This is a genomic window from Rhodanobacter umsongensis, from assembly GCF_042654965.1.
Classification (GTDB): Bacteria; Pseudomonadota; Gammaproteobacteria; order Xanthomonadales; family Rhodanobacteraceae; genus Rhodanobacter; species Rhodanobacter umsongensis.
The window spans coordinates 508,737-552,332 of sequence record NZ_JBHSMK010000005.1 but is presented as its reverse complement, the minus strand read 5'-3'; the positions used below and the strand labels follow the sequence as shown (position 1 = coordinate 552,332).

General features: G+C 65.7%; 50 protein-coding genes and 1 pseudogene (1 of these 51 cut by a window edge). 29 read left to right on the top strand and 22 right to left on the bottom strand.

The genetic code is table 11. From position 1 onward, the window contains the following. Positions 1-359: hypothetical protein (locus ACFPME_RS11685; RefSeq protein ID WP_377305401.1), on the top strand; the 359-nt coding region annotated here is incomplete at its 5' end. A 288-nt stretch (positions 360-647) separates the two neighbouring features. Here the strand turns inward: ACFPME_RS11685 and ACFPME_RS11680 are convergent. Then, a complete protein-coding gene (locus ACFPME_RS11680; RefSeq protein ID WP_377305399.1) occupies positions 648-1,067 on the bottom strand; it encodes a hypothetical protein in 420 nt (139 codons plus the stop codon). Positions 1,068-1,297: 230 nt separating this feature from the next. Between ACFPME_RS11680 and ACFPME_RS11675 the strand changes: the two genes are divergently transcribed. Then, positions 1,298-1,801 (top strand): nuclear transport factor 2 family protein, encoded by a 504-nt coding sequence (locus ACFPME_RS11675; protein WP_377305398.1) that lies wholly within the window; start codon positions 1,298-1,300, stop codon positions 1,799-1,801. A gap of 239 nt (positions 1,802-2,040) precedes the next feature. Then, entirely contained in the window at positions 2,041-2,493 is a 453-nt protein-coding gene (locus ACFPME_RS11670; protein ID WP_377305397.1) for a hypothetical protein, read from the top strand. 808 nt (positions 2,494-3,301) lie between these two features. Here ACFPME_RS11670 and ACFPME_RS11665 read toward each other — a convergent pair. After that, entirely contained in the window at positions 3,302-3,622 is a 321-nt protein-coding gene (locus ACFPME_RS11665; protein WP_377305447.1) for a helix-turn-helix domain-containing protein, read from the bottom strand. 253 nt (positions 3,623-3,875) lie between these two features. Between ACFPME_RS11665 and ACFPME_RS11660 the strand changes: the two genes are divergently transcribed. Next, a complete protein-coding gene (locus ACFPME_RS11660; protein ID WP_377305395.1) occupies positions 3,876-6,275 on the top strand; it encodes a TonB-dependent receptor plug domain-containing protein in 2,400 nt (799 codons plus the stop codon). 55 nt (positions 6,276-6,330) lie between these two features. Beyond that, a complete protein-coding gene (locus ACFPME_RS11655) occupies positions 6,331-8,403 on the top strand; it encodes an Atxe2 family lasso peptide isopeptidase (protein WP_377305393.1) in 2,073 nt (690 codons plus the stop codon). Positions 8,404-8,439: 36 nt separating this feature from the next. Here ACFPME_RS11655 and ACFPME_RS11650 read toward each other — a convergent pair whose 3' ends face one another. The 4 genes from ACFPME_RS11650 to ACFPME_RS11635 all read right to left on the bottom strand — a co-directional run bounded on the left by ACFPME_RS11650 (position 8,440) and on the right by ACFPME_RS11635 (position 11,851). Next, positions 8,440-10,182 (bottom strand): asparagine synthase-related protein, encoded by a 1,743-nt coding sequence (locus ACFPME_RS11650; protein WP_377305391.1) that lies wholly within the window; start codon positions 10,180-10,182, stop codon positions 8,440-8,442. Next, entirely contained in the window at positions 10,182-10,862 is a 681-nt protein-coding gene (locus tag ACFPME_RS11645; RefSeq protein ID WP_377305389.1) for a lasso peptide biosynthesis B2 protein, read from the bottom strand. Before ACFPME_RS11645 ends, ACFPME_RS11650 begins: the two co-directional genes overlap by 1 nt. A gap of 48 nt (positions 10,863-10,910) precedes the next feature. Beyond that, positions 10,911-11,051, bottom strand: coding sequence for a benenodin family lasso peptide (locus tag ACFPME_RS11640; RefSeq protein ID WP_377305384.1), 141 nt, complete (start codon positions 11,049-11,051; stop codon positions 10,911-10,913). 170 nt (positions 11,052-11,221) lie between these two features. Next, positions 11,222-11,851 (bottom strand): GntR family transcriptional regulator, encoded by a 630-nt coding sequence (locus ACFPME_RS11635; protein WP_377305382.1) that lies wholly within the window; start codon positions 11,849-11,851, stop codon positions 11,222-11,224. Between the two features lie 505 nt (positions 11,852-12,356). Here ACFPME_RS11635 and ACFPME_RS11630 point away from each other — a divergent pair. The 4 genes from ACFPME_RS11630 (at position 12,357) to tsaA (ACFPME_RS11615) (ending at position 14,821) form a co-directional block, all read left to right on the top strand. After that, positions 12,357-12,884, top strand: coding sequence for a hypothetical protein (locus tag ACFPME_RS11630; protein ID WP_377305380.1), 528 nt, complete (start codon positions 12,357-12,359; stop codon positions 12,882-12,884). 128 nt (positions 12,885-13,012) lie between these two features. Next, positions 13,013-13,588 carry a hypothetical protein gene (locus tag ACFPME_RS11625; RefSeq protein ID WP_377305378.1) on the top strand — a complete coding sequence of 192 codons (576 nt, stop codon included), beginning with the start codon at positions 13,013-13,015 and terminating at the stop codon, positions 13,586-13,588. A 190-nt stretch (positions 13,589-13,778) separates the two neighbouring features. Then, positions 13,779-14,228, top strand: a complete 450-nt coding sequence (locus tag ACFPME_RS11620; RefSeq protein WP_377305376.1) for a hypothetical protein — start codon at positions 13,779-13,781, stop codon at positions 14,226-14,228. A gap of 188 nt (positions 14,229-14,416) precedes the next feature. Continuing rightward, positions 14,417-14,821, top strand: coding sequence for a tRNA (N6-threonylcarbamoyladenosine(37)-N6)-methyltransferase TrmO (gene tsaA, locus ACFPME_RS11615; RefSeq protein ID WP_377305374.1), 405 nt, complete (start codon positions 14,417-14,419; stop codon positions 14,819-14,821). Between the two features lie 127 nt (positions 14,822-14,948). Here tsaA (ACFPME_RS11615) and ACFPME_RS11610 read toward each other — a convergent pair whose 3' ends face one another. Beyond that, the gene (locus ACFPME_RS11610; RefSeq protein WP_377305372.1) at positions 14,949-15,863 is read right to left on the bottom strand and encodes a hypothetical protein; all 915 of its coding nucleotides are present in this window, start codon (positions 15,861-15,863) and stop codon (positions 14,949-14,951) included. Positions 15,864-16,140: 277 nt separating this feature from the next. On the opposite strand from ACFPME_RS11610, the gene ACFPME_RS11605 reads away from it, so the two are divergent. Further along, positions 16,141-16,392: a hypothetical protein gene (locus ACFPME_RS11605; protein WP_377305370.1), complete on the top strand. Its 252-nt coding sequence runs from the start codon at positions 16,141-16,143 to the stop codon at positions 16,390-16,392. A 79-nt stretch (positions 16,393-16,471) separates the two neighbouring features. Here the strand turns inward: ACFPME_RS11605 and ACFPME_RS11600 are convergent, their stop codons facing one another. Together ACFPME_RS11600 and ACFPME_RS11595 are read right to left on the bottom strand one after the other, a co-directional pair. Next, positions 16,472-17,812 carry a glycoside hydrolase family 2 gene (locus ACFPME_RS11600; RefSeq protein ID WP_377305368.1) on the bottom strand — a complete coding sequence of 447 codons (1,341 nt, stop codon included), beginning with the start codon at positions 17,810-17,812 and terminating at the stop codon, positions 16,472-16,474. Continuing rightward, entirely contained in the window at positions 17,766-18,494 is a 729-nt protein-coding gene (locus ACFPME_RS11595) for a nuclear transport factor 2 family protein (protein ID WP_377305366.1), read from the bottom strand. The genes ACFPME_RS11600 and ACFPME_RS11595 overlap by 47 nt, the downstream gene beginning before the upstream one ends. Positions 18,495-18,937: 443 nt before the next feature. On the opposite strand from ACFPME_RS11595, the gene ACFPME_RS11590 reads away from it, so the two are divergent. Beyond that, on the top strand, positions 18,938-19,882 hold the full coding sequence (locus ACFPME_RS11590; RefSeq protein ID WP_377305364.1) for a tetratricopeptide repeat protein: 945 nt from the start codon (positions 18,938-18,940) through the stop codon (positions 19,880-19,882). An 84-nt stretch (positions 19,883-19,966) separates the two neighbouring features. Here the strand turns inward: ACFPME_RS11590 and ACFPME_RS11585 are convergent, their stop codons facing one another. Continuing rightward, the gene (locus ACFPME_RS11585) at positions 19,967-20,479 is read right to left on the bottom strand and encodes a DUF1697 domain-containing protein (RefSeq protein ID WP_377305362.1); all 513 of its coding nucleotides are present in this window, start codon (positions 20,477-20,479) and stop codon (positions 19,967-19,969) included. A 297-nt stretch (positions 20,480-20,776) separates the two neighbouring features. On the opposite strand from ACFPME_RS11585, the gene ACFPME_RS11580 reads away from it, so the two are divergent. Continuing rightward, a complete protein-coding gene (locus tag ACFPME_RS11580) occupies positions 20,777-21,268 on the top strand; it encodes a nuclear transport factor 2 family protein (protein WP_377305360.1) in 492 nt (163 codons plus the stop codon). 22 nt (positions 21,269-21,290) lie between these two features. Here ACFPME_RS11580 and ACFPME_RS11575 read toward each other — a convergent pair. The 5 genes and pseudogenes from ACFPME_RS11575 to ACFPME_RS11555 all read right to left on the bottom strand — a co-directional run. Then, positions 21,291-21,446, bottom strand: a pseudogene (locus ACFPME_RS11575) (HupB); the annotation flags it as partial. Positions 21,447-21,577: 131 nt separating this feature from the next. Continuing rightward, positions 21,578-23,848, bottom strand: coding sequence for a hybrid sensor histidine kinase/response regulator (locus tag ACFPME_RS11570; RefSeq protein ID WP_377305358.1), 2,271 nt, complete (start codon positions 23,846-23,848; stop codon positions 21,578-21,580). A gap of 172 nt (positions 23,849-24,020) precedes the next feature. Then, positions 24,021-24,170, bottom strand: a complete 150-nt coding sequence (locus ACFPME_RS11565; protein WP_377305356.1) for a hypothetical protein — start codon at positions 24,168-24,170, stop codon at positions 24,021-24,023. Beyond that, positions 24,127-25,089 (bottom strand): helix-turn-helix transcriptional regulator, encoded by a 963-nt coding sequence (locus tag ACFPME_RS11560; RefSeq protein WP_377305353.1) that lies wholly within the window; start codon positions 25,087-25,089, stop codon positions 24,127-24,129. Before ACFPME_RS11560 ends, ACFPME_RS11565 begins: the two co-directional genes overlap by 44 nt. Positions 25,090-25,346: 257 nt before the next feature. Continuing rightward, on the bottom strand, positions 25,347-26,174 hold the full coding sequence (locus ACFPME_RS11555) for an isocitrate lyase/PEP mutase family protein (RefSeq protein WP_377305351.1): 828 nt from the start codon (positions 26,172-26,174) through the stop codon (positions 25,347-25,349). A 303-nt stretch (positions 26,175-26,477) separates the two neighbouring features. Here ACFPME_RS11555 and ACFPME_RS11550 point away from each other — a divergent pair, with 303 nt between their 5' ends. Next, a complete protein-coding gene (locus ACFPME_RS11550; protein WP_377305349.1) occupies positions 26,478-26,993 on the top strand; it encodes a DUF3016 domain-containing protein in 516 nt (171 codons plus the stop codon). A 61-nt stretch (positions 26,994-27,054) separates the two neighbouring features. Here ACFPME_RS11550 and ACFPME_RS11545 read toward each other — a convergent pair whose 3' ends face one another. Further along, on the bottom strand, positions 27,055-27,642 hold the full coding sequence (locus ACFPME_RS11545; RefSeq protein WP_377305347.1) for a TetR/AcrR family transcriptional regulator: 588 nt from the start codon (positions 27,640-27,642) through the stop codon (positions 27,055-27,057). 113 nt (positions 27,643-27,755) lie between these two features. Between ACFPME_RS11545 and ACFPME_RS11540 the strand changes: the two genes are divergently transcribed. Next, positions 27,756-28,403 carry a glutathione S-transferase family protein gene (locus ACFPME_RS11540; protein WP_377305345.1) on the top strand — a complete coding sequence of 216 codons (648 nt, stop codon included), beginning with the start codon at positions 27,756-27,758 and terminating at the stop codon, positions 28,401-28,403. 57 nt (positions 28,404-28,460) lie between these two features. Here ACFPME_RS11540 and ACFPME_RS11535 read toward each other — a convergent pair whose 3' ends face one another. Further along, positions 28,461-29,534, bottom strand: a complete 1,074-nt coding sequence (locus ACFPME_RS11535; protein WP_377305343.1) for an alpha/beta hydrolase family protein — start codon at positions 29,532-29,534, stop codon at positions 28,461-28,463. Between the two features lie 35 nt (positions 29,535-29,569). Then, entirely contained in the window at positions 29,570-30,400 is an 831-nt protein-coding gene (locus tag ACFPME_RS11530) for an AraC family transcriptional regulator (RefSeq protein WP_377305341.1), read from the bottom strand. 216 nt (positions 30,401-30,616) lie between these two features. Between ACFPME_RS11530 and ACFPME_RS11525 the strand changes: the two genes are divergently transcribed. The 9 genes from ACFPME_RS11525 (at position 30,617) to ACFPME_RS11485 (ending at position 38,079) form a co-directional block, all read left to right on the top strand. Further along, entirely contained in the window at positions 30,617-31,453 is an 837-nt protein-coding gene (locus ACFPME_RS11525) for a PhzF family phenazine biosynthesis protein (protein ID WP_377305339.1), read from the top strand. Positions 31,454-31,921: 468 nt separating this feature from the next. Continuing rightward, entirely contained in the window at positions 31,922-32,578 is a 657-nt protein-coding gene (locus tag ACFPME_RS11520) for a thiopurine S-methyltransferase (protein ID WP_377305337.1), read from the top strand. A 120-nt stretch (positions 32,579-32,698) separates the two neighbouring features. After that, complete coding sequence (locus tag ACFPME_RS11515) at positions 32,699-33,640, top strand: M14 family metallopeptidase (protein ID WP_377305335.1); 942 nt, start codon at positions 32,699-32,701, stop codon at positions 33,638-33,640. Between the two features lie 234 nt (positions 33,641-33,874). After that, on the top strand, positions 33,875-34,393 hold the full coding sequence (locus ACFPME_RS11510) for a PH domain-containing protein (RefSeq protein ID WP_377305333.1): 519 nt from the start codon (positions 33,875-33,877) through the stop codon (positions 34,391-34,393). A 101-nt stretch (positions 34,394-34,494) separates the two neighbouring features. Beyond that, positions 34,495-35,043 carry a DinB family protein gene (locus tag ACFPME_RS11505; RefSeq protein WP_377305331.1) on the top strand — a complete coding sequence of 183 codons (549 nt, stop codon included), beginning with the start codon at positions 34,495-34,497 and terminating at the stop codon, positions 35,041-35,043. Between the two features lie 43 nt (positions 35,044-35,086). Further along, the gene (locus tag ACFPME_RS11500) at positions 35,087-35,605 is read left to right on the top strand and encodes a GNAT family N-acetyltransferase (protein ID WP_377305445.1); all 519 of its coding nucleotides are present in this window, start codon (positions 35,087-35,089) and stop codon (positions 35,603-35,605) included. Positions 35,606-35,854: 249 nt separating this feature from the next. Further along, a complete protein-coding gene (locus ACFPME_RS11495; RefSeq protein ID WP_377305329.1) occupies positions 35,855-36,076 on the top strand; it encodes a TonB-dependent receptor in 222 nt (73 codons plus the stop codon). Between the two features lie 154 nt (positions 36,077-36,230). Continuing rightward, a complete protein-coding gene (locus ACFPME_RS11490; RefSeq protein WP_377305327.1) occupies positions 36,231-37,358 on the top strand; it encodes an acyltransferase family protein in 1,128 nt (375 codons plus the stop codon). Positions 37,359-37,833: 475 nt separating this feature from the next. Then, positions 37,834-38,079, top strand: coding sequence for a hypothetical protein (locus ACFPME_RS11485; protein WP_377305326.1), 246 nt, complete (start codon positions 37,834-37,836; stop codon positions 38,077-38,079). Here ACFPME_RS11485 and tsaA (ACFPME_RS11480) read toward each other — a convergent pair. Further along, on the bottom strand, positions 38,074-38,634 hold the full coding sequence (tsaA, locus tag ACFPME_RS11480; protein WP_377305325.1) for a tRNA (N6-threonylcarbamoyladenosine(37)-N6)-methyltransferase TrmO: 561 nt from the start codon (positions 38,632-38,634) through the stop codon (positions 38,074-38,076). The genes ACFPME_RS11485 and tsaA (ACFPME_RS11480) overlap by 6 nt on opposite strands. 67 nt (positions 38,635-38,701) lie before the next feature. On the opposite strand from tsaA (ACFPME_RS11480), the gene ACFPME_RS11475 reads away from it, so the two are divergent. Together ACFPME_RS11475 and ACFPME_RS11470 are read left to right on the top strand one after the other, a co-directional pair. After that, the gene (locus ACFPME_RS11475; protein ID WP_377305323.1) at positions 38,702-39,076 is read left to right on the top strand and encodes a YciI family protein; all 375 of its coding nucleotides are present in this window, start codon (positions 38,702-38,704) and stop codon (positions 39,074-39,076) included. 65 nt (positions 39,077-39,141) lie between these two features. Beyond that, the gene (locus ACFPME_RS11470) at positions 39,142-39,675 is read left to right on the top strand and encodes a DUF6630 family protein (protein ID WP_377305321.1); all 534 of its coding nucleotides are present in this window, start codon (positions 39,142-39,144) and stop codon (positions 39,673-39,675) included. A 4-nt stretch (positions 39,676-39,679) separates the two neighbouring features. On the opposite strand, the gene ACFPME_RS11465 is transcribed toward ACFPME_RS11470, so the two are convergent. Both ACFPME_RS11465 and ACFPME_RS11460 read right to left on the bottom strand, forming a co-directional pair. Beyond that, a complete protein-coding gene (locus tag ACFPME_RS11465) occupies positions 39,680-40,579 on the bottom strand; it encodes a hypothetical protein (RefSeq protein ID WP_377305319.1) in 900 nt (299 codons plus the stop codon). A gap of 18 nt (positions 40,580-40,597) precedes the next feature. Continuing rightward, the gene (locus ACFPME_RS11460) at positions 40,598-40,906 is read right to left on the bottom strand and encodes a UBP-type zinc finger domain-containing protein (RefSeq protein ID WP_377305317.1); all 309 of its coding nucleotides are present in this window, start codon (positions 40,904-40,906) and stop codon (positions 40,598-40,600) included. A 124-nt stretch (positions 40,907-41,030) separates the two neighbouring features. Between ACFPME_RS11460 and ACFPME_RS11455 the strand changes: the two genes are divergently transcribed. Beyond that, positions 41,031-41,747, top strand: coding sequence for an HAD family hydrolase (locus ACFPME_RS11455; protein WP_377305443.1), 717 nt, complete (start codon positions 41,031-41,033; stop codon positions 41,745-41,747). A 53-nt stretch (positions 41,748-41,800) separates the two neighbouring features. Here the strand turns inward: ACFPME_RS11455 and ACFPME_RS11450 are convergent, their stop codons facing one another. After that, entirely contained in the window at positions 41,801-42,079 is a 279-nt protein-coding gene (locus tag ACFPME_RS11450) for a hypothetical protein (protein ID WP_377305315.1), read from the bottom strand. Between the two features lie 105 nt (positions 42,080-42,184). Between ACFPME_RS11450 and ACFPME_RS11445 the strand changes: the two genes are divergently transcribed. The 3 genes from ACFPME_RS11445 to ACFPME_RS11435 all read left to right on the top strand — a co-directional run. Further along, positions 42,185-42,373 carry a CPXCG motif-containing cysteine-rich protein gene (locus tag ACFPME_RS11445; RefSeq protein ID WP_377305313.1) on the top strand — a complete coding sequence of 63 codons (189 nt, stop codon included), beginning with the start codon at positions 42,185-42,187 and terminating at the stop codon, positions 42,371-42,373. Then, positions 42,366-42,908: a putative toxin-antitoxin system toxin component, PIN family gene (locus ACFPME_RS11440; protein WP_377305311.1), complete on the top strand. Its 543-nt coding sequence runs from the start codon at positions 42,366-42,368 to the stop codon at positions 42,906-42,908. Before ACFPME_RS11445 ends, ACFPME_RS11440 begins: the two co-directional genes overlap by 8 nt. Positions 42,909-42,975: 67 nt before the next feature. Next, positions 42,976-43,596: the 5' end (the start) of a hypothetical protein gene (locus ACFPME_RS11435; protein WP_377305309.1), read on the top strand. It continues 639 nt past the right edge of the window; the window shows 621 of its 1,260 coding nt (coding positions 1-621); its start codon is at positions 42,976-42,978; the stop codon falls past the right edge of the window.

The window sequence follows — 43,596 nt, the reverse complement described above, 5'->3', positions numbered from 1 at the left end:
CCGACGTCAGCCTCGCGCAGGAAGCCGATGATCTGTTCTTCGGTAAACCGCTTCTTCACGTCCAATCTCCTTCAGTTGGGGGATTGGACTCCAAACCGCGGTGCTACTCAAAAGAGGGGGGACGTCGACTGCGCGAAAAAATGAAGGAAGGACTTTCTGAGCTGCGCAAGCAAAGGGATATAGGAGACTTGATCCTTTCTCCAGCTGCGGTACTTTTGGTGACCACATTGCTTCAAGAGCTGGAGGATTCTTCGCGAGCTACCTATTGGCAGGAGCACCTAGAAATGCGACTGGTGGCGATAGATAAATGTTTGCTGCAGATGCGACTCATAGCTCGAGGCGACTTGAGCGTAGATTAAGCGGCGTTTCAAACCGAAGTCAGAGGACAACATGAAGATTTTTGCAGGGATCGCGCTCCTACTCGCGCTGGCCGGGTGCAGCACGTACCAGGCGCACAGCAATATAGCCACGCCTTACGCGTCGACAGACGCTAGCCGCGTCCAGATTCTTTACTCGCCACCTCAGCGGGCGTTTGAATCGATCGGCATCGTATCTGCCGGACAAAAGCAGGGCTCAGAGTGCACTTTTAGAAAGTCGTCTCTGACCCCGATTTCGGCTGCAGGGGAGCAGGTCACTGCCAGACGCACTTACCTTTGATTCGCACTCCAGGTGCCCTTTCCGGTTTCTTCCATTCCCGCACACGACCACGAACCCGAAGCGCGAGCGCCCTGTGGTTTGCCGGTTGACGACTGGAAGATGCCAACAAACTTGCATTTGATTTTGGCCACCCCGAGCGAACCGCTGAAAGTCGCCGCGCCCGAGGAATCCACGGAACCCGCGCCCTGACCGGGATCCGTCACGGTCATGTCACCACTCGCTACGGAAAAGGCGACGGATCCCGTCGCCGGCTCGCCCGCGAAGGAGCCACTGTACGTGCCACGATACGAACCATCGTACTTGCTCTTGGCGGGCGTTTTACCGAAGGCAGTTGCGCTGGCCGCGAAGATGGCGACGGTCGCGGCCACGTACAGAAGCGAAGGCACTTGGTACCCAATGATCTTCATCATTCATCCTCCAGGCTGTGATTGCGCGGCAACGTGGTCTTTCGAAGCTCTGAAAGCACCGAGGCACAATATCTATCCGCATACCCATCCGTTGGTTCGTGCAGCTGTCCGAGGAACATCTTAAGCTTCCATAAGCCGTCGGGAAACGGGGTCGGCAAGGAACGGGGTTACCCTTTCGCCGCCCCAAAACAGGGGTCAGCGCGCACTTTTGTTGAACTGCCAAGGAAATCGACGTGAACAAGATCGCTCTCTTCTTCGGCATTCTGCTTGCCGCCATGGGGGCAAGCGCGGAGGCTGCGGCCCCAGGCGCGGACAAGAGTGCCGCTTCAGCAGATGCGCTGACCAAGACGGTGTCCGGGCTGGATACCGAACTGTTCGATGCCTTCAATCATTGCGACACCCCCGGGGAACTGCAAAAGCACGCGGGTTACCTGGCGAAGCGCCTTGAGTTCTATCACGACAAGGGTGGCGTGACCTGGACGCGTGCCGCCTACCTCGCCAACACGGAAAAGAACGTGTGCGGACATTTCCGGCGCGAACTTGTCCCCGGCAGCCTGGAGATTTTCCCGATCAAGGATTTCGGTGCGATCGAGCAAGGCTGGCACAAGTTCTGCGACCTGAAGACCAACCAATGTTTCGGCGAAGCCCAGTTCCTCATCGTCTGGCGGCACCGTGCCGGGAAATGGGAAGCGACCCGCATCTTCAGTTACGGACACCGTCCAATCGCGTCCAAGTAAAGGTGTCCGCCGGAGATCGGTACGAAGGAAGTTGAACGCACCAGCCTCTCGCGCAGATTGCACTTTCCGAGACACAGGGGTCTAAATCCTCTCAATCTGCTTCTCCTTTTGGCGTGACGCTGCGGCGCTCCGCGAGATATCGTCGCGGCATCAGGGTTTCGTGAGAGGGGTGTTTCGACTCTCGATGCGAACGGAGTTCATGCGGTGCCAACTGCGCACGAAGGACAAGGGGACGGTCTATGACACAGAACGAAACAACGCAGGAGTGGCGTTTGACCAGCGCCAGCGCTTCGACGGTGTTGCCCGTCGTCATCCCGCTGCTGATGCTGGCAGTTGGCCTGGTCATGCTGATTGCATCTGGGCTCGGGAAAGTCCAGACGACCGATTTCAATTTCGGTTTTCTGGTCGTATGGGTCTGCTTGGTCCTATGGCTGACCTACAAGGCCCTTTCCATGCCTCGTCGCATCGCCATCGAGCCCGGCGGTTGGCTCAGCTTCCGCAGCCCGCTCGGCGAGACGCGCATGCGCGCGCAGGATGTCGTCTCCATCAGCCCCAAGCGCAGCCAGCTTGGCTATATGCAACTGGAGTACCAGGGCGGGAAGCTGCAGTTCATCGCGCAGTTCGATGGTTTCCATACTTTCCTCAATCGCCTGACCGAATTGAATCCGGCGGTCGTCCTTGAAGGTTGCTAGCACGTTCTGAAAGCTCGCCGGCTAAGCTGGTCAGAGTCACTTCCATATGCGCCAAGTTCTCGCGCTGACTCGATCCCGAGCTTTATAGGTTCGTCCCTCCGCCGACTGATATATGAGCTCCGCACGCTGTGCCTGGAACGCCGCCCACCAAGCGTCCTGTCCCAACCGCCGAGTCTGGAAAGCCGCGCTCCGAGCCGCTGCCCCCGTTGGCGTCCTCACACGACACCGCGCGCAACCCTCAAACCCCCACGCGCAAGCTTCTTCAGTCTTGCGCGCAAACCCGAGTCCCCTGCGCGCAAACCCTCCGGTCTCGCACACAAACCTCGACCCCTTGCGTGCGAGCCTCGCATCTTCGGCGCGGCGTGGGTCGGAGCCTTGCACGCAAGAGTGCGCGTGTTGCGGACGGAGGTTTGGGGCTTGCACGCAACGGTCCAACCCTGGCGTGCGAGGCCAGACACCTTCGCGGTTCAATGCTTTGCGCCTTGCACTTCGGAGTTTTCGGCTTGCGCGCAACGGCTCCGGGCTTGCGCGCCGAAGTCAGTCGGTCGCGCGCGAAGGTCAAAGGCTTGCGCGCGGGATCGAAGAGGCTCGCGAAGGACTCAATAAGTCGGAACAGTTGCGTGTGCTGAAGATCAAGGAACTCGCGCAGAACGCCGCGGAGACCTAGGCGACCGGGTAGGGGAAGGAAAGCTAGGGATGTTTGGCATCCGGAAGGGACGGATTGCAGCATCCGGTGTCCGAACTCAAACTTGAGGGTGCCATTGTCTCCCCCCGACAGTCCGCGAAAACGGGGAAGAACCTCGGCAGCCTATCGCTTCTTAGCGCGCGCCTTAAGCTCGTTCACCACTGTCCGCTGCTCCGCGCGCGGCAGCTTTGCAAACGCAACGATCACCTCTGCAATCTCGTCTGTATCCGCATACAGCGCCGCGAGTGGCATTCCGAGCACGTCTGCGAGTTTCTTTGCGGTGCGCAGGTCACACTCGTTGACGCCGCGTTCGTAGCGATTGATCCGAGTGCGCGCCACGTCAACCAGGATCCCGGTGGCGACGCCCAGCGCTTCCTGGGTCAGACCTGCCGCCAGTCGGGCTGCGCGCAAGCGGTTGGCAAAGATGAGGCGGGCGTCGTCCAAAGTGCTGCCACAGGGATGTGAGTCGTAAAGCCAGCATGCAGTCTTGCCCTTGCCCTGTCTGTTACTGTATAAGTAACATTGTGGTGTCGTTGCCGCAATCGGCTTGATCGATTGGGGAGATCTTTTTGCCGGCAACGCGGCGCCGCCGCCTGCGTAGGCCATGCAGGAGACAAATCCTGCCCGACGACCTTGTCAATTCCGGCACACGACCGTGCGGGCAGGCCAGAAGGACCAACCAAGGGGAAAGCAAAGGATGAAGACAAGCACGCTACGCAACGCCATTTCCATCGCCTTGCTCGTGACCGCCATCGGCATCGGCGAGCGGGCCATGGCCCAGGACACCACGACCGACACGGCCACGCAGGGCAGCGCGCCGGTGACCCAGGCGCCGGCCAAGACGCCACCGAAAAAATCGACCGACAAGTCCGCGGCGCCAGCGGCCACCAACCTGCCGACCGTGACCGTCACTGGCACCCGCATCCGCGGCGGCAGCACGCCATCGCCCGTCATCACCATCGGCAGCGAGCAGATCCGGCAGGAAGGTTTCGCGGACCTCGGCGAGGTGATCCGCAGCGTGCCGCAGAACTTTTCCGGTGGGCAGAATCCGGGGGTGGCGGCCGGCGCCGCGACGGGTGGCCCCAGCAACCAGAACGTAACCGGTGGGTCGGGCTTGAACCTGCGCGGGTTGGGGCCGGATGCCACGTTGACCCTGCTCAATGGGCGTCGCATGTCTTATGGCGGTTTTTCTCAAGCGGTGGATGTCAGCGCGATACCGGTGGAGGCGGTGGAACGCATGGAGATCGTCCCGGATGGCGCATCGGCCATCTATGGTTCCGATGCGGTCGGCGGAGTGGCCAATGTGATTTTGAAGCGCGACTTCGAGGGCGTGACGGTGGGTGCGCGTTATGGCGATGCCACCGAGGGCGGACTGAGCACGCACGAGTACAGCGCTACCGCCGGTACCACCTGGGCCACGGGCGGTCTGATCGTGGCGGGGAAGAAGTCCGCCAACGATCCCATTCGTTCCGACCAGCGCGACTACACCCGTTCCATGTATAGACCTTCAACGCTATGGCAGGGCAACGACCTTCGCAGTGGCCTGCTCAGTTTGCATCAGTCGCTCGGCGATGCCGCCGAGCTGCATCTTGATGCACTCGGTAGCACGCGAGATATTCAGACGGACATGGCTTATGCCAGCGTGTATTACCCGTATCGGGCACAAACCCATTCCACCCTGGTGGCACCCGGCGTCGATCTCTGGCTGGGAGGCGACTGGACGCTCACGCTCAACGGGGCTGTGGGAAACGACAAGACCTCTTTTGCGCAGCCGACGGTAAGCAGTGCGACGGGTACCGTCGCTTCCGATGGCCGCGGCGCGTACAGCAACAAAAGCCGTACGTACGAGATCGGTGCGGAAGGGCCACTGTTCACGCTGCCGGGCGGCGAGGCGCGGCTGGCCACTGGGGCCGGCTATCGCCGCAACCATTTTCTGGATCAGAGCCTCACCCGGCACACCATCGCAGCCGACGGCGACCAGAGCAGTCGCTTTGCCTATGCCGAGTTGAACCTGCCGCTGGTCGGGCCGGAGCAGGGTGTTGGTGGTGTGGATCGCCTGGCGTTGACCGGAGCGGTTCGCACCGAAGATGGCGACTACGGTACGGTGACCACGCCCAAAATCGGGGTGATCTATGCGCCCAGCACGGATCTGTCGCTAAAGGCCTCGTGGGGCAAGTCGTTCAAGGCGCCGACGCTGTCGCAGCGCTACTCCACCCAGGCGGCTGTCTACTACACCGCGGCCACATTCGGGGGCGCGGGCTATCCTGCCGATGCCGCGGTGCTGTGGTTGTCGGGAGGAAGCGCCGATCTGCGTCCGGAGCGGGCGCGCACATGGAGTACCTCGCTGGCGTTTCATCCGGCGGCGCTGCCCCGTTTGGAAACGGAGCTGATCTGGTTCGATATCGATTACACCCAGCGCATCCTGCAGCCCATCACCGCTTACGACGTGCTCGGCAATCCGGGTTATGCCGATTTCGTCGACTACCAGCCCAGCGCCGACGCGCAGGCGACGGCTCTGGCCGGCGCCAGCAACTTCTACAACTACGTCGGTACACCCTATGACGCCAGCAAGGTCGTGGCAATCATCGATGGCCGGTACGTCAATGCGTCACGGCAACGGATCAAGGGAGTCGACTTGTCCGGGTCGTACCGATTCCACCTGGGAGCAGGGCGCCTGACTGTGCGTGGCTCCGCCAGCTGGCTGGACAGCACGCAGGCACTGACCACAACGCAAACCCCCTACGACCTGGCCGGCACGCTGTTTCATCCGGCCAAAACAAGTACCCGTCTCGGTGCGGTATGGAGCCAGGGCGGAATCAGCGCCAGCCTGTTCGGCAACTACAAGAGCGGTGTGACCGACACCGTGCACGGCACCAAGGGTGCTTCATTCACCACTTTCGACACCACTCTGCGCTACGACACCGGCAAGCGTGACGACATGCTTGCGGACATGTCGTTCGAGCTGGCGGCACAGAACCTGCTCGATCGCGCGCCGCCCCTGTACGTCGCGGCTTCGTTGACCTACGCGCCGTACGACTCGACCAACTATTCGGCGATGGGTCGCTTCCTGAGTCTTTCTGTCACCAAGCACTGGTGATGTCCGCTGGCTGCTGCGGGCAGCTGGCGTCTTTTGACGACGGTAAAGGGGAATCATGATGGTCGTGCGGTGTATGAGGTGGCGTGTGCAGCTGGCAAGCGCCTTGGTGTTGGCGCTTGTCTGCGTGTCAGCAAGTCGCGCTTTCGCGGTCTCGCCTCGTCAGCTCTTGGAGGTGGCCGACATCGATCAGCCGACGATCTCGCCGGATGGTCGCTTCGTGGCGTTTCGGGTGGAACGAGCGTCGGTGGCGCGAAATACCTACGACACCGTGTGGTACGTGCAGGGCCCGGACGATTCAGTGCCCACGCGCGTGGCCGAAGGCGGTGTCCCGCTGCGCGATTCGGCCGGCGAATCGCTCCCCGCTACGGTAGCTTGGTCCAAAGACAATCGCTGGATCTATTACCGGGCGCTGATCGACGGAAAGATCGGAGTATGGCGCGCCGCGGCCGATGGCTCGGGCGCGGAGCCTGTAACGCACGACGCGGCGGATGTACGTGATTTCGCCCTGGACGGGGGAGGCCGCGCGCTCAGGTACAGCGTTGGCGCGACGCGACAGGCGGTGCGTTCGGCGGAACAGTCGGAGTACGACCAGGGCATTCATATCGACAGCACGGTACCGATCGGCCAGGGGCTGTTTCGCTCCGGCTACGTCGGCGGAAGCATGGCGACACAGCGCTTCAGTAAGGTGTGGTTCGATCGCATGCCGCTGCTCGGCGACGTTCCCGATCGCTGGAAAGCGCTGGATCTCCACACCGGGGTGACACGGGAACTCGATGGCGCCGGCGGCGGTGCTGTCGACGACGATGCCGCGCTCAAGAAGAGATATCCGGATGTATGGGTCTTTTCGCGGTCGCCGACAAGCGGCCGGGTCGCATTGCTAACCCGGTTCGGCAAGCGCAACGGCGAGCGCTTCAAGCCGGATGTGAGGCTGTCGGTGCTGTCTGGCCGAGGCGCACAAGACACCGTATGCAAGGCGGCCTTGTGCACCGGTGCCCCCATCACGGGAGTCCAGTGGCGCCCCCACAGCGACGAGGTGCTGTTTACCGTCACGGATCCAGCTGAAGGGCTCGCGCAGTCGATCTATCGCTGGAACGTCAGCTCCGGCGAGGTACTTGCGGTAGCCCAATCGGCTGGCTTGCTCAGTGGCGGAAGGAAATCTTCCAGCGCATGCGGGGTTTCCTTCGCCACGATGGTTTGCGTGAGCGCGACGGCAAATCAGCCGCCGCGCCTGGAACAGATCGACTTGGCCACTGGGACTCGAAAGGTGCTCTTCGAGCCCAATGCAGCCCTTGCGCAGACGGTGGCGGAGTCCGGCCAAGCGCGGTTTCTGCGCTGGAAGGACGCGAACGGCCAGGTATTCACGGGGCAGTTTTACGCAGCGAAGTCCCGTTCCCGGACCAAGCCTCCGCTCTTTGTGGACTACTACCGATGCACGGGCTTCGTGCGCGGTGGCATGGGCGACGAGTGGCCGTTCGCCACCCTGGCGGCGCAGGGCATATCGGCGCTCTGCATCAATGCGGGCCCGTACCGAATCAAACCGGCCGATCGCTACAACGAGGCGCTGACGGCGGTGGAGAGCGCGGTGAAGTTGCTGTCGGCGCGCGGTGAGATCGATGCCACAAAAGTGGGCATGGGTGGCTTGAGCTTCGGCACTGAGGTCACGATGTGGGTGGCGATGAACTCCAGGCTGCTTTCGGCTGCATCGATCACCTCGCCGTTGATTTCATCCACCTACTACCTGTTCGGATCACTGCAGGGAGCAAAGTTCGAAGATGGGTTGAAAGAGCTCTGGGGGCTTGGGTCGCCCGAGCAGACGCCGGAGCGCTGGCGCCAGGTATCGCCTGCGCTCAACCTGGAAAAGATATCCGCTCCGATCTTGATCCAGACACCCGAACAGGAATATTTGTATGGGCTAGATTACGAGATCCCGCTGATCCGCCAGCATCGCGCGGACCTCTACGTGTTTCCGAACGAGCCGCACATGAAGTTTCAACCGAAGCACAAGCTGGCGGCATACGAGAGAAATCTCGACTGGTTTCGGTTCTGGCTGCAGGGTTACGAAGACCCTGCGCCTTCCAAGAAAGCGCAGTACGCACGATGGCGCGCGATGCGTGAGTCTTCGAGGTAGGGAAGGGGGACGAGGCTTTGCCCCTCGCCTGACTCCTTACGGCGCGTGGTTTCTTGTCCAGTTCTCGATCATGCACAGGTCGAAGATGCGCATGAAAGAGCGGTCGCGGGCCGGCAGGGACCTTTCCAGAAAGCGATCCAGCATTTCCGGCTCCAGCAGGCCGTGGGAGCGAAGATGGCCGTCCAGCAGGAAGCTTCGAATTGTCTCCTTGTTTCTGCGGTACACCTCGAAGGTGTAGTTCATGAAAGTGCCCTTGCTGCGTCGGTTGAGTACGTCCTGCGGTAGCTCACCCGAAAATGCGGCTCGCGCCATGGCGCGGTTCCGACCGCTGGATATCCACAGCCAGCTGGGGACGCGGAGGCAGGCCTCCATCACCGGTTGCGAAAGAAGGGGAAAGCGCACGCGCCGGCCGCCGGCCCGAAGCGTGCCGTCAGCGAACAGCTGCGTGCCCGCGAGTTCGAAGATGCGCTCGCAATCACCCGGCGATACGCCTGGCGGCGCAGAGAACCATGGGTGGGGCTCGAAAAGAGCGGCGGTATCCATTCGCGACAGGAATGTGTGGTCTGGGGTGCAGGGTGCCTTGGGTCTGAAGTAGAGCTTCCGCAGTGTCAGCCGTGCCGCTTTAACCACTGTGCAGTTGTGAAGTCTGCTCAGGTCGGCGATGGCGGAGAAACCTTCTGCCAATCCACCCGCCTTGAAGGCGTCGGCCGCAGGAGCAGCCGATCGGAGATAGCCGAATACCGTATCGCCACCACCTCCGGAAAACAGGCCGTTTACGTTTTGCTGCTCTGCTGCCTCGTCCATCGCACGAGCGACCGCGCGGCTCAGCGCCCAAGCTGCCGGCCGCAGCGAGTGCAGCGGAAGCTCAAACGCGATCTGCGCATCGGAGAAGTCGAGTATCTGCTGCTGCAGATCGATACCAAGTTGCGCTGCCATCTGACTCGCATAGCGGCGTTCGTCGGCACCGGGCAACGGTGTGATAGCGGTGCAGCAGGTGACACGTGCTGGCGCATCCTTCAGGCAGGCGGCGACAATAGACGAATCCAGCCCGCCGGAAAGCTCCAGCAGCACGGTACGATCCGTCTCGGCCATGGCGCGGACTACTGAAGTGGTGGCCTCCCGAATGCTTCGCGTTGCTGCAATGGGGTCTCTTTGCCTTTCCTCCGCCATCACGAATCGCCAGGGAGACCAGCCGATATGGGTGGACGTCTTCTCCCCGTCGATCGAGAGAATGCATCCGGGCAGCAATTCGCAAACTCCAGCGAGGCCGGTACGGGCGATCTTCATGTTCGGATAGCGCAGGCAGTGGCGTACAAACGCCCAATCGACTTCTTCGCGATACAGACCAAGCCGCGATGCAACCGCAAGGTCGGACGTGATGAAGCCGCTCCCGTTCTTCAGCGAATGAGCGCATGCGATGCCGCCAGAAGGATCGCGCATGACGGTTGCGCTGTCGCCACGATCGGCCGGCTGGAACAGCAGGTACTCGCCCCAGTAGTGATCCAGAAAATGCTGGCGAAAAGCCGATGGTGTTGGCTGATCCGGGATGTCCGTCAGGTCCCGGACCGGCCTTCCATCGCCACGATAAAGATCACCGAGGAGCAGGCCACCATCGGGTAAATACAGCACGGGGACGTCTCTTGGAGCGAGCAGGGTCATACGGCCCACGCGGCCTCGGTATTCCAGAGTGAGGTTCTGCAGTTCACCCTTGAGCGGCGACGCGGATTCGCTGGCGATGGATTGGAGATCGCCATACAGCGCGATGTAGCGGTAGCACATCAGATCACCCGGATCGGTACATGAGCCTGGACGGTTCCCACGGTCTCGTTCAAGACGAGCGGACCGTGTTGGACCCAGGCGTGGGCGGAAAACGGGTCGCAGGTCACCCCCATGACCAACTGGGCATGGAAGCCGCGCCCGGCCAGGAATCTGATCATCGATAGCGAGTCGACCAGACAGCGGGTTTCTATGGGTACGTAGGGGCGCACACGGTTGAACACGTTCGCCGCTTCCGCCAGTCGTTGCGTGTGTTCTGGGTCCGTGTTTGCAACTGGCCGCGCATGGCTGGATCGGTAGGCGGCCAAGCCTTGAAGGATGGGCTTCAGGCGCCACGCTTTCAGTTGCCAGCGCATCGTGCCTACGGTCATAAACACGTCCCGCATGGCGTGGTAGGGAATGCGGCGTTCGAGGTAGGGCATTTCGAGCACGCTTTCGCCGGGGGAGGCAATATCCAATTCTCTCGGTCGCTGGGCTCGTGCCGTAGAGATTTGTGTGAGCAGGTTGTACCTGGTCAGCTCGCTGATATCGATGCGGGCGTCGTCAGGCGCTTGCAGATAGTGGAGAAAAGCGCGCTCCAGCGTCTCAGACAACTGGAAGTAGCGGTCGCGCTGTATGTCCAGGAAGAACAAACGGCCACCGAGCTCGCAGAAAGAGATGTCCGCATTCAGATGTCCGATCATCTCGCCTCCCACGCAGAAGGGGCGCACCTTTCGGTGCGCCCCTGAGGGTCAGTCTTCCGAAATCCCCGCAAACGGGAAATTGCCGGTTGCCTCACCGTGGCCGACGGGCCCCTGCGTTTCGACACTGGCGACGCCGAGCACGATGACGTCTTCCTGCATGTCGTTGCGGATGTTTTCGTTCGCGTTCATTTCAGTCTCCTTCGCTCACGTCATGGCAGTCCCATGACGCGAGCAGCGTAGGAGTCGGAAATTTTGATTTTCAAAAGATTATTGCGTTGTTATCCGATGATTATCCCGGAGCGTGATGGACATCTCGTCGTGGCCGGGTTCGGCGTCGATCTTCCTTCCGCTGACGCGAGCTAGTGGAGGTGATCGCTGCGCTCGGTCAGCAAGGCCACGATGCGCGGCACGAGTTGCTTCCGGCATTCGTGATAGTCGTGCAGTGCGGACTTCAGGGCCGGCATGTCGCGGGCCTGCCAGTGCCGGTTCAATGCCGAAAGCTCTTCGAAGCGGCGCTCGAGCAATCCTTGCGCAGCCCGGCGTATCGGCGCCAGCCGGTCGTTGGCCTGCTTCACGGCATGGTGCAAGGTCCCGTGGTCTGTCGCCCGGGCGATCGCGTCGAACAGCTGCCACGTCAGCGTGACCAGGTCGTCGTCGGCAGAGGTAAGCGCCAGCTGCTCGATCTTTCGGGCTGCCGGCATTGCGCCGATATCGCAGGCGATCAGCAACAGCCGTTCCATCCAGTCATAGAGGTCGCGCAGGGCGACCTCGGTGAGCAAAGGAACGTGCAGTCCGTCGCGGGCGCGATCGACGAGCAGGGATTCGCCGACCAGCCGATACAGGGCGAACCGAACTGGCGTGGGGCTGGTGTTGAACTGTGCGGCGAGCGTGGCCGGATCGATCCGCTGACCCGGTGCGTAGCGCCCTGATCGCAGGGCGCGTTTGACCTGTCGGTACACGAATGCACTCTTGGAGTGGATCGCATCCATAACTGGACTCCATGTCTGCGGATGCCTCCGAGCGGGACGATGCGGGATTTGGCGTCACGCAATGGATCGGAATTTCGGCCCGTCCGGCGGCTATGTCGAATGCTGCTCTATGGGTCCCTGTGAATGGCACGCTTACGCGTCGACGTTTGTGTCATGCATCACAGAACATGAGGGCGCGACGGGTGCCGCCTCATGCGCGCCAAGTTATGCGGAGCAATGCGTCGACGTCGGAAGTGGTTGAGCTGCGCCTCTCGTTGCCCTTGCGGAGAAATGGCGAGGTCAGGGTGAGATGGGCCGGGTTTGACGCTTACCTTTGAACGGAGACAATTCCCTGGAAGACGTCAAATGGACAAGCGCCAACGACTACCGCGGAATTCAAGCGAGGCGATCCGCTCGCCGCTGAAATTTACGTCGGTTTCGCTCAGGCACTTGACTAACCCCATTCGCAGAGTTTCCATGTGCGAACCCGTCACGCAACGCGGCGGGCTGATAGGGGAATAGGGAAATGTTCAAGCCAAAGGGACGGTTGGCCCGTCTGTGCCTGTTTGTGTTCGCAGCAGTATCCATGTCCGGTGCGCTGCACGCGCAGTCGATGGTGACGCCGGAAGACGAGTACAAGAAGCTGATCCGCGTCAGCGAGGACGTCCAGCCCCTCGGGGCCACACCCTTCGGCGAAAGCGTGAGCCTTTACAACGGCAGCCTATCGTTCGACCAGACCGATATCAGTCTGGCCGGCAACGGTCCATTGCTGCAGCTTTCGCGCTCGTACCATCTGAGGGAGGCGAAGGAGTCCGAATCCATCGATGGCGCGTTCTCCGACTGGGATATCGAGATTCCGCGCATCACCACGATAACGGCCAACCAGGTCAATGTCACCGGATGGCTGACCAGGCAGGCAACAGTGCTCGCTGCACGTTGTTTGGGCCACCTCCCACTGTCGCCCCGCAGCAGGGTGGCGCGGATTGGGAGCCGGCGACCTGATGGACTGGATACCAGCTCATCGTGCCGGGCAGCGTCCTTAGGTGATATATGAAGATATTAAGGAACGTAAAAGATATCATTTTCGCCGCTATACTTTTGTTGATTTTATTGTGCTCAACAATATTTTTTGTAAATATACATAATATAAATCGCCATAAGGCTATAATGGCGGAGTCGAAAATGGTAGAGCATTTGGGCAAGGATTACGGAGGAGATGCTTTTCTAGTCGAGGCGCGTGGCTACTGTATATCGAGCGGGCAGGGTGCTATTGGTTTGAGTGACGTACTTTGGTCCGGGGCCAAGGAGAGTGAAAATCCGGCAACATGGGACTTGAAAAAGGCGTTAATCAGCAACAAGTTCATAGAGGTCCGTGATGTCTCAAACGGTGTCGTGTTGATAAAGTGGGCCGGTGTGTCGGGTTCTATTTTGAAAAAAAAATTACCTGAAGTCAGATTCAACGATGATATGAATCGCTATGCCCCAGCTTATATAATTAACAAATTGTGGTATTCAGATACAATACGAGATGATTTAAGAAATGGTGGGGTTAGGTATACCGGTCCTGGAGTTGGCCTTTTTTCTCTCGCTCCCAGGACTGCACAGCATCTTGACGGTCAGGTGAATAACATTTCGGTTGAAGACCTTTTAATCAAAATTGCATCAACCTTTGGGGGGGTAGTTTTTTATTCCGAATGTCCGCGTTCAGGAGGGATTGATTTTCACGTCAATTATTATTACCCCAAAAATTGGAGATAGAAGGCTAATTTTTACTGAGTGGGCGAAGTTTACAATAACGGGGCCAGTTTCACTTAATTTAGCCTGGGAAGTGAACCTGACCTGTTCCCAGACCCCTTGGTTATGAGCGGGTCCATGGAGCAGGGGTTGTGGGATGATTGATGGGTGTCCATTCGCCGGCCGTGCCGGCAAACGCAAGGAGGTGGTCGCAATGAGCAGGAATTTTCTTTTTGCCATGGGGCTGACGCTGCTTGTGCCAGCGGCATTTGCGCAAATGGCCGCAAAGCTGGATCCGGGTTCGGAGGGTCAAGTCATACAGCGTCAGGAGATGCTGGAAAGGGTGACGCAAAATGCGTCACGCGATATGGAAGAGGGGCAGCGCCGGTCCTGGCTCAACTCCATGGTCAATCTTGCCAAGCTCCGCATCAAACTGGCCGAAGCGTGGCAAGGCATGGGCATGTCGCCGCAGGGCGCCAAATTGGTCGCCAACGCGTACGACCCGGATCTGGCCGCGCGCATGCACCATGAATCGCTTCGCGGAAAGAGCGATGAGGAGGTCGCAGAAATGCTTCAGTCTGCGATCAGGCAAAAACACTACTTGAGCGCCAACCAGCTGCTGATCGATTACGAGCGGAACAGGCTAAGGATAGGCACGAACTAACGGGGGCCACGAACTAAGGGGGTGCGGCGACAAAGGTGTCCGTCAAACCCGGGCCATCTCAGGTTGAGATGGCCCGGGTTTGACGGACACCTTTTCGAATCTGATGCGGCGGTCACATCCGCCCCTTCCCATACGTCCATCGGTAGGGTCTCGCCGATTCCCGGTTCCACGACCCATCGGAGGCATTGATGTTCAACGTAAGGCCCATTGGGCTGGTGCAGTCCCCGCTCAAGCTTCGGGAGCATGCACCGAAGCAGGGAGGCGATGGCACTCCCGAGGCGCGGCTGGTCTTCTCCGGGGAGTTCCAGCCGGGGCTGGCGGACATCCAGCCGGGTGACGAACTGCTGGTTCTGACCTGGTTGCACAGGGGAAACAGGGACGTGCTTCAGGTCCATCCCAAGGGCGACCTGCGGTTGCCGCTTCGTGGTGTGTTCAGTACCCGCTCGCCGGACAGGCCGAATCCGATCGGCATCCATCGCGTGCGGGTACTTGCCATCGAGGGCCCGACCGAGTTGCGTGTTGCCGGTCTGGAGGCCTTCGACGAAACCCCCATTGTCGATGTGAAGCCGGTCCTGGACGGCGGCGAACGCTAGCCTCCGGCTCTGACCCGCTTTAGGTCTGATAAAGGCCGACAAGCAAAGAGCAGTGTGAAATGCTCCTGCTGTGAAAAGCCGACCGCAACGACATCCGTTGATGTCGTTGCGACGCGCCGTTCGCTTTTCAGTAGAAGCGGATGCCCGGCCTGAGGACGAGCTGGAAGATCAGCAGCAAGCCCAGGGCCGCGGCGAACAGGTAGGCGAGCGGCGGCGCGGTGGAGGTTCCGTTGGCTGTGACCTCGCGTACGCGCCAGGCTCCCGCCTGGATCCACGGGATGCCGCAAAGGAGTACCAGCAAGGGCACGACGAGAACCTCGATCAGTTCGCGCGGAACGCGGAACGGGATGACCAGCACGGTGGCAAGCAGCGCCGGCAGCGTGATGACGCGGAACGTGAAGCGCGAGCGGGGGCCGGGGCCTTCGATGTGCTCGCGTACCTGGGCGAGTTCGAGCGCCGGCCGCCGGAATTGCAACGCGATGACCGGCATCAGGCCCAGGGCGAGCAGGCCTGCACCGACGCGTGCGGTTTCGCCGAAGTGCAGGTAGCTCATCGCCATGCCGACGTCGCTGCCCGGGCTCAGCGAGCCGATGACGACCTGCGGCAACGCCATGAAGCAGCCGCAATACGCCATCCAGTACAGGAACAACCGCATGCCGTCCGATCGTTGCCGCTGCTGCCCGAGCATCCACAGGCAGAGCAGACCGACGGCCAGGGTCGCCAGCGCGCCGGTGCCCTGGAACAGGCCGGCAAGCGGATTCGTGCCTTCCCAGCTGTGGTTGTTGTGGTACAGGGTGGGGCGCAGGCCCGGCGTGAGTGCCTTGGGCAGCACCAGGAACAGCTCCTGGATGAAGAACGTCAGGTTGAACGCGAGCACGCAGAGCAGCGTCGATGCCGCCGTGCACCGCCAGCCTCCGGCGATGGCTGCACGCACGCCATCTGCGCGGCGGGCGGATACGGCGCCGGCCATGCCCAGCGCCAATGGAGCCGCAACGATGGTCAGCGCCGCGGCGGCGAGAATCAGTACCGGTCCGGCGGTCATGGTCCGCGCTCTCCTGAAATGCCAGGTGGCATTCTGTCGGCGCATGCCCGCAGGGTCGATAGGCCGTCAGTCACCCTGGAGGACCCGCCAAGCGCCGCCCTGCGGCCGCCAGGCTCGAATGAATGCATTTCCAGGAGCGATATGGGCCTCACTCGAGTTCAGCCGGGAAAGTGATCCGGGATCACCGCCGGTTTCCCGGTCCAGGCGGGCAACGACGATGCACGTGCGCATGCGGGTCAACCGGGCTATCGTGCCGCCCTGGTCACGAAGAAGCACCATGACGAAAAGCTACGCTCCGCCCCTGACCACGAACCCGCACGATCCCCTCTACCGCGTCGACAAAGCGATCAGGGCAGCCCAGCAGCGGCTGGATGCCGCCATCGACGCGAAGCGGCACCACACCAGCCAGAATCTGGCCCACGAGGTGATCAAGGAGGCTCGCGAGGGACTCAAGAAGTCCGAACAGTTGCGCGTGCTCAAGCTCAGGGAACTCGCGCAGAACGCGGCGGAGACCGGGGCGGCTAGGTAAGGCAAGGAGAGCGAGGTCCGGTGCTGCGCTTCCCGCCGTGTCCACTCCGCGGGATCGCTTTTCGACTATCCCCAATCGCTCATCGCGTCCTGTTCGAAGACAGGGTGCGCACGATCAGAACGGCCAGCAGCGGAAGGGCGATCGCGTAGGCGTATTGGGTGCGCGACACGCCGATGCCTAGCGGAAACCAGATGCCGGGGACGCCGATCGCGCTCAGCTCATCGGGGAACTGCGCGACCAGCACCCACGTCATCGTGGCGAGCGCCGTGAGGCGCATCGGGCCATCGCGGACCATCCGCATGGCGGTCAGCACGAGCAGGGCGAGCAGGCCGAGTCGGCTGATCCGGGTCAGCGCCATGACATGCATCGCGCCACCGGCGACACCTGCGACGGCCAGCGCCAGGGCGGCCACGTCGACGGCCCGCCAGGCGCGCGGGCACCAGCGGTTCCAGGCGAGCGTCCACGCCGCCATGCCGAGAGGCGCCAGGATGGCGTTCATCCACCACACGTAGGCGGGCAGGCTGAGCAGGTCGGTCCAGGCGTAGGTCGGGTTCTCGAGGCGCTTCAACGCCGACAGCACCAGCGCGATGCCGGCGAGCGCGAGGAAGCCCGGGTGGCTGCTGCGCCGCCGCAACACCAGCGCCAGGCCGGCGAGCGCGAACATGGCGAGTGGCTCGATCAGGTCGACGATGTAGCCCGCGATCGTGCGCCACCATTGCACGCGGTACAGCGCATGGCTCTCCGGGCGCGGCGCCAGCAGTGGCGCGATGTGCATGCCGCCGCCATCGTCGGCAGCGGCGTTGTCCGGTTGCATGTACATGCGGATGGCGAGCACCCCGCGGGTGCCGGCCGCCTCAAAGGGCAGCGCGAAAAGCATCGGCCGCGTGCCGACGACCCGGGGCACGCCGCCGAGCCGGCCCGATCCGCCGAGCCGCACGCTGTTCCAGTACAGCTCATAGCCATCGTCGACGGCGGTCGGGCCGAGAAGATCCCATGCGCGCTTTCCAGCAGGCACGGTCACCGTGCGGCGATACCAGGCATACCCTCGATAGCCGGGATGGCCATGGGCCATCCATCCGCCGACGTAGCCGGGCAGACCGACATCGGCATCGTGGCTGCCGGGCGGAGCGCTCAGGTCCATTGTTTCCCAGCCACGGTCGTCCGTGCTGGCGTCCGCCCATCGCAAGTCGTCGCCGATGTGGAACCGCCATGCGCCGTCGAGGTTGCTGGCGGCCGCGCGCAGCCGGGCCGGATCGGCACGGCCTCCCACCGCGAGGGTGGCGATCACGACAGCCAGCGCGATCAGCGTCGCGGCGATGATGGCGGCCAGGAGGTCTCGTCGGGTCCTGTCCATGCGAACCGATGCCGACAGCTCAGCTGCGCGTGAAGTGCTGCATGTCGTGGCCGGCGCGGCGGACATCGAAGCCAGTGATGCGGCCGTCGGCGTTGCGGGCGAAGACGAACCGCACGCGCGGCGCGCCGGCGCGGAACATGATGTCGCGGGCCTCGGCCAGCATCGGCACCGGCTTGTTGTCGCGGCCGATGGTGACCAGGCGGTTGCCTTGCCGCTCGATTCGCATCGCGTGCCCGGGAGCCAGCTGGTAGGTGCCGACGTACGGGTCGAGCTCGCCCGCCGCCAGCTGGATGGGCGGTGGTTCGACCGGCACTTCGATGGTCTGGCTGGACACCATCTTCCAGCTGCCGTGCTTTCGCAGCCACACTTCGGTGGAGCGGAAACGGTCGTGCGCGGTCTGGCCGTAAGTGGCGAAGGTGGCGTTGTCGGTGAAGCTGGTCACGGCGACGTCGCCGTGCAGCGCGACATGGAAATCCGACTGGACCAGGGTGTTGCGCGTGCCTGCGGGCGGCGGCGAAGCACCGGCGACGATGTCGTGTTTGCTGGACAGCGTGCCGTCCTCGCCCATGAACACCACATTTTCGTCGAGCAGCTTGTCCAGCGTCCTGGCGTCGCCGCTGGCCGAGGCGTCGGAGAACGCCTGCGAGAGACGGGCGATCGCGGCGGTATCCGTCTCGGCAGCCCGCACGCCAGCCGCCGAGGCGAGCAACGCGACCAGCATGAAACCTTGCATGCAGCTTTGGCGCATCGTGGCATTTCCGCTTGGCAGGTGGCGAAGCTTAGGCGCGCCGCGGTGGAATCAACGCGTGCAGGAAGTCATGCGCTGGCATGCCCCACGGCTGTCCCGACCTTGAACGCGTCGCACGGGAGTGGGCGAAGGCGGTTTCACCGGCCCGCCGCGATGGACACCGTGGCGGCGGGCCGCCGCGCAGAGTCTGCCCGGGCGTCCCGGGTGCGGCAGTGCCGACGGCAAGATCCAGGCGCACGCCGTCACCGCTGAAGCCGACGACTGGCCACTGATCCGGCGCCGGCGAAGGGGATTAGACTGGACGCGGCAAACATTCCCGCCCCACGGCGCGGGAGGGTTTCAGCATGATGCTCTGGGCGTACGCAGCCATCCTGGCATGGTCAGTGGCCGTGCCTGCTCCGGCTGCGCCGGCGGTGTCGCCGATGCCGCGCCCGGAGCAGGTCATGGCGGTCCCGCCGGGGTTGCGTGCGCAACTGCAGCAGCAGGTCATCGACGGCGGCGATTCCGACCGGGCGCGACTGGACCGGCTGGTGGTGTTCCTGTTCCAGAAGTCCGGCCTGGGCATGACGTATTCGGCCGACGCCACGTCGACCGTCGAACAGGCCTACCGCACGCGCCAGGCCAACTGCCTGACCTTCACCCTGCTGACCGTGGCGCTGGCGCGCGCGTCCGGCTTGCAGGCCTATGGGCAGGAGCTCGACGACATCGTGGCCTGGCGCGTGGACGACAACATCATCTACGGGTTCAACCACGTCAACGCGGGCCTTCGCATCGGGCGCACGCGCTTCACGGTGGATGTGGCGCGGGACCTGGTGATGGCGCACAACCCGCCCGAGCCCGTTTCCGACCAGCGCCTGCTGGCGCTCTACTACAGCAATCGCGCCGCCGAGCTGCTGGCCGGCACCACGCCCGCGGCGGCGGCTCCATACATGGCGATGGCGTTGCAGCTGGCCCCGCGCTATGCCGGCGCCTGGGCCAATGCCGGCGTGATGCACCTGCGCGAAGGCGACCCGCAGGCGGCCGAACGCGATTACCTCAAGGCGCTGGCGCTCGACCCCGATAACGCCAGTGCGCTGGTCAACCTGGTGACGCTGTACCGGAACAACGGCGACGAGGCGCGCCGTGCCATCTATGCGCGGCGCATCGAGAAGATCCAGGCGAGAGATCCCTACTTCCAGTTCCTGCAGGCCGAGGACGATGCGAAGCAGGGCGATTACGCCGGCGCCGTGCAGCACTACCGGCGTGCCATCCGCCTGTATGACGGCGACCCGCGCTTCTACCTGGGCGTCGCCCACGCGTATCAGCAACTGGGCGAGGCGCGCCGCGCACGGCAAGCCCTGGACCGTGCCGCCGCGCTCCGTCGCGGCAGCGCCGGGGTCAGGAACTAGCATCGGGAGCCAACCGGGGCAGCGCCCCTGGCGAACCCGAAGCGGTATCCGGCACAGTGCCTTCGCCGACCACGCCAGGCGGGCTCAGGATGCGCAGGACAGTTGGGCGAGCCTGGTGATGGTGTTGATGTTGCGGGCGGTTCCGGTCTTGGCGGCGGGAATCGTCAGACGCGAGTCGGCCATGCCCTCGCCGTAGTGGACGTAGATCTCGCGCTTGCCGCAGGCAAGCCGCTCCAGTTTCTGATGCTTGACGTTGTCCAGCGCATCGGCCGCGGGAGCGTCGTCGAGAAAGATCGCCACCACACGGTTGCCCGGTGCTTCCGGAAACGGATTGTCGGCCAGGATCCGGGCCATCTCGTCGGCGCTGCGTATCAGCACGCCGACCGGCTTGCCCGCGTAGTCGTGCAGTTGCTTTTCCAGCTTTTTCTTCACCGCGGATTCGGCGAGCTTGCTCGTGAAGAGCACGTTGCCGCTGGCGATGTAGGTGCGTACGTCCGCGAAGCCGACGGCCTCGCACAAGGCCTTGAGCTCGCTCATCGGCAGCTTGCCGGTACCGCCGACGTTGACGGCCCGAAGCAGGGCTATGTAATGGGTCATCCTGGGGTCCCTCCGGCTGGCAAGCGCCTCACTTTCGGGCACGCGCCCCGGCGAAGCAAGCGTCATCCGTCCCCATGGCTGCGCACGCGCGAGGCGCGAGAGCGGTCTCGACGCCCGGCGCTGCCGGCGCTTGTCGAGGGCGAGGTCATGCGCGCTTAATTGAGGTGCGGGAAAGTCGGACGACCTTCACTTTGCCGCGGCGCAGGGGCGTGCAGGGCAGTTCGGATCATTCCGTGGTTGCCCGCGCGATTTCATTGCCTTCGCTCCATGGGTCGGAACGCCTCTCGCGGAGATGTCATGCAACCTCGTTTCTGTAGCACCGTCGTCCTGCTCCTTGCCGCGGCGCTTCCCGCCGCCGCCGCACCGGCCGTGCCGCGCACGATGGACGAGCAAGCCGCCCTGGCCGCGGTCGAAGCCACCCTCGCGGCGGTCTCCGCGCGCGACGAACCCGGCATCCGCCGGTACCTGCGGCCGACCGGCACGGCCACCGTCCTTTTCCATCGAGCCGACGGCAGCGTGAGCGTGCGCAGCTCGGCCCTCGATGCCTATGCCGAAGCGACGCCGGGACCGGAGCGCTACGCGGAGCGCATGCACGATCCGCTGGTGCGGGTGCAAGGCGCCATGGCGCTGGTCTGGGGGCGCTACAGTTTCGCCGTGGACGGCAAGGTGGCGCACTGTGGCGAACAACACTTCGACCTGGTGCGCGAAGACGGGCAGTGGAAGATCCAGAACGTGACCTGGTCGGTGCAGATGTCCGGCTGCGGGGCCGCAGGCACCGGGCCCGAATGAAAGAGGCGCGGTCGTTCGGTCAGGATTTCTTGCCGCCGCCGTCCTGCTTGTTCACCGTCGCCCACGCAATGCGTTCGGCGGTCTTCTCCGATTTGCCTTCCTTCTTCTCGCTTTTTTCTATGTGCGAGGCTTCGCGCTTCTGCTTGTCGGTATACGAGGATTTGTCGCCCTTGGACATGACGGTGCTCCGCGGTCAGGTAGGCCGTCACGCTAGCGGGCGCAGGGTTAACGTGGAGTCGTCGATCGACCACGATGGCGTTGCCGGCGTTGCCGGCGGTGCTGGCGCCAGGCATTGTCCGGCCGGGTCGATCAGCCCGTTCCCTGGCGGGCGCCGCCCTCGAGCATGTCGCCGATGCGTGAGGCGAGGGCGTCCAGCGAGAACGGCTTGGCCATCACTTGCATGCCCGGTTCCAGGGTGCCGAGCCTGGCGCTGTCCGCGTAGCCGGTGATGAAAAGGACCTTCAGTGCCGGACGCGTGAGCCGCGCACGATCGGCCAGCTGCCGGCCATCGATGCCGCCGGGCAGGCCGATGTCCGTCACCAGCAGGTCCACCGGCGCCAGCGACTGCAGCACGCGCAGACCGGTGCTGGCGTCTCCCGCCTCGAGGGTGGTGTAGCCGCACTCGCGCAGCACTTCACCGACCAGAATGCGCACGGTCGGCTCGTCGTCCACCACCAGTACCACCCCGGTCGCTCCCGCTTCGGCTTCCGGCGCGGTCGCCGTCCGGTCGTGCGGGGCGTCGATCTCCGCCGGACCCTCGTACCGGGGCAGATAGATCGCCACCGAGGTGCCGTGGCCGGGCGTCGAATCGATATGCACCTGGCCGCCGCTCTGCCGCGCGAAGCCGTAAACCATCGACAGGCCCAGCCCCGTCCCCTGGCCCTGCGGCTTGGTCGTGTAGAAAGGATCGAAGGCGCGCGCGATCACGTCCGGCGGCATGCCGCTGCCGGTATCGGTGACGCGCAGGCATACATAGGGGCCGGCCGGCACATCCAGTGCGTTGGCCTGGTCGACGTCGAGCTGCACGTTGCCGGTTTCGATGACCAGCCGACCGCCCTCGACCATGGCATCGCGCGCGTTGATGCACAGGTTCAGCAGCGCGTTCTCCTGCTGGTTGGTGTCGCACCGCGCCGTCCACAGGGCCGGCGCGCCGATCACCTCCATCGTGATGTGCGGGCCGATGGTCCGGCGCAGCAGTTCGGCCATGCCATGCACCAGTTCATTGAGATTGGTCGGCTTGGGGTCGAGCGTCTTCTGTCGCGAGAACGCCAGCAGGCGATGGGTGAGTGCGGCGGCGCGGTCGGCCGCACCACGGGCCGCGGTGAGGTAGCGGCCCAGGTCGTTGTAGCGGCCCTGGGCGACGCGCGTGTGCATCAGGTCGAGGCTGCCGATGATGCCGGCGAGCAGGTTGTTGAAGTCGTGCGCGATTCCGCCGGTGAGCTGGCCGACCGCCTCCATTTTCTGTGCCTGGCGCAGCGCTTCCTCTGCCTGCGCGTGCTCGCGCGCCTCCGCATGGAGCGCCTCGACGGCCCGACGCAGCTCAGCGGTGCGCGCGTCCACCTGCGCCTCCAGCGTCTCGGTCAGATGGCGCAGGGCGGCTTCGCTCTGCTGCAGCTGGTCCTCGGCGGCGCGCCGCTCGGTGATGTCCTGGCCGATCTTCAGGAAGCCGCGAAGCTCGCCGTGCGGGCCGCGCAGCGCACTCATGCGCCCGTCGATGAACACACGCGTGCCGTCCCGCCGAAGATGCCAGCGCACATCCGGGGCGATCCCATGCGTGCGAGCCAGGGCCATTTCCTTTTCCGGCTGCCGCGCGCGGCGGTCTTCCGGGGTGAAGATGATATCGACCGAGCATCCGACAGCCTCTTCCGCATTCCAGCCGAAGACGGCGGCGGCGCCCGACGACCATTGGCTGATGCGGCCCTGCGGGTCGGTGGTGAAGATGGCGTAGTCGCGGGCGCCCTCCACGATCAGGCGCATGCGCTCCTCGCTTTCGCGCAGGGCCTCCTGCGCCTGCCGGCGGTCGGTGACGTCGAGCACGACCTCCACGGTCTCGTGCTCTACCTTGCGCGCGGCGAACAGGCCCCACCAGCGCGAGCCGTCCTTGCGGAAGTACTGTTTCTCGTAGGGCGTGCTTTCTCCGGCAGTCATGAGTTCTTCGATGGCGTGCAGGGAGGTCGGATGAAACTCTTCCGGGGTCAGCTGCTGCCAGCTCAGGCCTCGCGCCTCCTCCGGGCTGAAGCCGGTCATCGCGAGGAAGGCACCATTGGCGCCCGTCACGGTGAAGTCCGGGCCCCAGAAAATCACGCCCACGGTGGTCATGGCGAACAGGCCGTTGAGCCGCCCCTGGCTTTCGATCAGCGCCGCCTGGCTGGCCTGCAGCGCAGCGTTGCTGCGCTGCAGGTCGTCGTTCGGCGCGCTGGCGCCCACCGGGCTGGCGGCGTTCTCCGCCAGCGCCTTGTCGGCATCGATTCCGTGGCGTGCCAGCACTTCGCGCAGGCGTGCATTTTCCCGCTCCAGCGCAACCGCCCGGTCAGGCTGGCCGGGGTTGTCGTCGGTGTCGCTGGGGCTATTCGCATTCATGGCCTGGCCGCGATCAGGCGCGTTGTCCGCGCCGCCTGTGAGGACGTGTGCCTACGAGCGGAGCGTACGAAGGGGGCACGGAAGGGAATGTGCAGGTTTCGTCGAGACGAGGCGCCCGGAAGCGGGCCTCGGCGCAGGTCGCCGAACCCATCGCTTCGCGGGTCGCCGCCGCTCAGCCCTCCTTGTCGATGGAGGCGCCCGCCTCCTTCAGCGCGAGCGCGCAATCGTCGCAGCAGACTTCGACGGTCCTGCCGCCGATCGTCACACTGATCGCATTGTCATCCAGGGGGTAGTCGCATGCGGCGCAGGTCTTCTGGTTCATCGTCGTCATCTCCAAGGGCCCGGTCATTCGGGTACGCCATCAAAGCGCCTGGGACGACGATGCCGCTGTCGGAATCTTCAGCGATCGGGCGCCGCGCCGGCTTCGGCGGCTGGCGAAGCAGAACGGCGCGGCGGAATTCCGCCGGCGTGCGGCCGTAGAGCTGCCGGAAGGCCGCGCTGAAATGGCTGTGGCTGGAAAAACCGAGTTGCAGGCCGAGCGTGGTCAGGTCGTCGCCCCGGGCGAGCAGGTCGAGTGCGCGTGCGAGCCTGAGGCGCAGCTGGTAGCGGTACAGCGGAATGCCCTCGACCTGCGCAAACACCTGGGTGAGGTAGACCGGCGACACGCCGATCTCCCTGGCGATCTCGGCCAGCGTCCAGCGGCGCGCCGGCTCGGTCGCCAGCAGCAGCTTGGTGCGGTCGACCAGCTTCTGGCGCCCGTAGCTGGCGGCCGGGGCATGCGAGGTACGCTCGCCCAACGAGCGCCGGATCAGGGCCAGCGCCAGCGTTTCGGCCTCGAGCGTCTCGATCGCGCCCTGGCTCAGGCTGTGGCGCAACAGGGCCACGAGCGCCTGGGCCCGAGGATCGATCCCGCGCCGCGCCGCGCGGAACACGCTGGCGGCGCCATCGGCAAGCTGGTCGCGCGGGCTGAGCTCGCGCAGCAGCTCCTGGTCGATCGCGAGCGACAGGCAGGCATCGCCGCCGCCGACCGGATGGCTGACCTGGTATTCCTCCGCGTCGTTGAAGAACACCAGCTGGTTCGACTCGGCGACCGTGTCGACATTGCCGACGTGCCGCACGAAGACGCCCCGATAGGGGAAGACCAGGTGCGTCGCGCCGGCGCATTCGGTCGGTGACCTGTGCCGGCAGGTACCGGAGCACGCCACGTCGCGGATCGCCAGCGTGCTGGTTTCAAGCAGCACGCGGACACTCAACGCGTTGTCGGAAAAACGATCGGTCATGGCGAGGTGTCGGGTGGCGCCGGCGCTTGGTTGTGAGGCAGCCGTTGCGCACGGCCGGGCCCAGACTGTAGCGCTCCCGGGCCATGTTCCGCATCGGCCGGGGGCGATATCAGGCCGCTGCGCCGAGGGTCCGCGACGCGGTCCGCCGCACCAGGGCAATGGCTAGCGCACACGCCGCCGCGCCTGGATACTCGAGCCGGTGTGCCGATCGACGCGCGCTAGCGGAGCAGGGCTGCCGCCGCCTTCAGGTCGTTCATCGCGCGGATGTAGGGGATCGGGCCATAGCTCACGCGCGCCACGCCCAGCGCCGCCAGGCGCGTCGTCGGCGATACGCCATCCATGACCATCACGTTGACCGGCAGCGGTGCGTCTTTGCAGAGCCGCGCGATCAGGGCATCGTCCCGCAACCCGGGAACGAAGAAACCCGACGCGCCGGCTGCGGCGTAAGCGTTGGCCCGGGCCAGCGCATCGCCCATCAAGCTGGCGGGATCGGCCTGCCCGCCAAGAAACAGGTCGGTACGCGCATTGATGAAGAGCGGGATGTTCTTGCGTTCGGCGGCGCGGCGGATCGTGGCGATCCGCTGTGCCTGGCGATCGATGTCGTGCAGGCCGGTCCCCGACACCATCCTGTCCTCGAAGTTGATGCCGACCACGCCCCGTTCCAGCAGGCGCGAAATGTACCGGGCGAGGGCGGCATCGTCGTCGCCATAGCCGCCTTCGACATCGACGGAGACCGGTGCATCGATCGTCGCCGCGATCCGCGCCACGATCTGCTCGACGAATCCTGCGGGAATGTTTTCCCCATCGTCATAACCCTGCGCCGCCGCCACGGCCCAGCTGCTGGTGGCGATGGCCGCCGCTCCCGCAGCCACGATGGCCTTCGCGCTGCCGGCGTCCCAGGCGTTGCAAAGCACCAGCGGTGTGCCCCTGACATGCAATTGCGCAAAGAGGCTGGCCTTCTCGATCTGTGTCATGTGGAGCTCCGTAGGGGTTGCGGGCTGAACAGCCCATGCCGGGGCGCGGATGCACAGCAGGCCCGCCCGCATCACGCGATGTCCGGCGGCGAACCCGGCCAGGCCAGTGGATGCGCTGGCTTGCCGCGACCGGGACGCCTATTGGACCACGCCGTCGGGATCGCCGCTGTCGGATTCTTTAGTCTTTCGCCGGGGTGCGAAGCTTGGTATCGGCCATTTCCGCGCGCTGCGCCGGCGCATTTCCGGGGCGCATCAACAACCGTAGCCATCGCAGGCTGCCGATGGCGGACGGCCATCTCGCCATCGGCACACCGGCGCTATCCGGCGTGTGGCCCGGACGTATACTGAACGCCGCTCCGTTCCGGGAGATCAGCCATGCAATCTTCCCCGCTGTTCCGCCTGTGGTTCACTGCCTGTCTGGCCCTCGCCCCCGTCATCGCATCGGCGGCGACACCGCCGGGCAACGTCAGCGTTCGCTACAGGGATCCGCAGCACTTCACCGAGGCGAAACGCAGTTTCGGGGTTCACCTGATCAAGGCCGACGATTATCTGCAACCGCTTCAGGCCTACATCGCCCAGCGCGCCTCGCGCGTCCTGGCGCCGGGCCAGCGGCTGGACATCGAGGTGACCGATGTGGACCGCGCCGGCGAGTACGAGCCCTGGCGCGGACCTCGCTTCGACGACGTGCGCGTCGTCAAGGACATCTATCCGCCGCGCATCGACCTGGATTTCACCTTGTACGGCGCCGACGGCAAGGTGCTGCGCCAGGGCCATCGCGAGCTGCGAGACTTGTCCTTCCTCAGCCACAGCTCTGGTGCGGATCAGGACTCGTTGCGTTACGAGAAATCGCTGGTCGATCGCTGGCTGCGCAAGGGAGCCGGAAGCCTCTGACGATCGGAAAGCGGACCGCGTGAGCCGACTGCCCACCGAGGCGTTGCGGCAGCGCCCATGGCTATTCCACCTTCAACAGGGCCAGCGCCTGGTGCCGGGCCGAGGCGCGAAGCGACTTGCGCAGGTCCGGATCATGGGTGGTGCGCGCCAGCACCATCCCGCCGACGCAGAGGGCCACCACGGCTTCGGCGCGACGGCCCGCATCGCGGACGCCCTTGAGCGCCGTGCGATAGATGTGGCCCATGCCGCGTATCAGGGCGGTATACGCCTGCTGCGGCTCCAGGCCGGCGCGGGCGACGTCCGACGGCAGGGCGTAGAGCGGGCAATGCAGGTCGACGTTGTCCAGCACGTCGTCGCTCAGGTAAAGCTCCACCAGCATGCGGGCCAGTCGGCGTGGATCGCGCAGACGCTGCGCGGCGTCAGCCGTCTGGATGGCGAACGGATTGCACGTGACGAAGCTCGCCACGGCCGATGCGTACAGCTCGTCCTTGCTGCGGAAGTGATGGTAGAACCCACCGCGAGTCAATCCGGCGGCGGCCATGATCTGGTCGATGGTGACCTGTTCGAAACCGTGGCGATTGAACAGGCGCCGCGCGGATTCGACGATGCGGGCGCGTGTCTGCACGGCATGTTCGGGACTGTAGGGCATGGTGCGGCGACCTCCGGTGGCCAGACATGACAAGGCCCGCATATTATGTTCTTTAACATATTTTGTCACCGCGTAAGCTGCGCTCCCGGCAACCCACAAACCGGAGAAGAGACATGAAGATCTACTGGATCAGGGCGCAGGCGCCGCGCCGCGTGCTGGCGCTGGTCAAGCATCTGGGCATCGACGCGGACTGCATCGAGGTCGACCTGCGGGCGGGTGGGCTCAAGACCCCCGCGTACCTTGCGCTCAACCCCAACGGCAAGGCGCCGACCATGGTGGACGGCGACGTCACGCTGTGGGAATCGTCCGCGATCATGGCGTACCTCTGCGTCAAGACCGGCTCGGACATGTGGCCGGCGCAGCGGCCGGCCGAGCAGATCGAGATACTGCGCTGGCTGTCCTGGAGCGATACCCACTGGTCGCGCGCGGTTGGACCGTTCTACTTCGAGCATGTGATCAAGCCGGCCTTCCATCTCGGCGAGATGGACCGCTCGGAAATGACGGCCATGCTGCCGGAGCTGGAGAGGCTCGCCGGCGTGCTGGACAGCCACCTCGAACGGCGCGATTTCATCGCCTGCGACCGGCTCACCATCGCCGATTTCCAGCTGGCGTCCATGGCATGCGAGTGGCGCCGCGCGGAAATGCCGTTTGCCGATTACCCGCATGTCGCGCGCTGGCTGGATCGCTTGATGGAGATTCCCGGCTGGGCCGATCCGTGGCCGCTCAGGACCACCGCCGAGCCGGCGTTGGCGAATGCCTGATGGAGCGAGGTGGAAAACCGGCAGCGGGCGTGGACGGCGCCCGCCCGGCGCGGCCGTTCAGAGATGATTCGCGAAGAACGCCTCGGCCGCGGCGATCGCGGTGGCGTGGGTATCGTCCTGCGGCGCCTGGAAGTGTTTGCATGGCGGCTCGCGCTGCTGCCCCAGCGTGGTGCAGTCGGCCAGGAAATCGTAGTGGCCCACGCGGTGCAGAACCTTCAGGCTGGCATGCGGCAGCAAGGTCGCGGCGAGCTTGCCGTTGCTGGCCGGCGGCGCCACCGGGTCGGCATCGCCGAGCAGGATGCGGGTCGGTGTGTTCAGCGCGCGCAGGCTGGCGGGGGCGAGCGCCTCGATCCCGCCCGGCGCCATCATGAACACCGCGCGCACGCCGGGTATCGCGTAGTCGTCGCCGGCATGCTTCGCCAGCGGCGCCATCGCCGGCGTCTTCAGCGCCTGCTCGCGGGCGGCCATGCTCTGATCGGGCGCCTCGGCCTGCGCCGCACATGTTGCGTCGGCGGCATGCGCGCGGCAGAACTGGATGATGTGGTCGATATCGACCCGCGCCCCGGCACTGACCAGCGCGGCGAAACCGCCCAGTGAAAAGCCGGCCACGCCCAGCCGCTGCCGGTCCAGGTGCGGGCCGATCTGCGCATCGGCCGCGACGGCATCGAGCGCCACGCGCAGGTCCACCGCGCGATCCCACACCAGCAGGCCGCCAGCCATCGTCATCGGATCACGGCCGTTGGTGCCCGGGTGATCCACCGCGATCACCACGTCGCCGGCACGCGCCAGCGCGGTGCCGAACCAGGCCATGATCCGCGCGCTGCCGCCGAAGCCGTGCGAGAACAGGATCACCGGATGCCGCCCCGGCGCGAACGGCGCATCGGCGGCGGCGCGGCCGGCGTCGAACAGCGGATGGCCCGACGGTCCGACCTGCAGCGGCGTCTCGGCGGCGCCGGCCGTGGCGGGATACCACACGGTGATGCGCAGCGCATCGCTGTGCTGCGCATCGCGCAGTGCCGCGCTCGGCGTATGCGCCACCCGATGGATCTCGCCCACCGCGCCTGCGTGCGCCATGGTGCAGACGCCGAGCCATGCGGCGGCCAGGGCAATGAAGTGGGTGCGTGCGGTCATGCGATCCTCGTCGATGGTGATGCTTGATTGGTTGATCACGTTTGCAGGGGCAGCCAGATCTCGACATCGCCGATGCCGCCGGCGTCGTCGAAATCCGCGCTGTACTTCTCGAAATCCGGCGCGTCGGCCACCCGCAGTCCCGAGCGCGGCAGCCAGTCGCCGACGAACGCCTGCCAGGTGCGGCGAATGGCCGAGATGTGGCCGTGGTGGGTGGCCACCACGTACTCGCGTGCCGGCAGCCGCAAGGTGCCGAGCGCGGGGTCGAGGCCGCCGAAACCCGGCACGTCGACACCGGCGATGTACTCGAAGCTGGCTTCGTCGTCGCTGTTGCAGAACACGCCGAACGCGGTACGCCGCTTCGGCAGCGCGGCCGCATGGTGCAGCATCAGGCGCTGCCACTGCGCCGGAATGCCCTGCGTGGTGTCCGGCGTGTAACGGCAGGCGAGCCCGGCGATGAAGCGCGTGCCATCGCGGGCCAGGCGCGGCTCGGCCAGCGTCACGCTTGCGCCATCGGCGGTGCGCCACGGTTCGAGCAGAGCCAGCCCGGCCACCGAACCGCGCTCGCGCACGCTCGCCGGGCTCATGCCGAACTGCTCGCCGAATGCCCGCGTGAAGGCCTCGTGCGAGCCATAGCCACTGCTCAGCGCCACCTCCAGGATGTCCGGCGCGCCACCGGCCAGCCGGCGCGCGGCCTCCGTCATCCGGCGTGCGCGCAGGTAGCGCACCACCGAGCAGCCGGTCATGGCCTGGAACAGCCGCGCCAGGTGAAACGGCGATACCCCGGCCACCTCGGCGATGCGGCCGAGCGACAGTTCCTCGCTGTAATGGCTTTCGATGAACCAGAGCGCTTTCTCGGCAGCGGCCATCCCCTGAAACCCGGCGGTAGAATCGACCGGTGCAGAGTAGCCGCAACCCTGGCGACGGCGTTTGATCGTTCTTGCGGGAGGAGGGTTTCTGCCTCGACTGCCCCGCAGCCCGTTTTTCGGCCCCGACGCGCCGCGAAGCGCCGGTGCCTGCACCAGGCTCGGCGCCCGCGATCGTGGTGACGGGGATCGTTCCTGAACCATCGAGAGGATGAACGCTTGACTGATCTTCTGTTCCAGCAAGTGGACGTGTTTTCGTCGCAACCTCTCGGCGGCAATCCGTTGGCTGTGGTGATTGGCGCCGACGCGCTGGACGAGGCGCAGATGGCCGCCTTCGCCCGCTGGACCAACCTCAGCGAGACGACGTTTCTGCTGCAGCCGCGCGCGCCGGAGGCGGACTATCGCGTTCGCATCTTCACCCCCACGCAGGAGCTGCCGTTCGCCGGCCATCCCACGCTGGGCACATGCCATGCCTGGCTCGGTTCGGGCGGCAGGCCCAGAGGCGGGGAGATTGTCCAGGAGTGCGCGGCGGGTCTCGTTCGGGTCCGCCGCGAGCCGGGCCGCCTCGCCTTCGCCGCGCCACCGCTGCGCCGCACGGGTTCGCTGGAGCCCGACGTCATGGCGCGCGTCGTGGCCGGACTTCAGCTGGCGCCCGGTGCCCTGGTCGATGCGAGCTGGGTCGACAACGGGCCGGGCTGGCTGGCCGTTCTGCTGCGTTCCCGCGATGCGGTGCTGGCACTGCGCCCGGATTACCCGGCGATCGCCGGGATGCGCGTCGGTGTGGTGGCGCCGTGGGATGGCGAAGCGGACGGGCAGGACGCGCAATTCGAGGTGCGTGCTTTCACCGCGGCCGGCTACGAGGATCCGGTGACCGGCAGCCTGCATGCAGGCCTCGCGCAATGGCTGATCGGGAGCGGCATCGCGCCGCCGATGTACATCGCCAGTCAGGGTACGGCGCTGGGGCGCAGGGGTCGGGTGCACGTGGTGCAGGACGGCACCGGCCTGTGGGTCGGCGGTGCGGTGACCATATGCATTGCCGGCCGGGTAACGCTGTGACCGCGGCGAACAAGGTGTCGCACGCCATCTTCCGATACGTCATTGACCGGTGGCCGCTCAATTCGGGTTGAGCCGGACAGGCCGGCCGTACACGGCGGCAGCAAGAATTCGCCCCGCCACTTGCTGCGCTGGGTGCTGCCGCGCAAGGCGGTTCTGCTCTTGCTGGCTGCGACCGGCCCGGGTTCGGTGGTGCTGGTCGCCGTCGGGCGTTGCCGCTGCCGCGGGCAAGGCAGGCGATGACAAGGCGTTGGGCAAGCGCGCGGCGATGAGGTCCCCCGAGCTGCATCACGCCTGGTCGCGCCGCCGCTACCCGATCAAAGGCCATCGACGGGGGCAGTCCTGGGGAAGGCAGGTTTCCCGGCAGTGTCCGGGCTCGTGGCCAGGCCGACCTGAAAGCGAAAAAATGGCAGGATGGCGCCCTCGCCGGCATCGTCCGGCATCCAGCTTCCCATGCCCAGGAGACCCGCCATGGACCCCGACTTCTGGCATCAGCGCTGGCGCGAAGGCCGCATCGGTTTCCACCAGGACCGACCGACCCCACTGCTGCTCGAGTGCTGGCCGGAGTTGGCGCTGGGGCCTGGCAGTCAGGTGTTCGTGCCGCTGGCCGGCAAGTCGCTCGATCTCGTCTGGCTGGCCGCGCAGGGCCACCGTGTGCTGGGCGTGGAACTGTCGCCGCTGGCGGTCGCACAGTTCTTCGCCGAACACGGCCTGGCGCCGCGGGTGCACGAATCGCGTTACGGTCGCCACTACCGCGCGGGCGACATCGAGCTGATCTGCGGCGACGTCTTCGGTCTCGATGCCGATGTGCTGGCCGGCTGCGCGGCGGTGTACGACCGCGCCGCGCTGATTGCGCTGCCGCCGCCAAAGCGCCGGCGTTATGTGCGCGAGCTGCATGCGCAACTGCCGGCTGGCTGCCGCGGCGTGCTGATCACGCTGGAGTATCCGCCACACGAAAAGCAGGGTCCGCCATTTGCCGTGCCGGAAGCGGAGGTGCGCGACCTGTATGGCCGCGACTGGCAGGTGCAGGCCCTGGTGCGCCGCGACATCCTCGCGCAGCAGCCGGGCTTCATCGCCGAAGGGGTGAGCGCGCTGCAGACCGTGGCGTATCGGTTGTCGAAGAGATGACCGCCGCCCCGGCATCCCGGGGCGTCAAGCGGGAGGCGTGCCCATGGGTTCGCCGGCAGCGTTTCAACCGGATGCTAAAGTTCGTCGTCTCCCCCCCTATTCGGCGAAGCGAGCGACGCAATGACGATCCCGGCCTTCTATCCCATCGGCACACCTGGACGTCCCTGGGGCGAGGCGGAGGTGGCGACATGGCGATCCCGGCAAGCCGTGCAGCGCAGCTACGAAGCGGATGTGCTGGGCCGGGTCGACGCCCTGCGTGCGCGCCTCGACGTGTCCGAATACGGCCGGCTGGATGTCCCCCCGGACAGCTATCCGCTGTTCGCGATCAGGAGCCGCTCCTGGCGCGACGAGCTTCCCTGCGTGCTGGTGACCGGCGGCGTGCACGGCTATGAAACCAGCGGCGTGCACGGCGCACTGCAATTCGTCGAACGGCACGCAGCGAGCTATGACGGCCGGGCCAACCTGGTCGTGGTGCCCTGCGTGAGCCCCTGGGCCTACGAGCGGGTCCACCGCTGGAATGCGGCTGCGCTCGACCCGAACCGCTCGTTCCGCCGCGACAGCCCGGTACCGGAATCGGCGGCGCTGATGAGGCTGGTCGCGCCGTTCCGCGATCGCGTTCTGGTGCATGTCGATCTGCACGAAACCACGGACAGCGACGAATCCGAGTTTCGCCCGGCGCTGGCCGCCCGCGACGGTGCGGCCTATGAGCCAGGTGAAGTCCCGGACGGCTTCTATCTGGTCGACGACAGCGAGCATCCGCAGCCGGCGTTCCAGCAGGCGATCATCGCGGCGGTGGCGAAGGTCACCCACATCGCGCCGGCTGATGCGAAGGGCGAGATCATCGGTTCGCCGATGGTGGCGCCGGGTGTCATCGAGTACGCGCTCACGCGGCTGGGCCTTTGCGCCAGCATCACCGATGCGCCCTACAAGACCACGACCGAGGTCTACCCCGACAGCCCGCGAGCGACACCCGAGCAGTGCAATGCCGCGCAGGCGACCGCGGTTTGCTCGGCGATCGATTTTGCCTTGGCGCATCACGCGGGAACGCCGGCCGCCCGGTAGCGATGCCGGCGCCATCCGATCAGCGACCTGCGCTCATGCCTGCCCATCCAGTCTGGCTCCGGCTGCCACGGAAGCCGCGTTTCGTTGCGCAGGGGCAATCGCCTTTGCTGGCCGGCGGCGGGGCTGGCGCTTATCGACGTGAGCGGCCAGCGAGCCGCTGAACCACCATGCATCCCGCGGCGTTCGAAACGCCGCTAATCTAGGCACCGGTCCCGATGCCCTACGGAGACAGCCATGGAACCAGCCACCAAGCGATGCCCGGCATGTGCGGAAGAAATCCAGGCGGCCGCGCACAAATGCCGATATTGCGGAACGGACCTCGACAGCTACGTCGCGGCTCACGAGACGACGGTGGAGAAGGAGCTGTTCTCCGGCCATCCGAAAGTCATCTACAGCTTCGGCCAGTTCGTGCTGGCGGTGTGCACGCTCGGCATCGCGCTGCTGGTCTACTGGATCCGCAGCCTAGGCACCACGTTCATCATCACCACCCAGCGCGTGCAGGTCGAGCGGGGCGTGTTCTCCAAGGCGAAGGACAACCTCGAACTGTTCCGGGTCGACCATTTCGATGTGCTCAAACCCCTCGGCATGCGGCTGCTGGGGCAGTGCCAGGTACATCTGCATTCCTCCGACCAGGACATGTCGTCGGTCTTGCTTTACGGCATCCCCGGGCTCGAGGCGATGGCCGAAACGCTCCGCGATTGTTCGTTGCGCGAGCGTGCCCGCCGGCGTGTGCTGCCGGTGGAACAGATGTAGCCGCCGCATCCATTGCGCGAAGAACAACCCGGTTCCGCTCGTGCCGCCACGGGGCGGCAGCGCAGACGACGATGCGCTTGCTGACTCAACACTGGAAACCCATGTCGCTCAAGCTCGATTTCGAATTGATGGCCCGCTACAACCAGTGGATGAACGAGCGGCTCTATGCGGCGGCTGCCCAACTGGACGAGGCGGAATTGCGAGCGGACCGGGGTGCGTTCTTCGGTTCGATCCTCGCCACGCTGGCGCATATCCTTGCCGCGGACACGCACTGGATGAAGCGCTTCGCGGCGGGCTTGCCCGACCTGGCCTCGCTCGACGCCGTGCGCCCGCTGCCGCTGCCCGGGCTGGGCCGCGGCATCGCCTTTCCCGACTTCACACAGCTGCGCAGCGCGCGCGAGGCGATGGATGCGGCGATCGTCGATTTCACCGCAGAAGCCACCGAGGCGGTGTATGGCCGGCCATTGCACTACGTGAACAGCGTCGGCGAGCCGCACACCAAGCTGTCCGGACTGGTCTTGCGTCATGTCTTCAATCACCAGACCCATCACCGCGGCCAGGCCACCACCTTGTTCAGCCAGCTCGGCATCGACGTCGGCGTCACCGACCTGTCCGCGCTGATCCCGGAAATTCCGGAGATCCCGGCTTGAGCGGGCCGGACCGCCCCGGCATGCCCGGAGCTCGTGCCGGGTGATGCTCCGCGATGCGGTTCCCGGGGATTTCCCGGCCATCCTGGCGCTCAACGAGGCCTTCGTCAGCGTGCTCAGCCCACTCGATGGCATGCGTCTTGCGCGGCTGCATGCGCAGGCGGCGCTGCATCGCGTGATCGAGCGGGACGGGCGCATCGAGGCGTTCCTGCTGGCGCTGCGCGAGGGCGCCGATTACGACAGTCCGAACTACCGATGGTTTGCGCAGCGCCATGCGCGGTTTTTGTACGTGGATCGCGTCGTGGTCGCCGCCGATTCGCACGCGCACGGCGCCGGCACCCGGCTCTACCGCGACGTGTACGCACGGGGGTCGCGCGACGGCGTACCGCTCATCACCTGCGAGTTCGACATCGAGCCGCCCAACCCGGCGTCCGCGCGATTCCACGCACGGCTGGGTTTTCGGGAGATCGGAAGGCAGCAGCTGGACGGCGGCAACAAGATCGTTTCGCTGCAGGCGCTGGAAGTGGCCGCGGGCGATACGCCGCTGGCCGACGTCGACGGCTGAAGGGCCCTGATCGTGCCCCGGGCCGCGCCGGCTGTCCGCCTTCGGCCGGACAGGGTTCCGCCTGCCGCGCCCGGCAGGCGCAGGCCGGGTTCCACATCAGCCGCGTGCCGGAGGCCGGGACGGTCGCGCTGCGCACATGCGCACATGCGCACCTGGCGGCTGAACCGGCCGTCTGCGCTGGGCGAGGCCACCGTCACAACGCGCGAAAGCCTATGCTGTCCGCATCGCCACACCACGAGGTTTTCCGCCATGGGCAGTGTTTCCGGCACCACCGCCAACGGTTTCACCTACGAAGCGGACTACCAGCCGCCCAGCGCCGGTCGCGTGCACTGGACCGCCACCTTCCGGCACGACGGCGACTACGCCGGCATGCGCCATGGCTGCGTCCACGGCCTGGCGGATGCCGCGGCCGAGAGCCTCGACGACGCGGTCAAGGCCGACATCGAATCGACCTGGACGGATGCCCATTGATAACCGCGGGATCGCGCCTCGCGGCCATCGCCGGCAGCCGACGATAGCCGTCCGGACGGGCTGCGCATGCGGGGCGATGGCGTGATCCAATAGCCGACCCGCCGGCATGTCGCCGGCTTGCCCCTCGGTGCCGATCCCGGCGACAGGACGTCCCATGCTCCGCCTTCCCGGTCTCGACCTGCTTCGCGCCATCGCCATCGTCTGGGTGATGCTGTTCCACTCTTTCATTGTCGGCGGGCTCGGTCCGCACTTTGCCTGGCTGTCGCGCTACGGCTGGGCGGGCGTGGACATCTTTTTCGTGCTCAGCGGGTTCCTGATCGGCAGCCAGGTGCTGCGGCCGCTGCAGCGGGGCGAGCCGTTCTCGTTCGGCGCTTTCTACGCGCGGCGCGCGTGGCGCATCCTGCCGGCGTTCGCGGTAGTGCTGGGGCTGTACGCGTTCTTTCCCGCGCTGCGCGAAGCGCCGGGGCTGCAGCCGTGGTGGCAGTTCGCCACGTTCACGCTGAACCTGCTGATCGATCCCGTGCACAACAGCGCGTTCTCGCATGCGTGGTCGCTGTGCGTGGAGGAGCACTTCTACCTGGTCTTTCCGCTGCTGGCCTGGTGGCTGACCCGGCGCCCGTCGATGCGGAAATTCGCGGGCTTGTGCGTGGCCATCGTGATGCTCGGCATCGGCTGGCGCACCACGGCATGGCTGCACGACAGCGCGCTCGACCCGGCGCGCGCCTGGTTTCTCGAGGACATCTACTACCCGACCTGGACGCGGCTGGACGGCCTGCTGATGGGTGTCGTGCTGGCCACGCTGCGGGTGTACCGGCCGCAGGCGTGGACACGCTGGCAGCGGCATTCGAATGTCGTGCTGGTCGGCGGGGTGGCGGTGACGGGTCTCGCGCTGTGGCTGTTTCGCGATCGCACCGGCCTGCCGGCCAATGCGATCGGCTGGCCGCTGCTGTCGTTCGGCCTGGCGCTGCTGGTGTTCGCCGGCGCCGATGGCCGCAGCCTGCTCGGCCGCTGGCGCGTGCCCGGCGCGGGCTGGGTCGCGGCCATTTCCTATAGCCTGTACCTCAGCCACAAGATCGCGTTCCATCTCGTGCAGACCGGCCTGGGCGCGTCGCTGCAGGAGCATCGCGCGATCACGTTCGCGGTGTACGCCCTGGCCGTCCTGTTGCTGGGCGCAGCGCTGCATTACCTTGTCGAGCGTCCGTTCCTGCAGCTGCGTGCGCGGCGCCAGCTGGCGACCCGGCAAGCGCCGGAGGGCGACGCGGCGGCGCTTGCCGCGAACTGAGCGAAGGGTCGATCGGGTCTACCTCCCGGCGCGCCTGGCTTATCCAGACTGATGCCCGGCCTCGGCAGCGACGAGATGGCTCCGACGATGGTGTAGCCGTCGCCGATGCGGTTGCGGCGGGCAGCAGCGGTGGCAGCAACAGACGGGCTTTCATCGGTACGGCAACGATCCAGCCATCCCGCACGCGGACACGACTCGATGATGAAGACCCGCGGCGATGGCGGCGGGTGGATGCGCACAAAAAAACCGCGTCAGGCATGCGCCGGACGCGGCAAAGGTTCAAACCGACCACTGCCAGTGAATCGGGCGCCGTCGACGAAGGTTTCGTTGCGGCCCGGACAAGGTAAGCGCGACCTGTCTCACGGACCGGGATCGGCGCGGCCGCCCTGCCTGACCGAGATCAGGGCGCCCGGCCGCGGCGGCCGCCATCATCGCCTTGGCGGATGTCCCGCCGCGCGCCCTGGAGAACATGCCCATGCTGTTTCAAGTGAAGGATCTTGCCGGCGACACCGGCGCCATCGCCGCCGCGCTGCGCGCCCATGACGCCAACGCGAAGGTCACCAGCGACCTCCTCGCCGGACGGATCGACGTGTCGGCGCAGCTCACCGCGAACCAGGTCATCGCGGCGCTGCTGGCCGCCGGTTACGAAGCCAGCCGGATGTCCGAGCCGCGGCAAATCCATGTCAGCGGCGGCAGCGATTGCTGCGGCAGTTGCTCATGACGCGCTAGCGTCGCCCGGTGCGGGCTTGCGCGGCTTGCGCGGTCCCGGCGCCGAGTGGCGGCCCTGCGCGGCGTCGATCCCGTCGATCCAGCCCGCGCGCGCGTCGGGAAAGGCATCGGCGTAGGGCACGTAGGGCTTGATGTCGAGGATCGGCGTGCCGTCGAGCAGATCCATGCCGCGCACGCGCAAGGCCTGTGCGCCGACCTCCACCAGCTCCACCGCGGACAGCCCGATCGCATTCGGCCGATGCGGCGAGCGCGTGGCCAGCACGCTGCGCTTGCCCCCGCCGCGCGGCGGCCGCACTTCGGCCTTCCAGCCTTCGCTGCGATGGAACACGAACACCAGCCAGATCCGCTCGAAGCCGGCCAGGTCGCGGAACGCGGCAGCGGGGAACCCGTCCACGAACTCGATGGTGGCCTCGGCGGCGGCTGCCGTCTCGGTGCCGGCGATCACCGTGGACTGATGCGGCGCGTCGATCCGGCGCGCATAGGGCGAGCGTGCGAACGCGATGGGCCGGCAGGAGAAAGCGATGGGGGTATCGTGCATGATCGACATGATGCGGCATTATCCATGCCTGCCATGTCTCCCCTGTCTCCATGAACCTTCCCCCGTTGAGGACGCCATGAAATACCTGGTCATGATCTACACCGACGACAGCCTGCTGGGCACGCTGCCCGAAGGCGAGTTCGACACGATGATGCGCGGCTGCTTCATGCACGCGGACGAGCTGCAGAAGGACGGCCATCTGCACGGTTCGCAGCAGCTGGAGGCGCCGGCCACGGCGAAGACGATACGGGTGCGCAACGGGCGCCTCAGCGTGCTCGATGGGCCGTTCGCCGAAACCAAGGAGTACCTGGGCGGTTTCAACCTGATCGAGGCCGACAACATGGACGAGGCGGTGCGGATCGCTTCGGCATTCCCGTGGTCGCGCACCGGTGCGATCGAGATCCGGCCGGTGTCCGACATGAACGCGATGCGCCGTCGCGTGGGCGCGTGACGATCGGCGCTTCCCCCGCGGCGACGGACGCGCCACCATGCGACTCCGCCTGAAGTGATCCATCGATGAACTCCTCCGACGACGACTACGATGCCGAGCGCCAATTCGACGACGTCGATGAGGATTCCGTCGAGGCGAAGGTCTGGCAGCTGCTGCTGCTGATCAACCCGGGCGACGAGGAAACCGCGCTGCTGCAGTTCAACGACTACCGCGAGGCTATGGCCGAGCTCGACGCCGACGAGGTCGAGCCGATCGAAGTGATCGGCCGGGTGATCGACTGGCGCTCCGGTTTCATGGTCGGCGCGCACGACTTGCGCTCGCTGGTGCAGGCGGTGAACGAGCTGTCCTCGCGCTGGAATCTTTCGATCGACTGGAACGGCGATCCGGACGACGATGAGTTCTACGACGACATGGACGCAGCCGAACTGTTCTCGATTGCCTACGACCGCCTGGCCGAGTTCGGCTACACGCTGTGGGCGTGGGAGACCGCTGGCGATACGTACGCGGGCTGGATGACGCTGACCCGCGACGGCGAACCGCTGCGCGAACTGGCCACGACGCTGGGCATCAACCTGCGCCTCGGCAGCGAAGTGAGCTGAGCGGCTACTCCGCCACCGCGGTATCCACCGGCCACCCGGCCAGCCACAACGCCACGTTCCTGACATAGCGTTCGATCGAGCGCTGCGCCTCGGGCGAGTGCGCCAGGGCATCGCCCGGCGGTTCGGTGACGAAGCTGGGCGCCCCCAGCTGTGGATTCCAGTTGTAGTCGGCGAAGTGATGGAAGGTGGACTGCGCGATGGCTGGTCCGCCATCGGCCGAGGGTTCGAACGCCACCGCGAGGTTGAACACCGCCCCGCTGACCGTGCTGCGGCCGGTCGCGATCACCCGCGCGCTCGGATCGTCCGCCGGTTTGCCGACGGCGCCCTCGTGCGGGTGCGCGGGCAGGCAGTTCACCGCGCCGTGCGGCGAATCCGGGTCGGTCAGCACCGGATGCAGCGGCGCGCTGACCTCGATGTGCTGGAAGTCGCCATTGGCGCCGGAATGGTAGTTCGGCCACAGGATGCCGCGGGTCGCGGTGTCGTCGATGCGCCGCCGCGCCGGGTCGGGTTCGGGGTTCTTCGAGTGAAAGAAGTGCGCGGCACCGACGCCGCCCAGCGTGCACACCGAACAGCCCAGGTCCATGTGGTCGCGCGTTACCAGCAGGCCACCGCCACGCTGGCGGAAACGCGAGATGGCGGCGCAGTCCGCCTCGGTGAGGCCGTCGCCGGTATCGACGGCGAACAGCCACATCTCGTCGAAGGACGACGTGTCCAGCTGCGACATCACGCTGTCCGGCGCGCCGGGTGGATCGCGGTCACGCGCCGTCACCTCGAACAGCGGCGCGCCGGTCATGTCGCGCAGGCCGGCCAGATAGTCGCGCAACAGGCTGAAGCGGCCGATATGCCAATCGTCGATGACGGTGGGGATCGTCGTCTGCAGCAGGATCTTGCCGGGCTGGCTCATGGTCGTGCACTCCGCAGGTCAGTAGTAGCGCGGGATCGGTCCGAGCTGCGGCGTCATCCGGTCGCGCAGGTCGAACATCACCTCATCCACGTAGCACCAGCCCCAGCCTTCCGGCGGGTCGTAGCCTTCGATGACCGGATGCCGGGTGCGGTGAAAGTGCTTGGTGGCGTGGCGATTCGGCGAATCGTCGCAACAGCCGACATGCCCGCAGGTGCGGCAAAGGCGCAGGTGCAGCCAGACATCGCCGGACTGCAGGCATTCTTCGCAGCCGCGGGCGCTGGGGGTGACATCCTGAATGCCGTCGAGATGGTTGCATCGGGTGGCCATCGAGAGACTCCATCGATTTCGGCGGGCCGCCGCGCATGACGGCGCGGTGGCCCGGACGTTTATCATAGGCCGACTTCGGCATCTGTTTCGACAGGACCAGGCGTGGATGAAAAAGGTTGACCGCATGTTGCAATTGATCGGTTTCGACGGCGACGACACGCTGTGGCACAGCGAGGGTTATTACCGGCAGGCGAACGAGGAATTTGCGGCGATCGTCGGACGCTACGTCGACCTCGCCGACAGCCACGTCCACGACAGCATGCTGGCCACCGAGCGGCGCAACCTGCAGCTGTTCGGCTACGGCGCCAAGGGCATGACCCTGTCGATGGTGGAAACCGCGATAGCGATCACCGGCGCGCGCGTGTCGACCGATGACATCCATCGGCTGGTGAACATCGGCAAGGCCGTGCTGCAGCACCCGGTGGAGCTGCTGCCAGGCATTCGCGCGGCGGTCGAGGCAGTGGCTGCGCGGCATGACGTGGTGCTGATCACCAAGGGCGACCTGTTCCATCAGGAGAAGAAGGTGGCGCAGTGCGGGCTGGCCGGGCTGTTCCGGCGCATCGAGATCGTGTCGGAGAAGAACGCCGATACCTACCGTCGCGTGCTGGCCGAGTTCGACCTGCAGCCGGCCCAGTTCGCGATGGTCGGCAACTCGCTGCGCTCGGACATCGAGCCGGTCGTGCGCCTCGGCGGCTGGGGCGTGCACCTGCCGTATCACGTGACCTGGGCGCACGAGCAGGAGCACGGGCTGGACGAGGACGAGCGGCATGTGATCACGGTGGATGCGCCATCGGCCATTCCTGCCGCGATCGCGCGGCTGGGCGAGCGCGCCGTGGCTTGAATAATCGTTCGAGGTGCGATGACCGGGCCCGTGCCTGCGCGCCGGGCGCAGGCTTACTCGGCGGGTTCGGCCGGCTTGTCGTCGTCGAAGCCGGTGTAGCCTTCGGGGAAGATCGGCGTGCCGTCTTCCTCCAGCCCCAGCATGTCGGCCAGCGCCTTGGCGGCGGCGGTCTCGGCGATGGTCCTGTCGCGAAAGCTGCGGTTTTCGCAGATCGCGAAATACACCGGAAAACCGTTTCCGCGCGGGGTGACTGCCAGGTACGCGGTATAGCGCGAGCCTTCGAGCGTGGCGCCGGAGCGGGCCAGGTAATTGTCGAACTCGCGCTCGGCCATAGGTGTCGTCCGGGACTGGTGGTGGCCCAGTGTATCGTCTGGCAGATGCGGCGCATCGCGCCGGCGGTCTGTGGCAAGCTCGCTGTCCCGCCCAGGTGCACGCCCATGCTCACGCCCTTCGACATCTCATGCCCGTATTGCGGCGAATCCATCGAGATCCTGGTCGATGCATCGGCCGGCGACCAGCAGTACATCGAGGATTGCCAGGTGTGCTGCCGCCCGATCACGCTGAGCATCCGGCTCGATGCCGACGGCGACGCGCAAGTCAGCGCGACAGCCGAGAACGATGCCTGAGCCCGGCACGCCGGGGGTTCCGGCAAACCCGTCCGGCCATGCCGCGATGCATCGGGTCGATACGTCGGTGCCGCTGATCGTGCTGGATACCAATGTGTGCCTGGATCTGTTCGTGTTTCGCGATCCGCTGTGTTCGCATCTGCTGGCGGCCTTGCAGCGAGGCGCCGTGCAGGCGGTGACGCGCGAGGACTGCCGCGACGAATGGCAGCGGGTGCTGCACTACCCGCAATTGCCGATCGACGGGCAGCAGCGGCCCGCGTTGGTGGCGGCGTTCGACGCGGTGATCCGGCTGCTGCCGCCGGAGGCATCGGCGTTGCGTGACGGCGCCCCGGCACTGCCGCGCTGCGCCGATCCGGATGACCAGAAATTCCTGGAACTGGCACTGGCGTCCGGCGCCCGCTGGTTGCTCAGCAAGGACAAGGAACTGCTGAAGCTGGATCGCCGCACCCGCGGCGCCGGGTTGTTCGCGATCCGGCTGCCGCAACTGTGGTCGATCGCCGAACTGCGACCGCGCGCTGCTTCGCCACCGGATTAGCGCTACCGGGGCTGTCGCGACGGCGGCGCTTGCGGCAAGATTCGCGCACAACACGAAGGAGATGGTCATGGACAGGGATGCTTCGGGTGGCACCTATCGCGGGCCGTCGTCGACGCCCGCTTCGCCGTATCCGCGCGCCTATCGCTATACGGCCGGCAGGCGTTTTTCCCTGTACCTGTTTGCAGCGATCCTGGCGGCCATCGGTGCATGGCTGATCGCGGTGCCGGTAGGTCAGCCGGCAGCGGCGGGAACATGGTTGTTGCTGGGCGGCGTCGGGCTGGTGTTGCTGGCTGGTTCCATGGCGGCGTCCGCCGCGTTGTCGCAGCTGATCCTGCGTGCCGATGCGATCGAGTTGCGCGGTCCCCTGCGCACCCGCGAACTGCGCCTCGTCGCGCTCGCCGGCCGCCGCCGGCAGGCCACGCGGGGCGGTTCGATCCTGCTGCTGGTGCCCAAGTCCGGGCGTGCGGTGCGGCTGGACTCGGGTATCCCGCGCGATCCCCTGCTCGATGCGTGGATCGATGCGCTGCCGGATCTGGATCTGCAGGAACGCGCGGCGTCGGAAGCGAAGCTGCTGGCCGACCCCGCCTTCGGCAGCAACCCGCAGGAGCGGCGGGCACGGCTCGCACGGACGCGACAACTCACCAAGGTCGCCAACGGCGCTGCCGTGGCGGTGCTGTCCTGGGCCTAT

What these genes read in the sequence shown, in the direction of transcription:
- ACFPME_RS11530 (WP_377305341.1), bottom strand. Translation starts at nt 30,400, where the DNA reads ATGGCCGCTGCCGAGAAAGCGCTCTGGTTCATCGAAAGCCATTACAGC.
- ACFPME_RS11585 (WP_377305362.1), bottom strand. Translation starts at nt 20,479, where the DNA reads ATGACCCATTACATAGCCCTGCTTCGGGCCGTCAACGTCGGCGGTACC.
- ACFPME_RS11625 (WP_377305378.1), top strand. Translation starts at nt 13,013, where the DNA reads ATGGTAGAGCATTTGGGCAAGGATTACGGAGGAGATGCTTTTCTAGTC.
- ACFPME_RS11645 (WP_377305389.1), bottom strand. Translation starts at nt 10,862, where the DNA reads ATGATCGGACATCTGAATGCGGACATCTCTTTCTGCGAGCTCGGTGGC.
- ACFPME_RS11670 (WP_377305397.1), top strand. Translation starts at nt 2,041, where the DNA reads ATGACACAGAACGAAACAACGCAGGAGTGGCGTTTGACCAGCGCCAGC.
- ACFPME_RS11475 (WP_377305323.1), top strand. Translation starts at nt 38,702, where the DNA reads ATGAAATACCTGGTCATGATCTACACCGACGACAGCCTGCTGGGCACG.
- ACFPME_RS11580 (WP_377305360.1), top strand. Translation starts at nt 20,777, where the DNA reads ATGCAACCTCGTTTCTGTAGCACCGTCGTCCTGCTCCTTGCCGCGGCG.
- ACFPME_RS11515 (WP_377305335.1), top strand. Translation starts at nt 32,699, where the DNA reads ATGACGATCCCGGCCTTCTATCCCATCGGCACACCTGGACGTCCCTGG.
- ACFPME_RS11510 (WP_377305333.1), top strand. Translation starts at nt 33,875, where the DNA reads ATGGAACCAGCCACCAAGCGATGCCCGGCATGTGCGGAAGAAATCCAG.
- ACFPME_RS11590 (WP_377305364.1), top strand. Translation starts at nt 18,938, where the DNA reads ATGGCGGTCCCGCCGGGGTTGCGTGCGCAACTGCAGCAGCAGGTCATC.
- ACFPME_RS11535 (WP_377305343.1), bottom strand. Translation starts at nt 29,534, where the DNA reads ATGACCGCACGCACCCACTTCATTGCCCTGGCCGCCGCATGGCTCGGC.
- ACFPME_RS11470 (WP_377305321.1), top strand. Translation starts at nt 39,142, where the DNA reads ATGAACTCCTCCGACGACGACTACGATGCCGAGCGCCAATTCGACGAC.
- ACFPME_RS11500 (WP_377305445.1), top strand. Translation starts at nt 35,087, where the DNA reads ATGCTCCGCGATGCGGTTCCCGGGGATTTCCCGGCCATCCTGGCGCTC.
- ACFPME_RS11460 (WP_377305317.1), bottom strand. Translation starts at nt 40,906, where the DNA reads ATGGCCACCCGATGCAACCATCTCGACGGCATTCAGGATGTCACCCCC.
- tsaA (WP_377305325.1), bottom strand. Translation starts at nt 38,634, where the DNA reads ATGTCGATCATGCACGATACCCCCATCGCTTTCTCCTGCCGGCCCATC.
- ACFPME_RS11600 (WP_377305368.1), bottom strand. Translation starts at nt 17,812, where the DNA reads ATGTCCGCCGCGCCGGCCACGACATGCAGCACTTCACGCGCAGCTGAG.
- ACFPME_RS11630 (WP_377305380.1), top strand. Translation starts at nt 12,357, where the DNA reads ATGTTCAAGCCAAAGGGACGGTTGGCCCGTCTGTGCCTGTTTGTGTTC.
- ACFPME_RS11650 (WP_377305391.1), bottom strand. Translation starts at nt 10,182, where the DNA reads ATGTGCTACCGCTACATCGCGCTGTATGGCGATCTCCAATCCATCGCC.
- ACFPME_RS11635 (WP_377305382.1), bottom strand. Translation starts at nt 11,851, where the DNA reads ATGGATGCGATCCACTCCAAGAGTGCATTCGTGTACCGACAGGTCAAA.
- ACFPME_RS11540 (WP_377305345.1), top strand. Translation starts at nt 27,756, where the DNA reads ATGAAGATCTACTGGATCAGGGCGCAGGCGCCGCGCCGCGTGCTGGCG.
- ACFPME_RS11565 (WP_377305356.1), bottom strand. Translation starts at nt 24,170, where the DNA reads ATGAACCAGAAGACCTGCGCCGCATGCGACTACCCCCTGGATGACAAT.
- ACFPME_RS11640 (WP_377305384.1), bottom strand. Translation starts at nt 11,051, where the DNA reads ATGAACGCGAACGAAAACATCCGCAACGACATGCAGGAAGACGTCATC.
- ACFPME_RS11550 (WP_377305349.1), top strand. Translation starts at nt 26,478, where the DNA reads ATGCAATCTTCCCCGCTGTTCCGCCTGTGGTTCACTGCCTGTCTGGCC.
- ACFPME_RS11485 (WP_377305326.1), top strand. Translation starts at nt 37,834, where the DNA reads ATGCTGTTTCAAGTGAAGGATCTTGCCGGCGACACCGGCGCCATCGCC.
- ACFPME_RS11605 (WP_377305370.1), top strand. Translation starts at nt 16,141, where the DNA reads ATGACGAAAAGCTACGCTCCGCCCCTGACCACGAACCCGCACGATCCC.
- ACFPME_RS11555 (WP_377305351.1), bottom strand. Translation starts at nt 26,174, where the DNA reads ATGCGGGCGGGCCTGCTGTGCATCCGCGCCCCGGCATGGGCTGTTCAG.
- ACFPME_RS11680 (WP_377305399.1), bottom strand. Translation starts at nt 1,067, where the DNA reads ATGATGAAGATCATTGGGTACCAAGTGCCTTCGCTTCTGTACGTGGCC.
- ACFPME_RS11455 (WP_377305443.1), top strand. Translation starts at nt 41,031, where the DNA reads ATGTTGCAATTGATCGGTTTCGACGGCGACGACACGCTGTGGCACAGC.
- ACFPME_RS11490 (WP_377305327.1), top strand. Translation starts at nt 36,231, where the DNA reads ATGCTCCGCCTTCCCGGTCTCGACCTGCTTCGCGCCATCGCCATCGTC.
- ACFPME_RS11440 (WP_377305311.1), top strand. Translation starts at nt 42,366, where the DNA reads ATGCCTGAGCCCGGCACGCCGGGGGTTCCGGCAAACCCGTCCGGCCAT.
- ACFPME_RS11610 (WP_377305372.1), bottom strand. Translation starts at nt 15,863, where the DNA reads ATGACCGCCGGACCGGTACTGATTCTCGCCGCCGCGGCGCTGACCATC.
- ACFPME_RS11620 (WP_377305376.1), top strand. Translation starts at nt 13,779, where the DNA reads ATGAGCAGGAATTTTCTTTTTGCCATGGGGCTGACGCTGCTTGTGCCA.
- ACFPME_RS11545 (WP_377305347.1), bottom strand. Translation starts at nt 27,642, where the DNA reads ATGCCCTACAGTCCCGAACATGCCGTGCAGACACGCGCCCGCATCGTC.
- ACFPME_RS11505 (WP_377305331.1), top strand. Translation starts at nt 34,495, where the DNA reads ATGTCGCTCAAGCTCGATTTCGAATTGATGGCCCGCTACAACCAGTGG.
- ACFPME_RS11520 (WP_377305337.1), top strand. Translation starts at nt 31,922, where the DNA reads ATGGACCCCGACTTCTGGCATCAGCGCTGGCGCGAAGGCCGCATCGGT.
- ACFPME_RS11655 (WP_377305393.1), top strand. Translation starts at nt 6,331, where the DNA reads ATGATGGTCGTGCGGTGTATGAGGTGGCGTGTGCAGCTGGCAAGCGCC.
- ACFPME_RS11450 (WP_377305315.1), bottom strand. Translation starts at nt 42,079, where the DNA reads ATGGCCGAGCGCGAGTTCGACAATTACCTGGCCCGCTCCGGCGCCACG.
- ACFPME_RS11660 (WP_377305395.1), top strand. Translation starts at nt 3,876, where the DNA reads ATGAAGACAAGCACGCTACGCAACGCCATTTCCATCGCCTTGCTCGTG.
- ACFPME_RS11570 (WP_377305358.1), bottom strand. Translation starts at nt 23,848, where the DNA reads ATGAATGCGAATAGCCCCAGCGACACCGACGACAACCCCGGCCAGCCT.
- ACFPME_RS11595 (WP_377305366.1), bottom strand. Translation starts at nt 18,494, where the DNA reads ATGCGCCAAAGCTGCATGCAAGGTTTCATGCTGGTCGCGTTGCTCGCC.
- ACFPME_RS11445 (WP_377305313.1), top strand. Translation starts at nt 42,185, where the DNA reads ATGCTCACGCCCTTCGACATCTCATGCCCGTATTGCGGCGAATCCATC.
- tsaA (WP_377305374.1), top strand. Translation starts at nt 14,417, where the DNA reads ATGTTCAACGTAAGGCCCATTGGGCTGGTGCAGTCCCCGCTCAAGCTT.
- ACFPME_RS11465 (WP_377305319.1), bottom strand. Translation starts at nt 40,579, where the DNA reads ATGAGCCAGCCCGGCAAGATCCTGCTGCAGACGACGATCCCCACCGTC.
- ACFPME_RS11495 (WP_377305329.1), top strand. Translation starts at nt 35,855, where the DNA reads ATGGGCAGTGTTTCCGGCACCACCGCCAACGGTTTCACCTACGAAGCG.